The sequence below is a fragment of the Streptomyces sp. SCSIO ZS0520 genome (genome assembly GCF_025643355.1).
Lineage (GTDB): Bacteria > Actinomycetota > Actinomycetes > Streptomycetales > Streptomycetaceae > Streptomyces > Streptomyces physcomitrii.
Genome location: NZ_CP092644.1, coordinates 1,203,311 through 1,260,981, shown reverse-complemented (window position 1 = coordinate 1,260,981; position 57,671 = coordinate 1,203,311). Strand labels below are relative to the sequence as shown.

Sequence of the window (57,671 nt, the reverse complement as noted above, 5' to 3'; positions counted from 1 at the left end):
AAGCTGATCAACCGGCTCATCGAGCCCACCTCGGGGCGCATCCACCTAGACGGCCAGGACGTCACCCGGATCCCGGTGCACCAGCTGCGCCGCCGCATCGGCTACGCCATCCAGCAGGGCGGGCTCTTCCCGCACCGCACCGTCGCCGACAACATCGCGACCGTGCCGAAGATGCTCGGCTGGGACAAGGCCCGGATCACCGCCCGGGTGGACGAGCTCCTGGAGATGGTCGGGCTCGACCCCCAGACCTACCGCGGGCGCCGCCCCGGTCAGCTCTCCGGCGGCCAGCAGCAGCGGGTGGGCGTCGCCCGCGCGCTCGCGGGCGACCCGCAGGTGATGCTCATGGACGAACCCTTCGGCGCCATCGACCCGCTCAACCGCGAGGCCCTGCAGAACGAGTTCCTGCGCATCCAGGCCCGGCTGCACAAGACCATCGTCTTCGTCACCCACGACATCGACGAGGCGGTGAAGATGGGCGACCGCATCGCGCTCTTCGGCGACGGCGGCCGGGTGCTCCAGTACGACACCCCCGAGCGCCTCCTCGCCGACCCCGCGGACCGCGCGGTGGCCGAGTTCATCGGCGCGGGCGCCGCCGTCCGCAGGCTCTCGCTGGCCCGTATCGGCTCCCTCGCGGTCCCCGAACCGCCGGTGGTCGAACGCGCCGCGGACGCCCAGGCCCGGGCCGCCGCGCTCGCCAGGGCCGCGGAGTCGGGCGACGACTACGTCCTGGTGGTGGACGAGGACCGGCGCCCGGAGGCCTGGCTCGCCACCGCGGGCGCCCGGCGGCCCGGCGACCGGGGCGGCGAGGGCCCCGCGGCGGGCGAGGAGGTCCCGCTCCTGACGCCCATGGGCCCCGGGCACACCCTCTTCGACGCCCTCGACCACATGCTCTCCTCGAACGCCTCCGCGGTCGCCGTGGTCGACGGCGACGGGCGCTACCGGGGCGTCCTCGGCATGGACGCGGTGCGCACCCTCATCAACAGCCAGGCCCTGCACACCGCCGACGGCAGCAAGCTCCAGGAGGTGTGACGGCCGTGTCCACCTCCACCGTCACCGCGACCGCCACCGCCCCGGCCGCCCCGCCGCCGCGGGAGCGGAGCACCGCCCGCGCCGTGCTGCGCCGCCTGCCGACACCGCTCGGGGTGGGCCTGGTGCTCGCCGGGCTCGCCTGGCACGTCTCGCGCCAGGACCTCGACCTCATCGAGCAGCGCAGCCTCAACTCCGAGTACCTGGTGAGCCGTACGCTCCAGCACATCGAGCTGACCGCCGTGGCGACCGTGCTCATCCTCCTGATCGCCCTGCCCCTCGGGGTGCTGCTCACCCGCGGCTGGGCGCGCCCGCTGGCCGGGCCGATCCTGGCGCTGGCCAGCATCGGGCAGGCGATCCCCTCGCTCGGCCTGATCGTGCTGCTCGCGGTCGCCTTCGTCAGCCTCGGCGTCACCCAGATCGCGCTGATCGCCTTCGTCCTCTACGGGGTCCTTCCGGTGCTGCGCAACACCATCGCCGGACTCCAGCAGGTCGACGACTCCGTCATCGAGTCGGCCCGCGGGATGGGCATGACCCCGGGCGCCGTCCTGTGGCGCATCGAACTGCCGCTGGCCACCCCGGTGATGCTCGCCGGGATCCGCACCGCCCTGGTGATCACCGTCGGCACGGTCGCCCTTGCCACCTTCATCGGCGCGGGCGGACTCGGCGACGTCATCTCCAACGGCATCAACTCCAGCCGCACCCTCGTCCTGGTCACCGGCAGCCTCCTCGTCGCCGCCCTCGCCCTGCTCCTCGACTGGCTGGCCGGAATCGCCGAGGACCTGCTGCGCCCCCGCGGCGTGTGAACCGCCCCGACCGAAGCCCCGTCTTCCCGCACAGGAGGCACCCCTTGCCGCACCAGGCACGCCGGTCCGTCAGGCCGCCTGCTCCCCTCCGGCGGACCGGCGCCGCCCTCGCCGCCCTCGCCGCGCTGACCCTCAGCTCCTGCTCGGCCGGGACCGAGTCCGCCTCGGTCAGCGCCGCCGCACTGCGCGGCGGCTCGCTGAGCCGGGACGTCGACCTCTCGGGGGCCCGCTTCACGGTGGGCTCCAAGGAGTTCACCGAGCAGAAGATCCTCGGCAAGATCACCCTCTACGCGCTGCGCGCCGCGGGCGCCCGCACCGCCGACCAGACCGGCCTCAACGGCTCGGCCATCGTCCGCGCCGCCCTGGAGAGCGGCGATGTCGACCTCTACTGGGAGTACGCGGGCACCGGCTGGACCCAGTACCTCAAGCACGACAAACCGGTGGCGGGCGAGCGCGCCCAGTACCGGGCCACCTCCGAGGAGGACGCGCGGCGCAACGGCATCCGCTGGCTCGGCCCCGCCGCCTTCGGCGACCAGTACGCCATCGCCCGCGCCGCCGACGCCGAGGGCCCGGTGGGCGAGGTGGACAGGCTCAGCCAGCTCGGGGACCTCGCCGACGGCCACCGGGACAAGCTGACCCTGTGCGGCGCCTCGGAGTTCCTCGACCGCGAACTCGGGCCCTTCCAGAAGACGTACGGGATCACGATCCCCTCGGCGCAGGTGTACCAGAACGCCTTCGCGCTGAACTTCGTCAACGTCGCCAAGGGCAGCCCCTGCCAGTTCGCGGAGGTCTTCACCACCGACTCCCGCCTGGAGTCCCTCGACCTGAAGGTGATCGAGGACGACCGGCACCACTTCACCAGCGAACCCGCCGCCCTCACGGTGCGCGAGAAGACCCTGAAGGACCATCCCGAGCTGGAGAAACTGGCCCGCGCGCTCGGCGCGAAGCTCACCGAGAAGACGGTCATCAAGCTGCTCGGCATGGTCGACCAGGACGGGAAGACCCCGGACGAGGCCGCCCTGTACTTCCTGCGGGAGAACGGGTTCATCGGCCGGTGAACGGCAGGACACCACAGGCGGAGCGGGCACTACCGCACCAGCAGGAGAGGACGTGAGGACCTTGCGCGTGGCGCTCGCGCAGACCGACTGCGCACTGGGCGACGTGGACGCCAATACGGAGACCGCCCGCCGGACCGTCGAGGCGGCGGCCGCCCAGCGGGCCGATGTCGTCGTCTTCCCCGAACTGAGCCTGCACGGCTACTCCTTGGGCGCGGTGCCCCAGGACGAGTCGATCGGCGCGCACGATCCGCGGCTCACCGCGCTCTCCGAGGCCGGCCCCGACGTCCTGGCCGGCTTCCACGAGGACGGCGGCCTCAGGCGCTACAACTCGGCGGGCTACTACTCGCGGGGCGCCTGCCTGCACACCCACCGCAAGCTCTATCTGCCCAACTACCTGGAGTGGGAGGAGCGCAAGCACGCCAGCCCCGGCCACGCCCTGCGCGCCTTCGACACCCCCCACGGCCGGGCCGCCACCCTCATCTGCAACGACGCCTGGCAGCCGGTGCTGCCCTGGCTCGCCGCGCAGGACGGCGCCGAGGTGCTCTTCGTGCCCACCAACAGCGCCTCGGGGCTCGCGCCCGGCGCGGTGGACACCGCCGAGTACTGGCGCGACCTGCTGGTGAACATCGCCCGCATGCAGCAGTGCTGGGTGGTCTTCGTCAACCGGGTCGGCAACGAGGGCAAGGCCTCCTTCTGGGGCGGCTCCCGGGTCATCGACCCCTGGGGCGAGGTCGTCGCCCAGGCCCCGGAGGAGAGCGCCGCGCTGACCGTCGTCGACCTCGACATCGGCGCGGTACGGCGCCGCCGCCGCGAGATGCCGCTCCTGGAGGAGGCCCGCTTCGGGCTGGTCTCGCGCGAGGTGGCCCGGCTGATGAGCGAGGGCGTCGACTGACCGCCCGGGCACCGGCCCGCGTCGCCTCACCCTTCCGGCCGACCCCGCGGGGCGACCGGATCGCCGTGGGGTGCGCGGGCCCCCGGGCCGTGTTTGGCTGGGCCGGATGTCCCACCCGGCGGACGACCGTACCGGCGAAGGAGCCCGAGGTGCCCGAACCGCAAGCGCAGAACCGGCCCCCCGCCCGCTACGACGATCTGCGCGCCCTCTTCGTCAACTGCACCCTCAAGCGCTCCCCGGAGCAGAGCAACACCCAGGGCCTGGTGGACATCAGCGCCCGGATCATGGCGCGGCAGGGCGTCCAGGTCGGCCAGATCCGCGCCGTCGACCACGACATCGCCCCCGGGGTGCGCCCGGACATGACCGAGTACGGCGCCCCGCACGACGACTGGCCCGCCCTGTTCGAGCAGGTCGCCGCCGCCGACATCCTGGTCCTGGCCGGACCCATCTGGCTCGGCGACAACAGCTCGGTGACCAAGCGCGTCGTCGAGCGCCTCTACGGCGCCTCCGGGGTGCTCAACGACCGCGGCCAGTACGCCTATTACGGCAAGGTGGGCGGCTGCCTCCTCACCGGCAACGAGGACGGCGTCAAGCACTGCGCCATGAACCTCCTCTACAGCCTCCAGCACATCGGCTACACCATCCCGCCGCAGGCCGACTCGGGGTGGATCGGCGAGGCGGGCCCCGGGCCCAACTACCTCGACCCCGGTTCCGGCGGCCCCGAGAACGACTTCACCAACCGCAACACCACCTTCATGACCTGGAACCTCCTCCACCTGGCCCGGCTCCTGAAGGACAGCGGCGGCATCCCGGCCCACGGCAACCAGCGCTCGGAGTGGGACGCGGGCTGCCGCTTCGACTTCGACAACCCGGAACACCGCTGAGCCGCGGCTGCCCGCCGACTCCCGTACGCCATCGGGGACTTCGCCCCGTCCTCCCCGGACCCACCGGCTGAAACAGGTGGGTCTACCTACCGCTTCCCGGATTGTTCCGGCCCCGTGCCCGCCCGAGGGTGAGCCGGTACGCCGAGCAAGGAAGTGGAAGGGAGAGGACCAGATGTCCCATCGCAGAGGTGCCGTCGCCCGGATCGCGGCCATGTCCACCGGAGCCGCCCTGGTGCTGGCCGCGGCGGTCGCCGCCCCCGTCATGGCCGAGGAGTCCGGTACACAGGAGGGCCCGCGCGCCTACCCGCGCGCCGTGCACGCCCCGGCGCAGTTGCCGGGCGCACAGCAGGACGGGCCCGGCGCCGACCGGTACCGCGGACCGCAGCCCGTCGTCGGCGGCCACGAGGCCACCGGCGAGGTGCCGTTCATCACCGCCCTGTACACCGGCGGCCAGTTCAGCTGCACCGCCTCGCTCGTCTCCGCGCACTGGGTGCTGACCGCCGAGCACTGCGTCGGCAGCGGCCACACCGTTCGGGTGGGCTCCCTGGACCGGGAGAGCGGCGGCGAGACCGCCCAGGTCACCGAGGCGGTACGGGAGCCCTCCGGCTCCGATGTCGCCCTGCTGCGCATCGACAAGGACATCGACACCGAGTACGCCGTGCTCGGCGAACCCGGCGATGTCGCCACCGGCACCCGGGAGCGCGTCTACGGCTGGGGCTACACCCGCTCCGACTGGACCCAGCTCGCCGACCGGCTCAAGTACTCCGAGGGCTCGGTCTACGACGACAACTGCAACGTCCTCGGCGCCACCCTGTGCCTGGACAACGACGGCGACACCGCGGGCGGCGACTCCGGCGGCCCGATGCTGACCGACGACGGCAAGCTCGTCGGGACCTGCACCGCGGGCAACAAGCCCACCGACGGCTCCGGCTTCGGCGCGTACAGCGACATCACCCAGTACCGCGACTGGATCGACGAGACCATCGCGGGCTGAACCCGGCACGCCGCCCGGGTACCGGGACCGCCCCGCCGAGCCGGTCCCGGTACCCGGGCGCCACCTTGTCGGCCCCGTGGCGCGGTGATATATATGCCGCACCCTGGGCCGTACTTGACCTGACCTTGACCTCGCAGGGCCGGACGGAGCCGCGCTGACCACGCCCCGCCCCCTCCGGCCGGGCATGCCGCACACGGGGGGACGCATGGACGAGAACGTGTGGGGCGAGCGGCTGCGGCGCGTCCTGTCCGACGCCGAGGCCCGGCCCGTGCTCTTCCTCCTGGAAGGCGTGGCGGGCTCCGGCAAGAGCACCCTGGCCGGGCGCCTGCGCCAGCTCGCCCGCTCCCTCGGCAGCGCCCCGCTGTGCCTGTCCTTCTCCTCCTCCGGCGCCCCGCTGGCCCCCGAGAGCGCCCGCCGGGCCCCCGAGCCCGCGGCCCACCGGACCGGGGGAGTGGCCGCCCTCCTCGACCAGAGCGCCCCCGCCTTCCTCCTCGCCGAGGACGTGCAGCGGGCCGGACCCGAGGACCTCGCCGCGCTGCGCGCCCGCGTCGAACGCGCCCCCCGCGGCACCGCCACCCTCATCACCTACCGCCCCGAGGAACTCCCGCTGCCGGGGCTGCCGTTCGGGCTCCCCGCGGCCTACCCCGGCGAACTCGCCGTCCTGCGCGGGCGGACCCAGCCGCTGAGCGTGCAGCAGACCCGCCGGATGGCCTTCCGCACCCTCGGCAGCGAACGCAGCCCGCACCGGCTCGTCGCCCATGTGCACCGCAGGACCGGCGGCATCCCCCAGGTCGTGCACGACGTACTGCAGTCGCTGGTGGACGCGGGCAGCAAGGAGCCCTGCTTCTCGGTGCACGACGTGGACGCGGTGGGCGTACCGGTGCGGCTCGCCGAGCTGACCGCCGCCCGGCTGCACGCCCTCGGCGGCCCCGCCTGCCGCGTCGCCGAGGCCGCCGCCGTCCTCGACGAGCCGGTGGGCACCGCCGAACTGCTGCACGTCGCGCGGCTGCGCGGTCCCGAGGGGCGGCAGGCACTCGCCGAGGCGGTACGGGGCGCGCTGCTCCAGGAGTGCGCCGAGAACCGCTACGGCTTCGCGGTGCCGCTCGCCGGAACCGTGCTCTACGAGGCGCTGCCCGGCCCCGAGCGGGAGGAACTGCACCACCGGGCCGCCGAGGTGCTGACCCGCAGACGGCCCGTGCCGTGGGCGCATGTCGCCGACCACCGCCGCCGCAGCGGACGGCACCGCGGCTGGCTGCGCGCCGTCGAGCGGGCCGCCGGAGAACCCGCCGCCTTCGCCGACCACGACGCCGCGATGCGCATGATGAAGCCGGTCTTCGCCGCCGACGAGATCCCCCAGGACGTACGCGGCCGCCTCGCCCTGCGCCTCGCCCGCAACGCCGTCCTCACCCTGCCCTCGGGCCGCACCGCCGAGGTGCTGCGCCAGATCATCGCCTCCCAGGGCCTCGCGCACGGCTTCCGCGGCGAGATCCGCCTCGAACTCGGGCTGCTGCTCAACAGCCGCCTGGAGGACGTCCAGGGCCGCCGGGAACTCGAACGCGCCGTCAGCGAACTCAAGGACCGCCCCGAACTCGCCGTCCGCGCCATGGCCGCGCTCTCCAACCCCTTCTTCGTCGGCTCACCGCTGCGCGGGAACCTGCGCTGGCTGGAGCGCGCCGAGCAGACCGCCGCCGCCTCCGGGAACGCCGTCGCGCGCACCACCGTCGCCGCCGCCCGGGTGACCGTCGCCACCAACTGCGGGGACCCCGAGGCCTGGCACCACCTGGAGCAACTGCCCGCCCCGGGACAGGCCCTGACGGACCGTGAGCACGAGCACGTGGCCCGCAGCCTCGGCAACGCCGCCTGCGGCGCGGTCTTCCTCGGCCACTACCGCCGCGCCGCCGAACTCCTGGAACGCGCCGACAAGTTCACCGCCACCATGCGGGCGCCCTTCCTGGAGCAGTGCAACAAGGGCACCGCCCTGCTGCTCGACTTCGAGTCGGGCCGCTGGGAGGGCCTGGCCGAGCGGTGCCGGGAGCTGGTCTCCGAGGTCGGCATCAGATCCGACGCCCAACTGGTGCTCGGCCAGCTGGCCTTGGCCCGCGGCGAATGGGCCGAGGCCGAACGCTGGTGGCCCCAGGACCGGGGCACCCCGACCAGTTTCGCCCCCGGGGTGCCCTACGCCTCCGCGGTCGCCGGCTGCCTGCTGCGGCTCGCGCTCGCCCGCCGCCAGGACGAACTCGCCGTCCAGGCAGCGGAGAAGGCCTGGACGCGGCTGCGCCACAAGGGCGTCTGGGTCTGGGGCGCGGCCCTCGCCCCCTGGGCCGTGGAGGCCTGGACCCGCACCGGCCGCCTCGCCGAAGCCCGCCGCGCCCTCGCCGAGTTCGCCGGGGGACTCGACGGCAGCGACGCGCCCACCGCCGCCGCCACCCTGCACTGGTGCCGCGCCGTCCTCGCCGAGGCGAGCGGCGAACCGGCCGCCGCCCGGGCCCACTTCACCGAGGCGAGCACCCTCTTCGCCCGCCACCCGCGCCCCTACGCCGCCGCCCTGACCCTGGAGGGAGCGGGCCGCTGCGGGCTCGCCGTGCCGGGCGCCGCCCCCGAGGCGGTCCGCGAACTCGGCGCCGCCGTCGCCCAGTTGGAGGAGCTGGGCGCCCCCTGGGACTGCGCCCGGGTGCGGTCCACGCTGCGCGAGGCCGAGTCCGCGGCGCGCGGTGAGGACGAGGCCCCGGCCAGACCCCGCGGCCGCCCCGGCTACGGCGACAAGCTCTCCCCCCGGGAACGCGAGGTGGCCGACCTCGCCACGGCGGGCCTGACCAACCGCGAGATCGCCCATACGCTGCACCTCTCGCCGCGCACCGTGGAGCACCACATCGCCCGCGCCATGCAGAAGACCGGCACCCAGTCGAGGCTCGGCCTCGGGCGCGCGCCGCGACCCTGAGCGGAAGGGGAGGTGAGCCGGACGAGGAGCGGGGGCGAGGTCACACCCCGTCGCCCTGCTCGGCCTCGCCGCGCCGGTGGGCCCGGTCGATCTCCGGCATGTGCTCCTCGGCCCAGGTGCGGAGCAGGGCGAGCGGCACCTCCAGGGAGAGGCCGAGCGGGGTCAGCCGGTAGTGCACCCGGGGCGGCACCGTGGGCTCCACCCGGCGGCTGACCAGGCCGTCGCGGTGGAGCGCCTGGAGCGTGGCCGAGAGCATCTTCTGCGAGATACCCGGCATCCGGCGCTGGAGCTCCGCGAACCGCACCTCCTGAGGCTCCGCCTCGGCGAGCACCTTCACCGCCATCGAGGTCCACTTGGTGCCGATGCGGTCGAGCAGCCGCCGGGTCGGGCACGCGGGGTCGAAGAGGTCGCCGCGGGCCGCGCGCGAGGGGCCGGAGGCGGCCCGCGGGGCACCGTGCGGGGTACCGCTCGGGGAGGAGGTCACCTGGAGCTCACCACCTGTGGGGAAAGTGCCGTCTTGGCGCCAGGAGGGCGGTCACCTAGCGTTTTGTTGTCACCAAAGGTAACCGCCGTACGCGCGGCCGACCACCGGCGACGACTCCGACCAAGACGACGTCGACCAAGCCGACTCCGACCAAGGGGCCCGCATGTCCTCCGTACCGCCTCCCACCGCGCCCGCGCGGGTGCCCGCACCGCCCGTCGAGGAGCGCAGGATCCGGGCCAACGGCATCGAGATCAATGTCGCCCTCTGCGGCGAGGGCCCGGCCGTCCTGCTGCTGCACGGCTTCCCGCACACCTGGCGCCTGTGGACCGACCTCCTCGGCCCGCTCGCCGCGCACCACCGGGTGATCGCCCCCGACCTGCGCGGCCTCGGCGCGAGCAGCCGCGCCCCCGGGGGCTACGAGGCAGGCACCCTCGCCGCCGACGCCGAAGCCCTCCTGGACGCCCTCGGCGAGAGTTCCGCCGCGGTCGTGGGCATTGACGCGGGCGCCCCGCCCGCCTTCCTCCTCGCCCTGCGCCGCCCCGGCCGGGTACGGCGGCTGGTGCTGATGGAGTCGCTGCTCGGGAGGCTGCCGGGCGCCGAGGAGTTCCTCGCCCCGGGGCCGCCGTGGTGGTTCGGCTTCCACGCGGTACCGGGGCTCGCCGAGACCGTGCTCGAAGGCAACGAGGGGCCCTACCTCGACTTCTTCCTCGACGCGGGCACCCTCGGCGAGGGCGTCCGCCCCGAGATCCGGGACGCCTTCGTGTCCGCCTACACCGGCCGCGAGTCGCTGCGCTGCGCCTTCGCGTACTACCGGGCGCTGCCCGAGAGCGCCCGCCAGATCCAGCAGGCCGTCGGCGCCGGCCGCCTCACGGTGCCCGTCATGGCGATCGGCGCCGAACCCGTGGGCCCGGCGCTCGGGCGCCAACTGGAGCCGGTGGCCGACGACTTGACGGTCCACCGCATCGAGGACTGCGGCCATCTCGTCCCGCTGCACCGGCCCGAGGCGCTGCTCGCCCTGCTGCTGCCGTTCCTCGGCCGGTGACCGCGCGGGGCGCCCTCACAGCACCCGCTGCCGCCGCCCCAGCCAGGTCTGGGCGACGACCACGACCGCGAGGAAGGCCCCGCTGACCACCTGCTGATAGGCCGAGTCGAGGGAGCCGATCTGGTTGATGACGTTCTGGATCACCTTCAGGAGCAGCACCCCGACCAGCGAGCCGCTGATGAAGCCGAAGCCGCCGCTGAGCAGGGTGCCGCCGATGACCACCGCGGAGATCGCCTCCAGCTCCATGCCGGAGCCGAGGATGGTGACCCCGGAGACCAGCCAGGCGGCGTTGAGCGCGCCCGCGAGCCCGGCGCACAGCCCCGAGACCGTGTAGACGGCGATCTTCGTACGGGCCACGGGGGCGCCCATCAGGGCCGCCGCGTCCTCGTTGCCGCCGACCGCGTACACGTACTGCCCGAAGCGGGTGCGCCGAAGGACCAGGGCGCCGAGGCCGAAGAGGGCGAGGGTGATCCACACCGGGACGCCGAGGCCGAGCAGGGTCTCCTGGCCGAGGCTCGCGAAGACGGTGTCCTTGTCGACGAGATAGGTGGTGGAGCCCTCGTCGGTGACGGCGAGCAGGATGCCGCGGGCGCCGAGCATCGCGGCGAGCGTGACGATGAAGGGCGCGAGCCCGGAGCGGGCGATGAGCAGCCCGTTGACCACCCCGATCAGCCCGCAGACGGCGAGCGGGAGCAGCAGCGCGACCAGGGTGCCGTACTGCGAGCCCCAGGCCGCGAGCACCCCGCCGAGCGCGAAGAGCGAGCCGACCGAGAGGTCGATGCCGCCGGTGACGATCACGAAGGTCATGCCGAGCGCGACCACGGCGAGGAAGGCCGAGGAGAGCGCCATGTTCTGGAGGTTGTCGCCGGTCAGGAAGGTGTCGAAGCTCAGCGAGGCGGCGATCACCGCGATCACCAGGGTGACCAGGGCGCCGTGCTGCTGGGCCAGGGCGCTGAGGCGTTCGGCCCGGGTGGCGCCGAGCGGTTCGGCACCCGGCGGGGCCTCCTTGCGTACCGGACTGCCGATGTCTGCGGTGGTCATCGCTTCCCCCGTTCCCGGGCCGCGTACACGGCGAGGATGATCACCACGGCCTGGGCGATCTGTGTCCACGACGGCGGCAGGTCGTGCTTGATGAGCGTGGCGGTGAGCAACTGGATGAGCACGGCGCCCGCGACGGTGCCGCCGATGCGGACCCGGCCGCCGCTGAGCGGGGTGCCGCCCACCACGACCGCGGTGATCGCGGAGAGTTCCATCAGCGTCCCGAGCGAGGTGGGGTCGCTGGCGGTGAGCCGGGCCGTGGCGAGCACTCCTGCGAAGGCGGCGAGCGCGCCGCACAGGACGTAGACGAGGATGAGGACCCGGCGCACCGGCAGTCCCGCGAGCTGGGCGGCGGGCCGGCTGTCGCCGATGGCGAGGAGCTGGCGGCCGAAGGTGGTGCGCCGCACCACGAAGGCGACCAGCAGGGCGAGCCCGGCCGCGATCAGGACGAGGTAGGGGACGCCGAGCAGGTCGCCGGAGCCGAGGGCCGCCATGTCCGGGTCGTTGACCTGCTTGAGCTGCGGGAGCATCACCAGGGCGAGTCCGCGCCCGGCGACCATCAGGGCGAGGGTGGCGACGATGGGCTGGACGCCGACGAAGGCGATCAGGGAGCCGTTGGCGAGTCCGACAACGATGCCACCGAGCAGCGCGGCGAGCAGCGCGATCCACACCCCGTAGCCGAGGTAGAGCGAGATCAGCGAGGTGGACAGGGCCATCACCGAGCCCACCGACAGGTCCACGCCCTCGGTGCCGATGGCGAGCGCCATGCCGAGGGCGACCACCAGGACCGGCGCGACCTGCACGGCCTGGGTGCGGAAGTTCTCGCCGGAGAGGAAGTGCGGGGTGAAGGCGATGTTGACGAGCAGCAGGACCAGGACGCCGAGGTAGACGCCGTACTCCTGGAGGAGGCGCAGGAGCCGCGCCCGGTCGGCGCTCACCCGGCCCAGGGTCAGTTCAGTCACGGCTCTCTCCTGCGGGTGCGGCGATGGCGCGCATCAGCCGGTCCTCGGTCACCTGGTCGCCGGTCAGCTCCTCGACGACGGCGCCGTCCTTGAGGACCACGACCCGGTCGGAGCCCTCGATCAGCTCCTCCATGTCGGAGGAGATCAGCAGCACGCCGAGGCCGTCCGCGGCGAGTTCGTCGATGAGCTTCTGCACCTCCGCCTTGGCGCCGACGTCGATGCCGCGGGTGGGTTCGTCGAGCAGCAGCACCTTCGGGTTCATCGCGAGCCAGCGGGCGAGCAGCACCTTCTGCTGGTTGCCGCCGGAGAGTTCGCCGACCTTCTGGTGCGGGCCGGCGGCCTTGATGCGCAGCCGCTTGACGAAGGTGTCGACGATCCGGTCGATACGCGCCTCGTCGACCAGGCCGAAGCGGGAGAGTCCGGGCAGCGCGGCGAGGGCGATGTTCTCGCGCACCGAGAGGCCCGGCACGATGCCCTCCGCCTTGCGGTCCTCGGGCAGCAGGCTGATCCCGGCGCGGATCGCGGCCGGGGTGGAGCCGCCGCGCACCCGGGTCCCGGCGACGGTGACCCGGCCGGAGTCCACCGGCAGGGCGCCCGCGAGGGCCTTCGCGGTCTCGCTGCGGCCCGAGCCGAGCAGTCCGCCGAGGCCGAGGACCTCGCCGGGGCGGATGTCGAGGGAGACCTCGCTCAGTTTGTGACGTGCCGTCAACTTCTGGGCCCGCAGCACCGGTTCGCGTCCGGCGTCGTGCTCGCCGGTGAACTTGGTCAGGCCCTCGTCCTGGACCGTGTCCATGTCCCGGCCGAGCATCAGGGAGACCAGGCGCAGCCGGTCGAGCCCGGCCAGCGGTCCGGTGTGCACCACCTTGCCGTCGCGCAGCACGGTGACGGTGTCGCAGATCGCGTACAGCTCGTCCATGCGGTGGCTGACGTAGATGACGGCGATGCCGCGCTCGCGCAGCATCCGGATCACCCCGAAGAGGGTCGCCACCTCGCGGGGTTCGAGCGAGGAGGTCGGCTCGTCCATCAGGACGACCCGGGCGTCCACCGCGACCGCGCGGGCGAGGGCCACCATCTGCTGGGCGCCGACGCCGAGTTCGCGCAGCGGGCGGCGGACGTCGACCCGGACGCCGAGCTCGGCGAGCGCCCGCTCCGCCTCCCGGTGCATCCGGCGGAAGTCGATCAGCCCGAGGCGGCCCCGGGGTTCGCGGCCGAGGAAGAGATTGCGGGCCACGCTCATCAGGGGGACGAGGTTGACCTCCTGGTAGATCGTGGAGATGCCCGCCCGCTGGGCGTCGAGCGGGGTGGCGAAGGAGACCTCGCGCCCGTCGTACGTCAACGTGCCCCCGGGGTCCGGCCGGTGGACCCCGGTGAGCACCTTGATCAGGGTGGACTTGCCGGCGCCGTTCTCGCCGACGAGGGCGTGCACCTCCCCGGCGCGCGCGGTGAACTCGACGCCGTCGAGCGCGCGCACGCTGGGGAAGGTCTTGCTGAGTCCGGAGACCGACAGCATGTCAGTAGGCCTTGTCCACATCGGACTTGGCGTTGTCCTCGGTGTAGGCGCTGTCCTTGATGACAATCTCCTGGGAGACCTTCTCGCCCTGGGTGAAGGAGTCCAGGGTGGTGAAGGCGAGCGGCCCGAAGCGCGGGTTGGACTCGATGACCCCGGATATCCAGCCGTCCACGATGCCCTGGACCGCGTTGCGGGTGCCGTCCACGGTGACGATCTTGACGGCGCCCGCCTTCTTGCCCGCGCCCTTGAGGGCGTTGACCGCGCCGAGGCCCATCTCGTCGTTCTCGGCGTAGATCCCGTCGATGCCCGGCTTGGACTGGATCAGCTGCTCGGTGACCTGCTGGCCCTTCTCGCGGGCGAACTCGCCGGTCTGCTTGAAGACCACCTTCAGGCCGGGCGCCTTCTCCTCGAGCCGCTCCTCGAAGCCTTTGGTGCGCTCGGTGGTGACGTTGTTCCCGGCCGCGCCGAGCAGGATCGCCACCGTGCCCTTGCCGCCGGTCGCCTCGATCATCCGGTCGGCGGCGCGCCGGCCCTGCTCCACGAAGTCGGAGCCGATGAAGCTGATGTAGTCCTTGCAGGCCTCGGCGTTGATCTTGCGGTCCACGGTGACGATCGGGATGTGCCGGGCGGCGGCGGAGCGCAGCACCGGCTCCCAGCCGTCGGAGTTCAGCGGCGCGATGACGAGCAGGTCGGCGCCCTTGGCGATGAGGTCCTGCACATCGCTGATCTGCTTGGAGAACTGCGACTGGGCGTTGGCGGTGAGCAGCTTGACCCCGCGCTTCTTCGCCTCCGCCTTGATCGAGGCGGTCTCCGCGATCCGGAAGGGGTTGGCCTCCTTCTCCGACTGGGAGAAGCCGACGGTGGCCTTCTCCAGATCGAGCTTCTTGCCGCCGTAGGCGCCGATGGTGCAGGTCTCGCCGCCGGAGGTGTCCGAGGAGGCGGCCGCCTCCCCGCCCTCCCGGGCCGAGGACTTCTTGCCCCCGTCGCCCTCGTCCTCGGACTTGGCGCAGCCGGAGGCGAGGACCAGGCCGGTGAGCAGCCCGGTGGCGAGCAGCGCTCTGGCGGAGGTACGGCGGCGGAATGCGGTCGACTTCATGAGATCCCCAAGTGGCGCGGCCCCTGGCGCACACAGCGCTCGCGGGGGAGATTGGGTACGGGCGGGTCAACTGGCCGTTCAGGTGAGGGTTTTACATCGTTGGAAGACCGCTGTAAACCCTCTGCTCCGAAATCCACGGGACCGGGCGCGCGGCCCGCAGGTCAGCGCCGCCCCAGGGTGCTCTCCCGCTCGATCAGCTCGAACTCGGCGGTCAGTTCCCGCCCTTGGGGGCTGGCCTGCGGGTTCTTCAGGGTGCGGAGCAGCGATTCGACGGCGAGCCGGGCGATGGCCCGCTTGTCCGGCGAGACCGTGGTCAGGGTCACCGCGCCGAACCGCCCCTCGGCGATGTCGTCGAAGCCCACCACCGCCACGTCCCAGGGCACCCGCAGCCCGCGTTCGTGCAGCACCCGCATGGCGCCGATGGCCACCAGGTCGTTGTACGCGAACACCGCGTCCGGGCGCACCCCGGCGTCCAGCATCCGCGCCATCGCCTCCGCGCCGTCGCCCCGGTCCCAGCCCGCGGTCGGCCCGATCAGCTCCTCCGGGGCGGGCAGCCCGGCCGCCGCCAGCTCCTCGCGCCAGCCCGCGAGTCGCAGGTGGGCGGGCCGGTTGGCGGAGTCGGTGCGCGCGCCGAGGTAGGCGATACGGGTGCGGCCCCGGCCGAGGAGATGGCGTACCGCGAGGCGGGCGGCGGCGACGTTGTCGATGGCGATATGCGCGTAGGGCAGGTCGTACTCGCGCTCGCCGAGCAGGACGAGGGGGACGTCGTCCTCCCGGCTGCGCAGGTCCTCGACCTCCAGCTCCAGCGGGCTGAGGATGAGCCCGTCGATCACCCCGGCCCGGAAACCCTGGCTGACCAGGACCTCCCGCTCGCGTTCGCCGCCGGTGTGGTCCAGGAGCACGGTCAGGTCGTGGGCGGCGGCCTCGTCGATGACCGCGCCGGCGAGTTCGGCGAAGTACGGGTTCCCGAGCTCCGGCAGGGCGAGCGCGAGGATGCCGGTGCGGCCCTTGCGCAGATGACGGGCCGTCAGATTCGGCCGGTAGCCCAGCTCGTCGATGGCCGCCTGCACCCGGGCCCGCATACCCGGTGTGACGTGCTGATAGTTGTTCACGACGTTCGAGACCGTCTTGATCGAGACGCCGGCGCGTTCGGCGACGTCTTTCAGGCTGACCCGCAAGGAAGTCCTCCGCGTGGGTGGGTGGCCGCGGCCCCGGTCCGCCGCGGTGGGTTCCCGCGACGGTATGTCAGAGCCCTGGACAGAATTCCGAGAGCCGTGCTGTCATGCCAACTGCTCGTCCTTTCAACGTTGTACAGACTTCGGCAACGAGCCGCCACTCTTCCTCACACACCGGAGGATTCGTGCGCACCAAACGATTCAGAAGCAGCGCGGTCCTGCTCTTGGCCGCAGCGCTCTCGGTCACCGGACTGGCCGCGGCGCCACCGACCACCTCGGCGGCGGGACCGCCGGACAAGGCCCCCGAGGTCCACGGGCTCAAGGGGGACTACTACACCCAGTCCGCCCCGGGCGCCTTCGACTTCGACGAACTCAAGACCACCGGATTCGACCCGGATCTCGACTTCGGCGACCTCGAATCCCGTCTGGACTTCGCCACCGGGGCACCGGACGACGCCAGCGTGCGCTGGACCGGGAAGCTGGTCCCCGAGGCCTCCGGCGCGCACACCTTCGCCATGAGCGGCGACAACGGCTTCCGCCTGTGGATCGGCGGAGAGCAGGTCATCGACCACTGGGTCGACGACTGGGACAACGAACAGACCTCCCAGCCGGTCGAGTTGACGGCAGGTCAGGAGTACGACATCAAGGTCGAGTACTTCGACCACTTCGGCGGGTCCAACCTCCACCTGCGCTGGACCCCGCCCGGCGGCGAGAAGGAGCCCGTACCGCAGTCCGCCTTCCGGCTGCCCGAGGACTTCGACTACGACGGCGCGCTCAGCACCACCGTGCAGCAGGACGGCCGCACCCTGCGCCTCGACTTCGCCCAGGACCTCGCCGCCCCTCCGGCCGACCTGACCGACCATGTGGAGGCCGTCATCGGCGGCGCCACGTGGCCGCTGGACAAAGCCCAGTTGGACCCCGAGGACCCGAGCGCCCTGCTCGTCGGCCTCGGTGAACCGGTGGTCGGCAACAAGGACGGCACCGCCCGCGGCACCGTCGACCTGCGCTACGACGGCGAGGGCGGCCTCAGCGGTACCGGCCCCGGGACCGGGATCGGCGCCTTCTGGAGCAGCGGCCCGAACAAGTCCACCTACGAGCTGCGCACCGAGTGGGCCGACGACGTGACCCCGGAGAACGCGCACCGGGAGTACCCGCGCCCGCAGCTCACGCGGGACGACTGGCAGAACCTCAACGGCGAGTGGCAGTTCGCCGGTGCCGAGAAGGGCGAAGAGCCCCCGGTCGGCAAGGACCTGGACGAGAAGATCCTGGTGCCCTACCCGGTCGAGTCCCAGCTCTCCGGCGTCCAGCGCCACGAGGACCGGATGTGGTACAAGCGCACCTTCACCGTCCCGGAGGACTGGAAGATCGGTGACGCCCGGCGCCTGAACCTCAACTTCGGCGGCGTGGACTGGAAGTCCGAGGTCTGGGTCAACGGCACCCGGGTCGCTCAACACACCGGCGGCTACGACAAGTTCAGCGCCGACATCACCAAGGCGCTGAAGCCCGGCGGCAGTCAGGAGCTGATCGTCGGCGTCTACGACCCGACCGACGCCGAGGACGGCGAGAACCCGCCCCTCGGCAAGCAGCGACTGGACCCGAGCGGCATCTGGTACACCCCGTCCTCCGGCATCTGGCAGACGGTGTGGATGGAGCCGGTGGCAGCCGACCACGCCGACTCGCTCCAGCTGAGCCCCGACGCGAAGACCGGCACGGTGGGCGTCCAGCCGCGCGGCGTACGCGCCGGAGTCCCGGTCACCGCCACCGCCTCCGCCAACGGCAAGGAGGTCGCCACCGCGAGCGGCCGCACCGGCACCCCGCTGGAGCTGAAGATCAGCGACCCGCACCTGTGGTCCCCCGACGACCCCTTCCTCTACGACCTGGAGGTCACCGTCGGCGAGGACCGCGTCGGCAGCTACTTCGGCATGCGCTCCATCGCCGTGGAGAAGGTGAACGGCACCCCGCGCACCGTGCTCAACGGCAAGCCCGTCTTCATGATGGCCACCCTCGACCAGGGCTTCTGGCCGGACGGACTGCACACCGCGCCGAGTGACGAGGCCCTCGCCTACGACCTCAAGATGCACAAGGAGATGGGCTTCAACTCGGTCCGCAAGCACATCAAGGTGGAACCGGACCGCTGGTTCTACTGGGCCGACAAGCTCGGGCTCCTGGTCTGGCAGGACATGCCCTCGATGACCGCCGGGGTCGACCCGGACACCGAGTCCCGCGCCGAGTACGAGCGCGAGATGAAGACGATGATCGAGCAGCACGGCAACAGCCCCTCGATCGTCATGTGGGTCACCTTCAACGAGGGCTGGGGCCAGTACGACCAGGCCCGCATCGCCGACCAGGCCAAGGCCTGGGACCCGAGCCGCTTGGTCAACAACATGAGCGGTCTCAACTGCTGCGGTGCCGTCGACGGCAAGAACGGCGACATCGCCGACGCGCACGGCTATCCGAGTCCCCAACTGCCCGCCCCGGACGGCAGACGGGCCCTGGTCAGCGGCGAGTACGGCGGCCTCGGACTCGCGGTGCCCGGGCACGCCTGGTCGGTCCAGATGTCGTATGTGAACGTCGACCCGGAGACGTACACCGACGACTACGTGACCAAGCTGGACGAGGTCCGCGCGCTCGCCTGCAAGGGCGGCAACGGCGCCGTCTACACGCAGATCTCCGATGTCGAGGGCGAGTTGAACGGTCTGCTCACCTACGACCGCAAGGTGGTCAAGCCGGATGTGCAGCGGATCAGGGCGGCCCACGAGTCCCTGATCCGGGACGCCTCGCAGCCCACCGTGCCGGGCTGCGCCTGACCGGTACCCCGCGCCGGGCCCTGACCCCCGGCGCGGGGTGCCCCGCACCTGCGAGCCGTGCACCTGCGGGTCCCGCACCTCCGGGCCCCGCACCGTAGGCCGGTGCCTCGCCCGGTCCCGCACGCCGTCCGGCGCCCCGCAGCAACCGGCGCCCCGCAGCGGCCCGGGCTCCACGGCGGCCCGGGGTCACCCGGCCGCCCCGCCCGGCCCGCTCCCGCGCGCGCCGGTCGGGGCCCGCGCCCGCGCGCCCCGGCGCGCCCCCGCGCGACAGAGCCTCCGCGCGCCCCTGGCCGCACCACCCCTCCCGAGGAGCACCCCCATGCCCCTGAACAGACGACGCCTCCTCCAGTCCGGATCCCTCGCCCTCGGCGCCCTCGCCGTGCAGCCGTCGCTCGCCGCCGCCGCGTCCGCCGACCGCCCGGCCCCGCGCGGCCCCGCCCCCGAGGCCTTCGGCCGCCTGCCCACCGGCAGCGTCACCGCCCGCGGCTGGCTCGCCGGCCAGCTGCGCCTCCAGCTCGACGGACTCTGCGGCCGCTACGCCGAGCGCTCCCACTTCCTCGACTTCGACCGCACCGGCTGGGTGCACCCCGAGGAGAACGGCTGGGAGGAGGTGCCGTACTGGCTGCGCGGCTACATCCCGCTGGCGATCGCCACCAGGGACGAGCGGGCCCTCGCCGCGTCCCGCCGCTGGGTCGACGCGATCCTCGCCACCCAGGAGCCGGACGGCTTCTTCGGCCCCCGCGCCCTGCGCACCGCGCTCAACGACGGCCCCGACTTCTGGCCCTTCCTGCCGCTGCTCATGGCCCTGCGCAGCCACCAGGAGCACACCGGCGACGAACGGATCGTGCCCTTCCTCAGCCGCTTCCTGCGCTACATGAACGCCCAGGGCAAGAGCGCCTTCGACTCCAGCTGGGTCTCGGTGCGCTGGGGCGACGGCATCGACACCGCGCTCTGGCTGCACCGCCGCACCGGCGAGGACTTCCTGCTCGACCTGGTCGGCAAGATGCACACCTACGGCGCCGACTGGACCGCCGAGCAACTGCCCACCCCGCACAACGTCAACATCGCCCAGGGCTTCCGCGAGCCCGCCCAGTACGCCCAGTTCGCCGCCTCGGGCGCCGCTGAACTGACCCGCGCCACCTACCGCGTCTACGAGCAAGTCCTCGGCGCCGGCGGCCAGTTCCCCGGCGGCGGCATCGCCGGGGACGAGAACATCCGCCCCGGCTTCGGCGACCCCCGCCAGGGCTTCGAGACCTGCGGCATCGTCGAGTTCATGACCAGCCACGAACTCCTCACCCGGCTCACCGGCGACCCGGTCTGGGCGGACCGCTGCGAGGACCTGGCCTTCAACATGCTGCCCGCCTCCCTCGACCCCGAGGGCAAGGCGATCCACTACGTCACCGCCGCCAACAGCATCGACCTCGGCAAGGACCGCAAGACCGAGGGCCAGTTCCAGAACGGCTTCGCCATGCAGGCCTACCATCCGGGCGTCGACGACTACCGCTGCTGCCCGCACAACTACGGCATGGGCTGGCCCTACTTCACCGAGGAGCTGTGGCTCAGCGCCCCGGACGGGGGACTGGCCGCCGCGATGTACGCGCCCTCGCAGGTCCGCGCCCGGGTCGGCGACGCCACCGGCGGCACCACGGTCACCGTCACCGAGGAGACCGGCTACCCCTTCGAGGAGACCGTCACCCTGACCGTCCGCACCCCCCAACCTGTCGCCTTCCCCCTCCACCTGCGCATCCCCGGCTGGTGCGGCGAGCCTCAACTCACCGTCGCCGGAAGCCCGTCGGAGGCGGCACCCGGCCCGGCCTTCACCCGGGTCGAGCGCACCTGGCAGGACGGCGACCGCGTGGTCCTGCGCCTGCCGCAGCGCACCACCACCCGCACCTGGAGCGGCAACCAGGACGCCGTCAGCATCGACCACGGGCCGCTGACGTACTCCCTGAAGATCGGCGAGAAGTACGAGCGCTACGCGGGCACCGACGCCTTCCCGGAGTACGAGGTCCGCGCCACCGGGCCCTGGAACTACGGTCTGCTCGCGGACGGCGAGACGACCCTGCGCCGCAGAAAGGGCCCGGTCCCCGACAACCCCTTCACCCAGGAGGCGGTGCCCGTCTCGCTCACCGCCCGGGCCCGCCGTATCGAGGCCTGGCGGGCGGATCAGGAGAACGTCGTCACCCCGCTCCAGCAGAGCCCCGCCCACAGCGAGGCCCCCGCGGAAGAGGTCACCCTGATCCCGATGGGCGCCGCCCGGCTGCGTATCACCGCCTTCCCCACCGTCCGCCGCGACGGCCGGCCGTGGACCCCCGAACCGCCCTACCACCGCCTGCTGAACAAGCACAGCGGCAAGGTGCTCGCCGTCGACGGCATGTCCACCGAGGACGGCGCGCGGGTGGTGCAGTTCGACAACTCCGGTACGGGCGACCACGCTTGGCAGGTCGTCGAGCGCGGCAGCGGTCAACTCCTGCTGCGCAACGGCCAGAGCGGCAAGGTCCTCGCCGTCGAGGGCGCCTCGACCGCCGACAGCGCGCCGATCGTGCAGTTCACCGACAACGGCCGGGACGACGAACTCTGGTCCTTCACCGACAAGGGCGACGGCTGGTTCCTGATCCGCAACCGCCACAGCGGCAAGGTCCTCGGCGTGGACCGGATGTCCACCGAGAACAGCGCGCAGGTGGTCCAGTTCGCGGACAACGGCACCGACGACCATCTGTGGCGGTTCGCCTGAGGGGCAAGTACCCCGGTCGGTAGGGGAGTTGGGCGGGTCTCGCGCCCGCGGGGAGGAGGGTGGGCGGCGGGCGGATCCGCCCGGGGGCTTTCGTCCTCCTCGCCGTGGCCGCGATCCGTCCCGCCCCGTGTCTTGACGAGCACATGCCCGCCGCGAAGAATGCGGGCATCGGTGGCTGACAACGTTGTCCGGCCGGGGTCCGCCGCCGCCCTTTCCCCTGCGCAAGGAGGCGCCCTCCGCCATGACTTGGATCCCACGGATACGCGGCGCGGTGACCGCCGCCGCGGTGGCCGCGCTGCTCGGCGGCGCCCTCGCCGTTCCCGCGGCGCAGGCCACCGGGCAGCACGGCGGCGGCCGGCTCACCGACCTGGTCAACCCGTTCATCGGCACCGAGAACGAGGGCAACACCTACCCCGGCGCCGCGGTGCCCTTCGGGATGGTGCAGCTCTCGCCGGACACCGGGCACAACACCGGCTACGACCACTCGGACACGCACATCCGGGGCTTCTCCAGCATCCACCTCTCCGGGGTCGGCTGCGGGCTCGGCGGCGATCTGCCGGTGCTGCCCACCACGGGCGAGGTCACCGAGACGGACTACGCCGAGTACGCGGCGGAGTTCAGCCACGACGAGGAGCAGGCCGCGCCCGGCTCGTACCAGGTGGGCCTGAAGACGGGGATCCACGCGGCGCTGACCGCGACCGAGCGGACCGGGGTGCAGCGCTACACCTTCCCGGCGACCGACAAGGCCAACGTCCTGCTGAACGCGGGCCAGTCGCTGCACCGCACGCTCTCCACCGAGGTGGAGATCCTGGACAGCCGTACGGTGCGCACCGCGATCACCGGCAGCGGCTTCTGCCAGGACACCGAGCCGTACACCCTCTACACGGTCACCCGCTTCGACCGGCCCTTCGAGAAGGCCTCCGGCACCTGGAAGGGCGCCACCGTCACCGAGGGCTCGCGGAGCTCCACGGCGGGGGAGGAGCGCAACGGCGCCTTCCTCCGCTTCGACACCCGGCGGGACCGCACCGTCGAGGCGACCACCGCGCTCTCCTACGTGGACGCCAAGGGCGCGGCGCTCAACCTCCGTGCGGAGGGCGGGCGTTCGTACCGTTCGGTGGAGCGGGCCGCGCGGGCGGCCTGGGAGGAGCGGCTCGGCCAGGTGCGCGCCCAGGGCGGCAGCGAGACCCTGCGCCGCACCTTCTACTCCTCGCTCTACCGGTCCTTCCTGGCGCCGAACATCGGCAGCGACGTGGACGGCCGCTACACCGGCTGGGACCAGCACAAGCACCGCGCCAAGGGGTTCACGTACTACCAGAACTGGTCGCTGTGGGACACCTACCGCACCCAGGCGCAGCTGCTCGCGCTGCTCGCCCCGCGGGAGTCCCGGGACATGGCGCTCTCGGTGCTCGCCGTCGACGAGGACAGCGGCTGGCTGCCCAAGTGGGGCTACGGCACGGTCGAGACGAACATCATGACCGGCGACCCGGTCACCCCCTTCCTCACCAACGCCTACCAGCAGGGGCTGCTCAAGGGGCATGAGGAGCGGGCCTACCGCGCGCTGAAGAAGAACGCGGACGGGGTGCCGCCCGCCGATTCCCCGCCGGTCGGCCGGGAGGCCAACAAGGAGTACCTGAAGGACGGTTTCGCCCCCTACCTCAAGGGCCGCCCGCACGCCAAGCCCGGCGACTCGGACTACGACCACGGGGCCTCGGCCACCCTGGAGTACGCCCTCTCGGACGCGATGCTCGCGCAGATGGCCGGGGACCTCGGCCACCGCGCGGACGCGGAGCGCTATGCCGAGCGCGCCCAGAACTACCGCCGGATCTTCGACAGTTCGACCGGGTTCTTCCGCGCGCGGGACGGCGAGGGCGCCTTCACCGGGCCCGCCGACCCGGCCAAGAGCGAGGGCTTCCACGAGGGCACCTCCTGGCAGTACCAGTGGCTCGTCCCGCAGGACCTGCCCGGCATGGTGGACCTGATCGGCGGCACGGACGCCACCAACGCGCGCCTCGACTCCTTCTTCGCCTACGAGGAGTTGCTCAAGGATCCGGAGAAGACCGCCCGCGAGGTGTGGGTCAACGGCCCGTACGACTACTACAACGCGGACAAGTACAACCCGCAGAACGAGCCGGACCTGATCGCCCCGTACACCTATCTGTCGACCGGGCAGCCGTGGAAGACCACGGATGTGGTGCACGCGGCGCTGACCCTGTTCACCGACGCCCCGACCGGGATGACCGGCAACGACGACCTGGGCACCATGTCCGCCTGGAACGTCCTCTCCTCGATCGGCGTCTTCCCGGTCCAGCCGGGCACCGACACCTGGGGCCTGTCCACCCCGGTCTTCGAGCGCGTCGACATCCGCCTCGACCGGCGCTACTACCCGCACGGCCGCCTCACGGTGAAGGCGCCGGGCACCTCGGGGACCGCGCGCTACATCCAGTCGGCGCGGGTGGACGGCGAGGAGTACGGCAAGACGTATCTCACCACCGGCGATCTGCGCGGGATGCGCCAACTCTCCTTCACCGTGGGGGAGAAGCCCTCGAAGTGGGGGACCTCCGGCGAGGCGGCGCCGCCGGCGCTGGACTAGCGGCCCTCGGCTCATGAGGGGAGGCGGCGGGACCGAGCACACCCCGCCGCCTCCCCTTACTGCTGCCTCAGCGCACGGTCACCAGCCGGGACCAGATGCGGCGGTGGCTGTCCGCGCCCGGTGTCCAGTCCGCGCCCCGGTCGCCGATCAGGAGCAGCCGGTCGGGGCCGATCGCTACCGAGGTGCCGTTGCCCGAGTTGCGGTAGTCCACGGCCTGCGGCGCGGACCAGGACGTGCCGGAACCGTCCTCGGAGAGCAGCATCGACATTCCGGGGCGCCCGATGAGCAGCACCAGGCGGCCGTCGCCCATCAGCGTCAGCTCGGGCCGGATGCCGGTGACCGGCTGCCCGCCGTCCGGGCCCGCGCGCAGCACCTGCGGCGCGGACCAGGTGCGGCCGTCGTCGGTGGAGCGCGCCTGGTAGAGCGGGCGGTAGTTGCCGGTGCGCATCAGGGTGAGCAGCGAGCCGTCGGCAAGGCGCACCACCGAGCCCTCGTCGAAGCCCTCGTAGGAGGCCTCCCCGGAGAGGCCGGGGTCCACCGCCACCGTGGAGCGGACGCTCCAGTCGACGCCGCCGTCGGTGGAGACGAGCAGCACCTGCCGGTACTTGGCGTCGCCCGCGTAGTAGCCGTAGGCGCTCTGGTAGAGGCTGCCGTCCGGGTTCTCCAGGACCCGGTTGATGAGGACGAAGCCGCCGAGGCCCTTGCCGGAGGGGATCGGCTTCATCGGTCCCGGGGCCGTCATGGTGCCGTTGCCGCGCCGCCAGGTGGCGCCGCCGTCCGAGGAGCGGGCGGTGCGCACGGTGGCCCGGGTGTTGTTGCTCCCCGGCACCATGAAGGTCAGGTAGTTCACGGCGAGCAGATCGCCCCCGGCGAGCTGGGTCACGTACGAGGACTGCTCGTCCGGGAAGGGGTTGCGGGCGGGCTGCTTGCGCCAGGAGCGGCCGTCGTCGGGGGTGGCGACCAGCTCGGTGCCGACCGCGTCGACCGCGTCGCCGTGGCGGGGGTAGACCGCGAGGGTCTCGCCGCCGGGGAGCCGGGCGGCGGAGTTGGGCATCTGGAGGTTTCCCTGCTCCACCTGGTCGACGGTGACGGTCGGGCCCACCGCGAACGGCCCGGCGGGGGCGGGCACTTGGGCGCTCGGCGGCCCGAAGCGGATGCCGTCCAGGAAGACGTCGTCGCCCGTGGGCGCGGTGCCCGAGCCGCCGAAGCGGTAGCCGGTGAGGTCGTCGGCCTCGCGCATGCCCCAGCTGCCGGCCTCGCCCACCACCCGTCCACCGACGAGGAGTTGGGCACGCGCGGTGTCCTCGGGGACTCGGACGGCCAGTTCCGACCACTGACCGGTGGGTACGGTGCCGGGCGCGGCCAGCTGCGTCCAGCCGAGGCCATCGTACCAGCGCAGCGCGCCCTGCGGGGTGACCGAGAGATGGAAGACCGGTGCCGGGGCGCCGGAGACGCCCGCCGTGTGCCCGAGCAGGCTGAAGGTGAAGCCGTTGGGCAGCGACTCGGGGTACGCCCAGAAGGCCAACTCCGTTGCACGGCGCGGGGCGTGGAGGCAGTCCAGTTCGGTGCGCCCGGTCGCGGAGGCGTCCCGTACCCGCAGCGAGCGGGCGCTGTCCTTGCCGCGGGCGTCGCTCACGGTGGCGGCGGTGGCCCCGGCGGGGGCGGCGCAGCCCGGCGGGACGGAGCCGACCGGGTCGCTCTCGTGGCCGCGGGCGGCCGTCGCCGGGCCGAAGGCGACCCGGTCCACGCTCACCTCGTCGCCGGTGGGCGCGGAGCCCGCCGAGCCGAAGCGGTAGCCGCTGAGGTCCTGGAGCGCGGCCCCGGCGACCGGGCCCGCCCGGCCGACCGAGGTGCCGCCGACCCGGACCTCCGCGCCGCTCCGGTCCGCGGCCACCGCCACCTCGACGCCGGTCCAGCGCCCGGTGGGCAGGGTGCCCGCGGGCGCCAACTGCCGCCAGGCGGAGCCGTCGTACCAGCTGAGCGTGCCGCCCGGACCGGCGAGGAAGTGGAAGCCGGGCGAGGGGGCGCCGCCGCCCGCGCGGTGGCCGAGGAGCCCGAAGGTGAAGCCGTTCGGCAGTGCCTCGGGGCGCACCGAGAAGGCGAGGGTGCCGGAGGGCGCGGCCGGGGCGGGGCAGGTGGTCTCCACGCCCTGGGCGGCGGAGGTGTCGAGGATCCGCAGGGCGCGCGGGCTCGCCTCGCCCCGGACGTCGCTGACCACGGCCGGTGCCGCGTTCGCGGGGGCGGTGCAGCCGGACGGCGGCTGGCCCGGCATCTCGGCGTCGAAGTCCCGGGTGGCGGTGGTGTCCTGGGAGGCGGGCCCGAAGGAGACATCGTCCACGAAGACATCGTCGCCGGTGGGGGCGGTGCCCGCGCCGGAGAACTGGTGGCCGGTCAGCGCCGCGACCTTCCCGCCCGCCGGAGCGGCCCGGCCCGCGTAGGCGTCCCCCACGTACAGGTAGGCGGCGCCCCGGTCGCGCGGCACCTCGACGGTGATCCGGTCCCAGCGGCCCGGGGCGACGCTCCCGGCCGGGGCGAGCGCCTGCCAGCCGGTGCCGTCCTGCCAGCGCAGCGAGCCGTCCGGGGCCGCCTGGAAGTGGAAGACGGGACGGGCCGCGCCGCCGCTCTCGAAGCGGCCGAGCACGCTGAAGAGGAAGCCGTTCGGCAGCGCCTCCGGCCGCATCGCGAAGCCGAGGCGGGCGCCGAGCCGGGTCGGTCCCGGGCAGGCCAGGTCGGTGCGCCCGGTGGCGGAGGTGTCCCGTACCCGCAGCGAGCGGGCGCTGTCCTGCCCGCGGACATCGCTGACCACGGCCGCCGAGGCGCCCTCGGTGGGCGCGCAGCCCGGCGGGGCGGCGCCGACCGGAGCCTCCTCGAAGGTGTGCACCACCGGGTCGCCCGGACCGGAGGGCCCCTCGGCGGCACCGGCCGGAGGCGCCCCGGCGAGCGAGCCCGCGAGCAGTGCGGCGAGGACGAGCAGGACGGTTCCCGGGCGGGCGCGGGCGGGCAGCAGGGGTCTCATCGTGTCTCCACGGGGCGGGCGGACGGGGGAGTTGGGGCGGGGGGGGGGCCGGTACGGGCGGGGCCGGGGTCCCGGCGCGGTGGCCGGGCGGTGGGCGGGGCCCGGGCCGGTAGCCCGACCGCCCGGCGGACCGGTGGCCCGGCGGACTGGTAGCCCGGCCGCTCGGCGGACCGGCGGACCGGCGGACCGGGGGCTCGGTGGCCCGGCAGCCCCGGGCCGGACGGGTGTCGGCGGGTGCCGGACCGGGTGCGGCCTATGCGGGTACGGGGATGCTGCCGCCCCAGTCCTCGGCGGTGACCCGGCCCGCCGAGTGGTCGTAGAAGCGGTGGGCCAGCGAGCCGGAGGCGCCCCGGAACCAGACGTGGTGCTGGTCGCCTACGGCGAGGCCCGCGGGGTCGTCGGTCACCGCACCGGCGGTGTCCCAGTCCTCGCGGCGGAGGCCGGTGCCGGGTTCGTACGACCAGTGGCGCAGCGTTCCGTCGGCGGCGCGGGCGAAGACGTGCACCTCCTGGCCGTGGACGAACGCCACCGGGGCACCGGCGAGTTCACCGCCCCAGCTCTCGGCGACCACGGCGCCGCTGCCGCCCCGGAAGCGGTGGGCGAGGGTGCCGTCGGCCGCGCGGTGGAAGACATGCTGCTGGCCGCCGAGGGCGAGTGCGGCCACCTCCGAGGTCACGCTCCCCGGGGCCGCGCCCCAGTCGTCCCGTCCGACCGCCCCGCCGGGGCCCGGGTACCACCAGTGCCCGAGGCCGTCCGCCGCGGTGCGGGCGAACACATGCTGCTCCGTGCCGTGCACGAACGCGGCCGGGGCGCCGTCGAGTTGTCCGCCCCAGTTCTCCGCGACCACCTCGCCGCCGCGGACCCGGAAGCGGTGCGCGAGGCTGCCGTCGGCGGCCCGGTGGTAGACGTGCTGCTGCCCGCCCACCGCGTAGGCGGCCGGGGCCGAGGTGACGGTTCCCGGCCCGGCGCCCCAGTCGTCCTCGGCGGGCAGCGCCCCGGGCAGCCTCGACCAGTGGCGCAGCGAGTCGTCGGTGCCGCGCGCGAAGGCGACCGTCTCCGTGCCGTGGGCGAATCCGGCGGGCGCGCCCGCGACGTGGCCGCCCGGCCAGTGCTCCGCGGTCATCCGGCCCGCGCGCTCGCTCCAATACCAGTGCAGCAGACCGCCGTTGGCCCCGGCCGCGGTGAGGACGTGTTGCTCGCCCCCGTCGGCGCTGCGGAAGGCGCGTCCGCCGAGCGCGGTCTCCTCGGTGAGCCAGAGCGAGGTGCCGGGGGCGTGCCCCACCGCGTCGACCAGCGGCGCGAAGCCCGGGTAGGCGGCGGCCGGCTTCGGCGAGCCCCAGGTGATCTGGGCCAGCGAGCGCAGCGGCGCGTGCAGCCGCTCGTAGATCTGCACCTCGGTCTCCACGTCCGGCACGGTCCAGACGTGCAGCTTCGCGCCCAGCAGACCCGGGGTGTCGTCGGGGACGCTGGAACCGCTGAACAGCCCGACCCGGAAGCCCTCGTAGATCTTCGCGGGGTCGGGGCGGCGGCCACCGAGGTCGTAGTAGAGGAAGTCCAGATTGCTGTTCTGCACCCGGTAGCCGTCGCGGAGCAGTTCGGCGGCGGGCCTGCCGTGGCTGATCCAGTGCTCGACCAGGACCTCGCGGTCGATCTGCACATGCGGATCGGGCAGCATGCCGTCGTTCCAGATGCGCATCGTCCGCCCGGCGGCGCGGACTTGGGCATGGCAGAGGTTGACGAAGCCGTAGGCGGCATCCACGCCCTTCGCCTCGGGACCGTAGTGCGCCCGCGCGTAGGCGGCCAGTTGGGGGAAGGAGTCGTAGTCGCTGCCGATCAGGTACTCGTCGGCGCCCAGGTGCCAGTGCGGGCCCTCGAACTCCGGCAGGAGCGCGGCCAGTTGCTCGCGTGCGTAGGTGTAGCCGGACTCCCGGGACAGGTCGAGGGAGGCCGGGCGGCCCGGCAGGTGCAGCTCCGGGCGGCCGGTCAGCTCGGTCTCCAGGTGGCCCGGCATGTTGAACTGCGGGACCACGGTGACGTGGTAGCGGGCGGCGAACCGCGCGACGGCCTTCATCTGCGCGAGGTCCACCCGCTTGTAGCCCACGTACAGCGAGAGCATGTTCATCTTGAGATAGGCGAGTTCGCGGATCTGCTCCTGCCACCAGCGCGTCGAGAAGGACTTGGGCTCATTGGCGACGAGCAGTCCGCGCTCGGGATAACGCGGCCAGTCGCGCAGCGTGCCGCCCTCGATCGTCCGTGCGGCGCGCAGGAGTTGGAGCACCGTGCGGCTGCCGCGGAAGACGCCGGTGGCGGTACGGGCCCTCAGGCGCAGCGTCGGGGCGATCGTCAACGCATAGCCCTCCTCGCCGAGTTGGGCGTCGGTGGACCCGAGGGTGAGCAGCAGGTCCCCGGCCCGCGCACCGCTCGCGGCACCGACCACCACCTGTGGTGCGGTGCCGGTGAGCGCGGCCAGATCGGCGGCGAACGTCCGGGCGTCGGCCTCCAGTTGACCGGCGTACGCGGAGTCGACGACCAGGCGGCTGCCCGCCCCGTAGCCGAAGCCGGTCCCCCCGGCCGTCCACTCCTGGGGCGCGGGGATCACGGCTCCCGGCCCGGCGGCCGCGGCGCGGGCGGGAGAGAGGGCGGGGCCGAACGGACCACCGGCGAGGGCGGCACCGGCACCGAGGGAGAGCGCGGAGCGCAGCACCGTACGGCGGGAGGGAGGCGGGGGCATCGACGGACCCTTCGGTGGGGAGAGGACTGGCCTGTGCGGTCGGGCCGTACGGGCTGCGCGGGGCGTGCCAGGGGTACGGGTGCGTGCGGGCGGCGGGCGTCCCGCACGGGGCGGGCAGACGCGCTGCACCCCGCGCGCGGCAGGGCTGCTCCGGCGCAGGGGGTCCGGTCCTGCGTCCGTGTCCGTCGGCGCCGGGCGGGGCCCGGCCGGGGACGGCGGCGTCACCGTAGCAGGACCGGCCGCGCTTCAGTAGAGGTGAAGGAGTCATGACTTTCCGGTGACCGGCCACGAGTCCGCAGGGAGTCGGTGAAGTGCGCGCCCCCGCGCGGGAGTTCGGCTCTTTCCGCATTCTTGACGTGTTCATGAGCGGCCTTCTAGAGTTCACGAGCAGAGAGCGTGAAATCGATTTCATGAATGTTTCCGTCACCTCGCCTTCACATCCCCTGCGGAGGCGGGCCCCAGATGAGAGTCCGCGCCCGGCAGCTCCCGCTTTCCCCGGCTCCCACTCCGGATCCTCTCGGACCTTCTCGGAGGCACCCCATGCGAAGACGGCTCCAAGGACTCGCCGCCCTGCTGGCGACCTTCGTCGTGGCACTGCTCCTCAGTCCGGCGCCCCCGGCCGCCGCCGCGGGGCCGCGGCCCGACTTCCGCGCGCCGTGGCCCTGCGGGGAGGGACGGGACTACTACCACCACTCCACCGAGGTCGTGAACGCCATCGACTTCAACATCGCCGGCAGCGCCGACCTCGGCACTCCCGCCCTCGCCACCGCCTCCGGCACCGCACAGGTGATCCTCGACCACCCCGGCTACGGCAACCACGTACGCATCGACCACGGCGGCGGCTGGACCACCCTGGTCGGCCACCTCAGCAGCGTGTCGGTGACGAACGGCCAGTACGTGACCGCCGGTCAGGAGGTCGGCAAGGTCGGCAGCACCGGGCAGTCCACCGGCCCGCACCTTCACTACGAACAGGAGGCGGACGGCGTCAACCAGCCCATCGTCATCGACGGCGTCGCCCTGCGCTACAGCAGCACCCCCGCCCGCCACACCAGCGGCAACTGCGGTGGCGGTGGGCTGAAGCTGGGTGGTTCGCCGACGGACTTCAATGGTGACGGCAAGGCGGATGTGGTGACGTTCACGCATGGTGCGGCGGCGGATGTGTATGCGGCGACGTCGACGGGTTCGGGTTTTTCGGGGACGACGGTGAAGTGGAACGACTACTTCGCGTTGAGTGGTGAGGTGCCGTCGAGTGGTGACTTCGACGGTGACGGCAAGGACGACATCGTGACGTTCACGCGGGGGTCGTTGGCGGATGTGTATGTGGGTTTGTCGAGTGGGTCTGCTTTCTCCGGTGGGGTGAAGTGGAACGATTTCTTCGCGGTGGGGGGTGAGGTTCCGGCGACGGGTGATTTCAACGGTGATGGTAAGGACGACATCGTGACGTTCACCAATGATGCGAATGGTGATGCGTTCGTGGCGTTGTCGGACGGTGCGAAGTTCGGTGCCGGTGTGAAGTGGCACGACTTCCTCGCCCCGAACGGTGAGTTCCCGGCGATCGGTGACGTGAACGGTGACGGCAAGGATGATGTCGTGGTGTTCACGCAGGGCACCCGCGGTGATGTGTTCGTGGCGCTGTCGACGGGTTCGGGGTTCGCTCCGGCGCAGTTGGCGCACGAGTTCTTCGCCCCGGGTGCGGAGCAGCCGCGGGTCGGTGACGTGAACGGTGATGGCAAGGACGACATCGTGACCTTCACCTCGAACGCCGACCGCGATGTGTATGTGGCCTTGTCGGATGGTGCGAAGTTCGGCCCTGGTGTGAAGTGGAACGATTCCTTCACTCCGGCCGGTGAGTTCCCGTACGTAGGCGATTTCGACGGTGACGGCAAGGACGACATCGTGACCTTCACCAAGAACGCCTCCGCCGATGTCTATGTCGGTCTGTCGACCGGGAGTTCCTTCGGTGCCGGGGCGAAATGGCACGACCTCTTCGGGCTCCCCGGCGAAACCGCCTTCTGACGGCTGAGGATCGGCCGCACACCCCAGTTGTTCTTCCGGCCCCCTCGACTCCCGTACGGGGGCCGGTCATTGCCCCGCGGAATCCGCGGGTTCTGGTGAACCGAGAGAGAGGAACTCCTCGTGCGCACAGCCGGACCGGCGGCCCTCCGCCGGCACAGACGGGTGCTCGGTCTGCTGACCGGTGCCCTGCTCGCCCTCACCGCGGGTCTCGCCCCCGCCCAGGCGTCGACACCCTCCCCGGACGGGTCGGGCGGGCGCCACAAGTCCAACGCGGAACTCCTCGCCGAGGAGGCGTGCAGCGTCCCCGCCGACCACGATCCCGCGATCATCGTGGTCGTGCAGCGGGTCGCCCGCAGCTACGACGCCAACGCCAAGGTCACCCTCGCCGCCTTCGAGGCGGGCTGGGTGGAGTCGCACATGCACAATCTGCCCTGCGGCGACAAGGACTCCCTCGGCGTCTACCAGCAGCGCCCGAGCTACGGCTGGGGAACGCCCGAGCAGATCCTCGACCCGGTCTACGCGGCCACCCAGTTCATCACCCGCGCCATCGACAGCGACCGCCGCAACCCGGGCTTCACCGCGGGGCAGTTGGCGCAGAGCGTGCAGCGCTCCGCCTTCCCGGACCGCTACGACCAGTCCGAGGGCAAGGCCCGCGCGATGATGGCCGAGGCCTCCCGCCTCGCGGGCATGTGGGGCGGCTCGCCCACCGACTTCGACGGCGACGGCAAGGACGATGTCGTCACCTTCACCCAGAACGCCGCCGCCGACGTCTACGCGGCCCGCTCCACCGGCACCGCCTTCTCCGGCACCACGGTCAAGTGGAACGACTTCTTCGGCCTGGGCGGCGAGACCCCGACCACGGGCGACTTCAACGGTGACGGCAAGGACGACGTCGTGACCTTCACCCACGGCTCGCTCGCGGATGTGTACGTGGGCCTGTCCAACGGCTCCTCCTTCGGCGGCGGGGCCAAGTGGCACGACTTCTTCGCCCCGCGCCACGAGGTCACCGCCGCGGGCGACTTCAACGGTGACGGCAAGGACGACATCGTCGCCTTCACCCACGATGCCGCCGGTGATGCCTTCGTGGCGCTGTCCAACGGCTCGTCCTTCGGGGCGGGCGTGAAGTGGCACGACTTCCTGGCGCCGAACGGCGAGTTCCCCGCGGTGGCCGATGTGAACGGCGACGGCAAGGACGACATCGTGGTGTTCACGCAGGGCACCCGCGGCGATGTGTTCGTCTCGCTGTCGACCGGTTCGGGATTCGGCCCGGCGCAGCTGGCGCACGAGTTCTTCGCCCCGGGGGCGGAGCAGCCGCGGGTGGGCGATGTGAACGGCGACGGCAAGGACGACCTGGTCACCTTCACCTCGAACGCGGACCGCGATGTGTATGTGGCCCTCTCGAACGGTTCGACCTTCGGTCCCGGCGTGAAGTGGAACGACTCCTTCGCTCCGGCCGGTGAGTTCCCGTACGTAGGGGACTTCGACGGCGACGGAAAGGCCGACATCGTCACCTTCACCAAGAACGCCTCGGCCGATGTCTACGTCGGCCTGTCCACCGGCAGTTCCTTCGGCGCCGGAGCGAAATGGCACGACCTGTTCGGCCTGCCCGGCGAGACCGCACTCTGAGGAGACACCCGGCGATGAACCGTGACCGACGCACCACCAGAAGCGCCCTCGGCACCACCCGAAGATCCGCCACCCGGCTGCGCCGCACCCTGCTCGGCGGCCTGCTCGGCGCCTGCCTCGCGCTGCCCGCCCTGCCTGCCACCGCCACGGGCGCCCCGGCCCCCGAGCCCACCGGCGAGGGGCGGACGGCCGCCGCCTTCCGCGAGGCCGCCCGCGCCTCGCAGGTCCCCCGCGACCTGCTCGTGGCCCTCGGCTACAGCGAGACCCACCTCGACGGCCACGACGGCAAGCCCAGCCAGGCCCGCGGCTACGGGGTCATGCACCTCACGGACAACCCCGACCAGCACACCCTGCGGACCGCGGCCGAACTCACCGGCCTCGACCCCGCCGCGCTGCGCCGGGACACCCGCGCCAACATCCGCGGCGCGGCGGCCGTCCTGCGCGAGTACGCCGACGACCTCGGGCTCGACGCCGCCGAGCGCCGCGACCCGGCCGCCTGGTACCCCGCGATCGCCCGCTACTCGGGCGCCGGGAACGACAGCACGGCGCGGCTCTACGCCGACGCCGTCTACACCTTCCTCGCCCAGGGCGTGCGGGCCCGCACCCCCGAGGGCGAGCAACTCGGCGTCCCCCGGCAGCGGATCACCCCGGACCGCGGCCGCTACGAGGACGTCACCTCGCTGGACGCCCGGCCCGCCACCGGCGGCAAGCAGACCGCCGATGCCTCCGTGCTCAGCGAGGACTACCCGCCGGCGCGCTGGATCCCGGCCGCCGCGGGCAACTACGCCCGCGGGCGCTCCGCGGCGATCCGGACCATCGTCATCCATGTGACGCAGGGCTCGTACGCGGGCTCCATCAGCTGGTTCCAGAATCCGGCGTCCGGCGTGAGCGCGCACTACATCCTGCGCTCCTCGGACGGCGAGGTGACGCAGATGGTGCGGGACGGCGACACCGCCTACCACGCCCGCTCCGCCAACCCCTCCGCCCTCGGCATCGAGCACGAGGGCTACGTCAGCGACCCGTCCTGGTTCACGGACGCCATGTACCGCTCCTCGGCCGCGCTCACCAGGCACCTCGCGGACCGGCACGGCATCCCTAAGGACCGGGCGCACATCGTCGGCCACAACGAGGTGCCCGGCAACGACCACACCGACCCGGGCCCGCACTGGAACTGGAACTACTACATGAGCCTGGTCCAGTCCGGCGGTGGGCTGAAGCTGGGTGGTTCGCCGACGGATTTCAGTGGTGACGGCAAGGCGGATGTGGTGACGTTCACGCATGGTGCGGCGGCGGATGTGTATGCGGCGACGTCGACGGGTTCGGGTTTTTCGGGGACGACGGTGAAGTGGAACGACTACTTCGCGTTGAGTGGTGAGGTGCCGTCGAGTGGTGACTTCGACGGTGACGGCAAGGACGACATCGTGACGTTCACGCGGGGGTCGTTGGCGGATGTGTATGTGGGTTTGTCGAGTGGGTCTGCTTTCTCCGGTGGGGTGAAGTGGAACGATTTCTTCGCGGTGGGGGGTGAGGTTCCGGCGACGGGTGATTTCAACGGTGATGGTAAGGACGACATCGTGACGTTCACCAATGATGCGAATGGTGATGCGTTCGTGGCGTTGTCGGACGGTGCGAAGTTCGGTGCCGGTGTGAAGTGGCACGACTTCCTCGCCCCGAACGGTGAGTTCCCGGCGATCGGTGACGTGAACGGTGACGGCAAGGATGATGTCGTGGTGTTCACGCAGGGCACCCGCGGTGATGTGTTCGTGGCGCTGTCGACGGGTTCGGGGTTCGCTCCGGCGCAGTTGGCGCACGAGTTCTTCGCCCCGGGTGCGGAGCAGCCGCGGGTCGGTGACGTGAACGGTGATGGCAAGGACGACATCGTGACCTTCACCTCGAACGCCGACCGCGATGTGTATGTGGCCTTGTCGGATGGTGCGAAGTTCGGCCCTGGTGTGAAGTGGAACGATTCCTTCACTCCGGCCGGTGAGTTCCCGTACGTAGGCGATTTCGACGGTGACGGCAAGGACGACATTGTCACCTTCACCAAGAATGCCTCGGCCGATGTGTACGTCGGTCTGTCGACCGGGAGTTCCTTCGGTGCCGGGGCGAAATGGCACGACCTCTTCGGGCTCCCCGGCGAAACCGCCTTCTGACGTCTCGCCGTACTCGGCCCCCGCGGGCTCTCCCGCGGGGGCCTTCGGCTGCCGTACGCGGCCGGGTGCGCCCCGGGTCTCAGTTCCCGGTGGGAGCGTCCGGGTCCGGCGGGCTCGCGGTCGCTTCGGGGGTGGGCTGCGGGGCGCTGAGGGCGAGGGAGTCGTCGCCCTTTCCGTTCAGGGAGAGGGACTTGCCGTCGGGGGTGAGCACGATGTCGAGTTCTCCTGTGAAGACCGCGAGGAACTGCTCCTCGAAGGGGTGGTCGCCCTTTCCGTCCTCGGCCCGGCAGCCGCGCTTGGTGGCCACCGTCTTGCCGACGGTCAGCTTGGTGCCGTCGATGGTGATGTCGCTGCTGAAGTCGTTGCAGAGGGAGCCCTCCGCCCGGTCCTCGCGGAAGGTGAGGCGGGAGCCCGGCAGGGCCGAGTAGGTCCTGCCGTCGTGGGTGACCCGCTCGGGGGTCCACCGGACGCCGGTGAGGGCGGCGGCGCCCCGCCGTGAACTCTCGCTCTTCTCGGTGCCGCAGCCCGTCAGGATCGAGGATCCGAGCAGGGTCAGCGCGGCGAGGGCGGCGGCGGTACCGGCAGTCCGTCTCATGCTTGTGTGACGCGGCAGGGCCCGGGCTGGTTGCCTCTCGGGCCACGGGAGCGGTGGCTCTCTGCGGGCGAGCGCCCGGGGGAGGGCTTTTCTTGACTTGCAGGTCAAGAAATGGTGGGGTGAGGTCATGGGACGCAGCAAGGAATTCGATCCCGAGCTGGCCGTGGACCGCGCGATGGAGGTCTTCTGGAGCCGTGGCTACTCCGGCACGTCTCCGCAGCATCTCGTGGAGGCGCTCGGCATCGGCCGCGGCAGCCTGTACAACGCCTTCGGGAGCAAACGGCAGCTCTTCGAGCTGGCGCTGCGCCGCTACTACGAGCGCGAGACCGTACGCCTCATCGAGGTGCTCGACGGCGGCGGTTCACCCAGGGCGCGCATCCGTGCCGCGCTGGAACTCGTGGTGCGCGCCGCCCTGGAGGACGCGCGGCGCCGGGGGTGTCTCGCGACCAACACCGCAGTGGAGTTCGGGGTGGTGGAGGAGACCGTGAACTATCTGGTGCGGCGTACCTTCGAGCGTCAGGAGGCCGCTTTCAAGGGGGCGGTCCTGGAGGCGCAGGCGGCGGGGGAGGTCGACCGCGCGGCGGACGCGGGGGCGCTGGCCCGCCTGCTGCTCGCCGCCATCAACGGCATCCGGGTCCTGGCCAAGGCCGACCCCGCCCCTGAACGCCTCGACGGACTGGTGGAGGCGGCGATGCGGGCGCTCTGACCGGTACGCGCCGGGCGCCCCGACCGCCACCCGTCCCGCTCGCTCCCGCCGCGACGCCTCTCCGCGCGCTTCCCTGCCGCTCGCCCCCTTCCCTCTGCTTCCCTCTCCCTCCGCCACCCCTCCCCATATTCTGTAACCTGAGTTCAAGAAAGAGGTACCGTCATGGATCTGCGCCTGAAGGGTCGGACCGCCCTGGTCACCGGAGCCAGCAAGGGCATCGGGCTGGCCGTCGTCCAGACGCTGGCGGCCGAGGGGGTACGGGTCGCCGGAGTCGCCCGCAGCGCCGTGCCCGGGGCCGCCCTGTCGATCACCGCCGACCTCTCCGGGCCCGAGGGTCCCGCGGCGGCGGTCGCGCAAGCCCGCGAGGAACTCGGCGGCATCGACTTCCTGGTGAACAACGTCGGCGGTGTCCGCTCCGGGATCGCCCACGGGGAGAGCTTCGCCGACCTCACCGACGAGCACTGGCAGCAGGCGCTCGACCTCAACCTCTTCAGCGCCGTACGCACCACCCGGGCGGCGCTCCCCGCGCTCCTCGAAGCCCGCGGAGTCATCATCAACGTCTCCTCCATCGGCGCCCGCTTCGCTCACCCCCCGGTCGAATACGGCGCCGCCAAGGCCGCGTTGACCAACCTCAGCAAGGCGCTGTCGGAGGAGCTCGGCCCGCAAGGGGTGCGGGTGGTGACGGTGAGCCCCGGGCCCACCCTCACCGAGAACTGGAAGGGAGCCGACAGCATGGCCGCGGACCTCGCGCGGGAGGCGGGCGTCAGCCACGCCGAGTTCCTCGCGGAGCTGCCGCGCCAGATGGGCATCGCCACCCGGCGGCTCGCCGAACCGGCCGAGACAGCGGCCCTGATCGCCTTCCTGGCCTCCCCGCACGCCGCCAACATCACGGGCGCCGACTATTTCGTGGACGGCGGAGTCATCAAGACCGTGTAGCGGATGGCCGGTTGACGCTGTGTGCCTGGAAGAACCCGGACCCGGACCCGGACCCGAGCGTGGCGCGGTCAGCTCAGCTGCGACCAGAGTGCGCGCTCCACCTCGCTCAGCGGCAGGGTGGGGACCGCACGCTCCGGGTGGCCCGCGGGCGGCCCGGTGAGCGGCGCTCCGGTGTCGTCGGCCGTCCGAGTGCCGGGATCCTCCTCACCCTGCGGGGGCGGGAGGAGCGTCACGGCGCCGACGGCCACCGCTCCCCAGCAGATGCCGAGCGTTTCCCAGTCCGGTACGGCTCTGCGCAGTGCCCGGCGGACGCGGGACCAGAAGTACGCGCTGATCGTCTGCCTCCTCGTCCGCCCCGGTGCCTGTCGCGGCTGAGAGTAGGAGGCGTGCCTTAAGCGCCTATTAGGTGGCTCTTCCGGTGGGCGGATCCACCAGCGCCGCCGCCCGTTCCAGCGTCCCCGCGATCCGCTCCAGGGTCTCGGTGTCCCTCGGCAGCGGGGCGTGCAGGGGGCCCTCGGCGGTGCGCCAGCGGCGGGCCACCTCGTCCGGCTGTTCGCCGGTGAGCAGGGCGGCGGCCTGGGCGGCGGCGCCGAGGGCCACGAGTTCCTGGGCCTCGGGGATCCGTACCGCACGGCCGGAGAGCCGCCGTACGGTGTGCTGCCAGGCGGTGCCCCTGGCTCCGCCGCCGATCAGGAGCAGCGGCAGCTCGGCGCCCTCCTCGCCGCTGCCCGCGAGGACGTCGTCCAGGGCGGCGAGCAGGGAGTACGCGGCGCCGTCGTAGGCGGCCTGGAGGAGCTGGCCCGCGGTGGTGTCGTGCCGCAGTCCGGTGAACAGGCCCGCGGAGTAGGGGAGATCGGGGGTGCGCTCGCCGTCGAGGTAGGGCAGGACGACGGCGCCGCCGCCCGGCTCCACCTCCTCCCGGTCGCGGCCGAGCAGGGCCGCGATCCGGTCCACCGCGAGCGTGCAGTTGAGGGTGCAGGCGAGCGGGAGCCAGTTGCCGAGCGCGTCGGCGAAGCCGGAGACGGTGCCGCTCGGGTCCTGCGGGCGCCCGCGGGTCACCGCGTAGACGGTGCCGGAGGTGCCGAGGCTGAGCGCGGGCTGTCCGGGGCGCAGGCCGAGGCCGAGGGCGGCGGCCATGTTGTCGCCGGTGCCCGCGGCCACCAACGCGCCCTCGCGCAGGGGGAGTCCGGACCGTACGGTGCCCGCGGCCTGCCCGGGGCCGAGTACCGTCGGCAGCATCGTCTCGTCCAGGCCGACCAGGTCGAGGATCTCCCGGTCGTAGCCCTCGGGGGTCCACCAGCCGGTGCCGGAGACATCGCCCCGGTCGGTGGCGGCGGTGCCGGTGAGCCGCTCGGTGAGGTAGTCGTGCGGCAGCCGTACGCCCGTGGTGGCCTCGGCCCGGTGCGGCTCGTTCTCGCGCAGCCAGGCCCACTTGGCGACGGTGAGCGCGGCGCCGGGGACGCTGCCCACCCGGCGTACCCACTCGGCGGCGCCCCACCGCTCCCGGAGCGCCGCGGCCTGCGGGGCGGAGCGGACGTCGTTCCACAGCAGGGCGGGGCGCACCGGCGCGCCTTGGGCGTCGAGGGTGACGAGGCCGTGCTGCTGCCCGCCGACCGCGACGGCCTCGGCGCGCTCGGCGTGGCCGGTCGCCGCCACCGCCTCGGTCAGCGCCCGCCACCACTGCGCCGGATCGCTCTCCCGGCCCTCGCCGCTGGTGACCTCGTGGGCCGCCCGGCCGGTGCCGAGGACGGCGCCGCTCTCGGCGTCGACCGCCAGCGCCTTGGTGGACTGGGTCGAGCTGTCGATACCGATGACGATGCGCTGAGCGGCCATCACGCCTCCGTGTGCTGAGCGGGCTTGCGGTCACTGCGGGCCCCGGCGCGTCCACGCCGCGGGCGGACGGGGGCCGGTGCCCGTCCGCCCGTACCGTACGAAGGCCGTGCCCCGGTCCTCAACCGCCCGGGGTGACCACGATCTTGCGGCCCTTGCCGGAGGCGAAGCGCTCCAGGGCCGCCGGGTACTGCTCCAGGGGGAGCCGGTCGCTGATGAACACCTCCGGATCGAGCACCCCGGCGGCGAAGAGCTCCGCGGCGCGTTCGTAGCTGTGCAGCACCGCCATCGAGCCGGTGATGGTGATCTCCTGGTTGTAGATCTTGTACGGCTCGATGGTGGCGGTGGTGGCGTAGTCGGCCACTCCGAACTGGAGGAAGGTCCCGGCCCGCGCCACCCGGCCGAGGCCGTCCTGGATGGCGTTGGCGTTGCCGGTGGCGTCGACGACCAGGTCCCAGCCGCCGGGCCGGTCGAACTCGTCGGCGCCCGCGGCGGCGGCCGAGCAGCCGAGGGTACGGGCGGTGGCGAGCCGCTCCGGGTTGAGGTCGACCATGTCCACGGCGGCGGCGCCGGTGCGCTTGGCCAGCTCCAGCATCATCAGGCCCATGGTGCCCGAGCCGTAGATGAGGACATGCGAGCCGAGCTGGGACTTCAGCACGTCGTAGCCGCGTACCGCGCAGGACAGCGGCTCGATGAGGGCGGCGTCCTCGGTGCGGATGTGGTCGGGCAGGCGGACGCAGTTGGCGGCGGGGGCCACCGCGTACTGGGCGGCGCCGCCCGCGGTGGTGACGCCGATGGCGGCCCAGCGCTCGCAGAGGTTGTTGTGGCCGGTACGGCAGTAGCGGCACTCGTAGCAGTACAGGGAGGGGTCGACGGCGACCCGGTCGCCCACGGTCAGGGTGCTGACCCCGGAGCCGAGCCCCACCACCCGCCCGGCGAACTCGTGACCGGGCACCACCGGCAGGGTCGGCGCGAACTCGCCCTGCAGGATGTGCAGATCGGTGCCGCACAGCCCGCAGGCGGCGACCTCCACCACGACCTCGCGCGGCCCGGGAGTGGGGTCGGGGACCTCCGCGACGGTGACCTTCCCGACGGACTCGATGACTGCGGCCTTCACTTGACAGCTCCAAGGGACAGGCCCTGGACCAGTTTGTCCTGGGCGGCGAACCCCGCGGCGAGCACCGGCAGGGAGATCATGAGGGAGGCGGCGCACACCTTCGCCAGGAACAGGCCCTGGCTGGTGATGAAGGTGGTCAGCATGACCGGGGCGGTCTGGGCGGTGACGCCGGTCAGGACCCGGGCGAAGAGCATCTCGTTCCAGGAGAAGATGAAGCAGATCAGCGAGGTGGCGGCGATGCCGGGCGCGGCGATGGGCGCCACCACCCTGCTGAGCACGGTCGGCAGCCGGGCGCCGTCGATCTGCGCGGCCTCGATGACGGCGACCGGCACCTCGGCGAGGAAGGACTGCATCATCCACACCGCGATCGGCAGGTTCATCGAGGTGTACAGCAGGACGAGCACCCAGATGTTGTCGAGCAGCCCCGCGTCCCGGGCGAAGAGGTAGACCGGCAGCAGTCCGGCGACCACCGGCAGCATCTTGGTGGACAGGAAGAAGAAGAGCACGTCGGTCCACTTCTCCACCCGGCGGATGGAGAGCGCGTACGCGGCGGGCAGCGCGAGCACGAGGACCAGCAGGGTCGAACCGCCCGAGGCGACAAGGGAGTTGATCAGCGAGGGCCAGGGGCTCGCGCCGCCGTCCGCGCCGAAGAAGTCCCGGTAGCCGTCCAGGGTGAGGGAGGCCGCGAGCGAGGGCGGGTTGGTGGCCGCGTCGCTCTCGGAGTGGAAGGAGGTCAGCACCATCCAGGCGATCGGCAGGAAGAAGGCCAGCGAGACGGCCCAGGTGACCAGGGAGAGCAGGCTCTGCCGGGTGCGGGCGGAGCGGGCGCGGGCGGCGCCGTCGGGGGCGGTTGCCGTGGCGCTCATCAGCGCGCCACCTCCTCACGGAAGAGGGACGAGACCACGCGCAGGGCGAAGGTCGCGAGGATCAGGGAACCGATGACCACGAGCACACCGGCCGCGGAGGCGAGGCCGTTCTCATGGGCCTGGTAGAAGGTCTGGTAGACGGTGTAGGGCAGGTTGGCGGTGTCCAGGCCGCCGGAGGTGATGGTGAACACCGCGTCGAAGTTCTGCACGATGTACACCGAGCCGAGCAGGGTGCCCAGTTCGAGGTAGCGGCGCAGATGCGGCAGCGTCAGATGGCGGAAGATCTGCCAGTTGCCCGCGCCGTCGATCCGGGCGGCCTCGATCTGCTCGGCGGACATGCTCTGCAGACCGGCGAGCAGGATCAGCATCATGAACGGCGTCCACTGCCAGATCAGCGCCGCCTCCACAGCGGGCAGCGGATGGTCGGTCACCCACTGGGGCTGCGCGGCCCCGTCCCCGAAGACCCAGGTCAGCAGGCCGTTGAGCAGTCCGTACTCCGGGTTGAAGAGCACGTGCTTCCACAGCAGGGCGGCGGCCACCGGCACCAGGAGGAAGGGCGCGATGAGCAGGGTGCGGGCGAGGCCCCGGCCGGGGAAGCGCCGGTTGAGCAGCAGGGCGAGCACGAGGCCGAGGACCAGGCTCACCAGGACCACGGTCACCGTGAGCAGCACGGTGGTCAGCACCGAGCGGCGCAGCGCCTCGTCGCTGAGCACCTCGCGGTAGTTCTCGAGTCCGGCGAAGTGCCGGGCGTCCGGATAGAGCGCGTTCCAGTCCATGAAGGAGATGAACACCGTGGCCACGAAGGGCAGTTGGGTGATCACGATCATGAAGATCAGGGCCGGGAGCAGCGGCGCCCTGGTGGCCCAGGCGCGCAGCCGCCGCTGACGGGCCGAGGCGCCGGGTGCCGGGGGCTCGGCGACGGCGGCCGGGGCGGGGCCGGGGGCGGGGGTGTTGGTCAGCGCGCTCATCGTCCCTCGTACTCCTCGGAGATCTTCTCGGCGAGTCCCTGTGAGGTCTTCAGCGCCGAGTCCACCGACTGGCGTCCGGCGATGGCCTCGCTGATCTCCTGGGAGACCTTCAGACCGAGGTCGGTGAACTCGGGGATCCCGACGAACTGGATGCCGGGCGCCGGGCGGGGCTGCACCCCGGGGTCGGTGGGCCGGGCGCCCTGGATGGCCTCGCGGGTCACCGACTGGAAGGCGGCCGCCTCCTTGCGGTACTCGGGGATCTCGTACGTCGAACTGCGCTTGCCCGCGGGCACGTTGGCCCAGCCGAAGCGTTCGCCGACCAGGCGCTCGTATTTCTTGCCGGAGGCCCAGGAGAGGAACTTCCAGGCCTTGTCCGCCTTGGGCGAGGCCTTCTGGACGCCCCAGGCCCAGGAGTAGAGCCAGCCGGAGCCCTTGGTGCGCTCCACCGGCGCGGGGACGTAGCCGATCTTGCCCTTCACCGGGGAGCCCTTGGCCTCCAGGGAGCCGGCGCCCGCGGTGGCGTCGTACCACATGGCGCTCTTGCCCTGGGTCATGTTGTTGAGGCACTCGGCGTAGCCGGACTGGGCGGCGCCCGCCTCGCCGTGCTCGCGCACCAGGTCCACGTAGAACTTGGTCGCCTTGGCGAACTCGGGGGAGTCGAGGCGGGCCTTCCAGCCCTTGTCGAACCAGGTGCCGCCGAAGGTGTTCACCACGGTGGTCAGCGGGGCGGTCAGCTCGCCCCAGCCGGGCAGTCCGCGCAGGCAGATGCCCTTCATGCCGGGCTGGGAGCCGTCCGCCTTCGCGGCGAGGGCGGCCACCTGCTTCCAGGTGGGGTGCGCGGGCATCTTCAGGTTCTGCTTCTCGAAGACGTCCTTGCGGTACATCAGGAAGGAGGACTCGCCGTAGAAGGGCTCGCCGTAGACCTTGCCGTCCTCGCCGCGCAGCGACTGCCGGATGGGCGCGAGGATGTCCTCGCGGTCGAAGGCGGTGTCCTTGGCCTCGTACGTGTCCAGCGGGCGCAGCCAGCCGTTGCGGGCGTAGATGGGTATCTCGTAGTTGCTGAGGGTGGCGACGTCGTACTGCCCGGCCTGGTTGGCGAAGTCCTGGCTGATCTTGTCGCGGACATCGTTTTCCGGCAGCACGGTGAAGCTCACCTTGATGCCGGTCTCCTTGGTGAAGTGGGCGGCGGTGAGTTTGCGCAGCTCCTGCATCTGCGGGTTGTTGACCATGAGGACGTTGAGGGAGTCGCCGCCCGAACCGGCGGCTCCCTTCCAGCACCCGGTCAGCGAGAGCGGGAGCAGTGCCCCCGCGGCGAGGGCGGCCACCGTACGCGGCCTTCGTCGGCTCGGTGTTCGCATGAAGGCTCCAGGGGAAACGCGTGCACAACAAGGGCACATGGGGACAGTTCGATGGTGCGGGGCGGGTGGGGCGCGGGGGCCGCGGGCGGCTCAGGCGCGGACGACCTGCGGGCCGAGCAGCGCGTAGCGGTGCGCCTCGGCGGCGGGCAGGGCGGTGCTGGTGACGATGGCCTCCAGGTCGCCCACCGAGGCGAAGCGGCAGAAGCTCACCGCCCCGAATTTGGTGTGGCTCCCGGCGAAGACCAGGCGGCGCGCGACCCGTACCGCCTCCGCCTTCACCCCGCCGACGGCCGGATCGGGAGTGGTGAGCCCGTGCTCCCGGGAGATGCCGTTGGCGCCGATGAAGGCCAGGTCGATGACGAAGCCGGAGAGCATCTGCGTGGTCCAGTGGTCCACGGTGGCCAGCGTGCCCGGGCGGACCCGGCCGCCGAGCAGCAGCACCACCGTCTTCTCGTGCCGGGCCAGCGCCGAGGCGGTGGCGAGGGAGGCGGTCACCACCGTCAGCGGCCGGTCGGTGGGCAGCGCCTCCGCGATGAGCTGCGGGGTGAAGCCCTCGTCCACGAAGACCGTCTCCGCGTCACCGAGCAGCTCCACGGCCGCCGCCGCGATCCGCCGCTTCTCCGGTACGTGCATGGTGGTGCGGTGCGCGAGCGTCGTCTCGTAGCCCGCGCTCTCCACCGGATAGGCCCCGCCGTGGGTCCGCCGGACAAGGCCGTGGTCCTCCAGTACGCGCAGATCGCGCCGGACGGTTTCCTTCGCCACGTTCAGCTGGGCCGCCAGCTCGGTGACATCCACCGAGCCGGCCTCCCGCGCCGTCTGCACGATGCGCCGCCTGCGCTCGTCCGTGCCCAGTGCCGCCATGCCGGTCCTCACCTCGCCTTCGCCGCCGCCGGGGAGCCCGGCCGTGGCCAGGGGTGCCCGTTCGGACTCGTGAGGGAAGTTCTACTGTGCCCCGGCCTGCCCGAACAGACACCGCGCAGCGCGGACGGTGCCCGGTTCTGCCCGTTTGCCGGGCCCCCGGCGCCGCGATGAGCAGTGCCTCGGGCCGAACGGGCAGCGGGCGGGCGCCCTTTTGGGGCCTCCGCGCTGCCCGTTCGCTGCCCGTTCTCCGGATACGGTTCCGGGCGGGGTGCCCTCGGGGCCGGTACGGGCCGCCGGCCGGAACCGGTGCCCGGACCCCTCAGCCCCGCACCTGGTCGTAGCGGCCGAGGAAGCGGAAGGCGCCCTCGCGGACCTGGTAGAGGAAGCCGGTGTTCTTCCAGGTGAGGGTGCGGGTGTTGTCGGCGGCGAAGCTGAGGGTCTTGGCGACGCCCCGGTGGCTCAGGCCGAAGAGGGTGTCCGCGAGCGCCCGCGGTGCGACGCGGGAGCCGTCGAGGCGGCCGAGGCCCTGGGCGAGCAGGCCCACCGCGTCGTAGGCCTCGGCGGACCACCGGGGCGGCGGCCCGCCGTAGCGCTTGCGGTGGGCCGCGCCGAACTCCCGGGCCGCCGCGGTCAGCCCGGCGGCGGCATCGGTGTACGGGGCCGCGATCACCCAGTCCCGCGCGGCCTCGCCCGCCGCGTCCAGGAAGGCGGGCCGCAGCACCGGCTCGGTGGCGGCCCGCACCCCGCTCCAGCCCGCGGCGGCCAGCTCCCGGGCGAGGGCGGCCGCGCGCTCGGGGGACACCCCGGCGTAGACCACCGCACCGGGCCGGTCGGCCAGGGCCGCGGCGGTGACCGCGCCGAAGTCCCGCTGGTCCGCGCGGATTTGGTGGACGTGGGTGGTGCCCTCGGAGGGCGGGGACTCGCGCAGGTCCCGGGCCAGCTGCTCGGCCGCGGCCCCGCCGGAGAGGTCCTGGACGACCGCGGTCCGGCTCACCTCCCGTACCCGGGTCAGATAGGAGAGCAGCGGGATGGCCGCCATCGCCCCGGTCGCCCGGGTCACGCAGAGGGTGCGCTGCTCGGTGGGGGAGACGGCGCCGCCGTCGTAGGACACCAGGACCATCGCGGTCCCGGCCCGGTCGTACAGCGGGGCCGCCGCCTTCAGTGCCTCGGCGGTGGCGAGGCCGAGGACCGCGGCCACCGGCGGATCCCCGGCGAGCAGCGCCTCGGCGCCCGCGCGGGCCCGCGCCGCGCTGCCGTCGCCGACCCGCTTCAGGGCGAGCCGGAAGGGGGAGTCCGCGCGGGCGTTGTGGGCCTCCACGGCGAGCCGTGCCCCGTGCTCCAGGGCCCGCCCGGTGGCGCCCAGTCCGCCGGTCGACTCGGCGTGCAGGCCGAGCAGATGGACCGGGCGGCCGTCCGCCGCCGAGGAGGAGCCGCGGGCCGCGAGCACGGCGGCACAGGCCCCGCCCGCGGCGAGCACCGCGGCCGCCGCGCCGCCCACCACCAGGAACCGGCGCCGGGCGGGCCCGGCCGGGGCGACCTCGGCGGTCGTGGGCTCCGGGTCCGCCGGGGCGCCCTCCGGTGCCGCGAGCCGGGGCGGCGGGTCGAGGGCGCGGGCCGCACGCTCGGCGACCAGGCGCAGCAGGGCCGGGGGCAGCCAGTCGTCGCCGGGCCCCGGGGCCACCGCGCCCCAGCCGCCTTGGCCGCGCGGGTCGGCCGTGCCGCCGAGCGCGGCCAGTGCGGCGCACAGCCGCTCGGCGGTGGGCCGGGCGCCGGGCTCCCGGGACAGGCAGCCCTCGATCAGCGCACGGGCCGCGGGTGGCAGCCGCCCGAGTCCGTCGAGGTCGGGGGCCTCGTGCAGGGTGCGGTAGAGCACCGCCACCGCGTCGCCGCCGCCGAACGGCGCCCGCCCGGTGGCCGCGTGGGCGAGCACGCAGCCGAGCGAGAAGAGATCGCTCGCCGGGCCGACCTCGCCGCCGTGCATCCGGGTCTGCTCGGGGGAGAGGTAGCCGGGCGTGCCGATCACGGCGTCCGCCGCGGTCAGCGCGGTGGTGCCGCCGCCGCGGGCGATACCGAAGTCGATCAGGCGCGGCCCGTCCCGGGTGAGCAGCACATTGCCCGGCTTCACGTCCCGGTGCACCAGGCCCGCCGCGTGCACCTCGGCCAGTGCCTCGGCGAGCCGGGCGCCGAGGCCGAGCACCGCGGGCGCGGGCAGCGGTCCGTACCCGGCCACCGCCTCCGCGAGCGAGGGCCCGGGGACGAAGTCGGTGGCCAGCCACGGCTCGGCGGCCTCGGCGTCGGCCGCCCGCACCGGCACCGTCCAGCGGCCCGAGAGCCGCCCGGCGAGGCCCGCCTCGCGCCGGAACCGGGCGCGGAAGTCCGGGTCGGCGGCGTACTCGGCGCGGATCACCTTCAGCGCCACCAGGGCGCCGCCGCCCGCGCGGGCCAGATAGACCACGCCCATGCCGCCCGCCCCGAGCCGCGCGAGCAGCCGGTGGCCGCCCACCTCCTCGGGGTCCTGGTGCCGCAGTGCCCGCATCCCCGCGCTCCCCTCAGACCCCGCCGACGGTCAGCGGACCGGTGTAGCGGAAGCGGCCGCCGCGCACCTCGTAGCGGTACACCCGCTGGGCGTCGAGCGCGAGGCTCTCGTCGAAGGTGTACGTGCCGTTGATCGCCGTGAACTCGGCCTTGCGCAGCGCCTCGGCGAGCCGTTCGCCGCCGGGGCGGCGCGCCTCGGTGCCCGCGAGCGCGGCGAGCCGGTCGATGACCAGGCGGGCGCTGTCGTAGGCCTCCACTCCCCAGACGCCCGGTGCCTTGCCGTAGCGCTCGCGGTAGGCGGCGGCGAAGGCGCGCGCCGCCTTGGCGCCGGGATCCGAGTAGGAGACCACCGTCTGCCAGCCCTCGGCGGCCTCGCCCGCGGCCTCGGTGAAGGCGGCCGTCGCCGAGAAGGGATCGAGGAAGCGGGGTCCGGTGAAGCCCTCCCGGTGCAGCAACCGGGCGACGGCGGCGGCGCGTTCGGCGGTGCCGGAGTAGTAGAAGCTGTCGGCGCCGCGGCCCAGGATGTCCCGCGCCACCGGGTCGAGTGCGGTGACCACCGCGGGCACCACCCGGTCCAGGATCTCCAACTGCGCGATGCGCCCCGCCCCGTGGAGCAGCTGCGCGGGCTCCCAGCCGAGCAGCCGCCCGGCCCGGTCCACGAGCATGCCCAGCTTCGAGGCCCGCTGCATCACCAGCGCGAGCGCGGCACCGAAGGGCGTGTACGAGGTCATCGGCGCGGCCCGGAAGTAGTACCGCGCCTGACCGAGCAGCGCCGAGGTCGACCCCGAGACGGACAGCTCGGAGACCGAGACCAGCGGGAGCCGGGCACCCTCGTAGGCCTCCACCGCCGGGGCGGAGACCGCGGAGGTCGGCCCGAGGACCGCCAGCACGTCCCGGTCCCCGGCCAGCTTCTTCGCCACCTGCCGGGCCCGCGCCGCCTCGCCGCGGTCGTCGGCCACCCGCAGGCTGAGCGTGAAGGCCTTGTCCGTACGGGAGTTGAACTGCTCCACGGCGAGCCGGGCCGCCTGCTCCTGGGTGCGCCCCCAGGCCTTGTCGGGGCCGGAGAGATCGGCCTGCACCCCGAGCACCCAGCGCCGCCCGGCCGGTGCTCCGCCGCCGTCGCCGTCCCGCAGCAGTGCCCAGGCCCCGGCGCCGCCCCCGGCGGCGAGCAGGGCCCCGCCCGCGCCGAGGGCGAGGAAGCGGCGGCGGCCGGGCGGGGCGGGCGCGGCCGGTACCTCGGTGGCCTCGACGCCCGGCAGCGCGAGGAGTTCGGCGGCCCGGTCGGAGACCATCCGCACCACGCTGTCCGGCAGCCAGTCGATACCGGGCCGCACCGAGTCCTGGATCAGAGCCGCGTCCAACTCGGCCGCGGTGGGCCGCAGTTCGGGGTCCTTGGCCAGGCAGCGGCGCAGCAGTGCGCGCAGCGCGCCATCCTCGACGGCCGCGAGGTCCGGCTCGTCGTGGACCGTGCGGTAGAGCAGCGCGCCGCTCTCGCCGGTGCCGAAGGGCGGCTGCCCGGTGGCCGCGTAGGCGAGGACGCAGCCGAGGGAGAACACATCGCTCGCCGGACCGGCCCGACCGGCCCTGGCCTGCTCGGGGGAGAGGTAGCCGGGGGTGCCCACCACCACGCTCGCCGCGGTCAGCGCGGTCTCCTCGCCGGTGGTGCGGCGGGCGATGCCGAAGTCGATCAGCCGGGGGCCGTCCAGCGCGAGCAGGACGTTGCCGGGTTTCACATCGCGGTGCGCGAGCCCCGCCGCGTGCACCGCGCCGAGCGCCTGCGCCAGCACCTTGCCGAGCAACTGCACGGCCCGGGAAGGGAGTCGGCCGTACGCGGTGACCGCCTCGGCCAGCGAGGGGCCGGGCACATAGGCCGTCGCCAGCCAGGGCGCCGCCGCCTCGGTGTCGGCGCCGAGCACTCGCACCACCCAGGGGCTGTCCACCTGCCGGGCGGCGGCCACCTCGCGGGCGAACCGGGCCCGGAACTCCGGCTCCTCGGCGTACTCGGGCTGGATCACCTTGACCGCGGCCAGCTCGCCCGAGGGGGTGCGGGCCAGATAGACCACGCCCATGCCACCGGAGCCGAGCCGCCCGAGCAGCCGGTGCCCGCCCCAGTGCGAGGGATCCGGGGGAAGCAGCCGCTCCATCACGAACTCCCCTTCGACGAGCCGGACTTGGACTCGACCGGCCGACCGATCGCCTTCTCCGCGCGCAACAGCATCCGGGGCACCGGCTGTTGGGCCGCCGCCATCGTCTCCCGCTTGTCCCAGCCCTCGCCCGCGCAGGCGGAGACGCTCACCACCACCGGACCGAAGGTGGCCTGCTGCCACTGGTACGGATAGGGGCCGCCCTGCGTCGCGGTGGTGCACTCGCCCAGCTCGATCAGGGAGTCCTCGGCGTAGGCGTTGCCGCCCTCGCCCCAGGCGTAGGCGGTGGACACCAGCTTGGAGAGCTTCTCGCCCTGGCGCAGGGTCTGTTCGGAGCAGCCGATCGCCTCCTCCAGCATCCCCGCCTGCTCCCAGGCGGCGTCCAGCACGGTCGGGTGCACGGTGACCGTCGCGCTCAGCCGCAGCGGTCCCTTGCCCTTCGCGGCGGGCAGTACGAAGTGCCGGGTGAGAGTGGCCAGTACGTCCTTCGGCAGCGGCTCGCGGGCCCAGACGCAGTCGCCGCCGAGCACCGACCAGGTGGCCGGATCGCTCTCGTAGGGCCGCGCCCGCTCCACCGAGCCGCCGAAGAGCGCCGGGTCCGCGATCACCTCGCGCACCAACTCCCGTGCCTCGGCGGGGGACGTGGGCTGCTTCCCGGGGTCCGCCTCGATCGTCGGCGCGGGGGCGGGAGCGGGGGCCGCCGGAGCCGCGCTCGCGGTGCCGCCCTTGCCCCGCGCCTTCGCCGGTCCGCGCCCCTCCTCGCCGTCCCCGCTCCCGCCGCCGTCGCTGCATCCCGCGGCGAGCAGCGCCCCCGCCGCCAGCACCCCCACCACGCGCCCGGGTCTCTCCCGCAACCGCCTCATCCGCCCCGCCCCCCTGTTCGTCTGTCCGGCGCCCGGGCCCCCGGCCCGGGCACCGCCCGGCCCCCGCCGGACACTCTCTGTTACCCACGGATGCCGCAACCGCCCCGTTCGGTTCCCGCCCGGGAGCACCTTCCGCCCCGCGCCCTCCGGCCCCGGTCCGGAGCAGGAGCGTACGGGTCCGTGCCGCGCGCGGGGAGAGGCCGAATGCGCCTGTGCGGAGGGCAGTTGGGACGGTCGCGGGCTTCGGGCGGGGTGAAGGGCCCGAGGCGCGGTCCAGGGCGGTCGCGGGGCACTCTAGCGCCAGGGGCGGCGGCCCTCCTGTCGAGAGCGGCGGGATTGGTCCCGCGGAGTGGTTCGGCCCCGCCCGCCTTGCAGCGACCGGTGGATGGCGTTTGCCTGAAGTGGCACAGCACACAGGGATTCGTGAACTCCCGGTGTTCACCGCCGAAGGACGCGCCGCCCCGCCCCCGCGGAGCGCGCGGGTTCGGCATGCGCGCACCGGCCGGACACGGCGTCCAGGGCCGCGGGATCCGAACGGCGTTTCCGCGGCGGTTCGCCCCTGCCCCCGTACGCCCCCGACAAGGGGCGCAACCCGGGTGGCGGGGCGGCCCGTTGGACCGCCGAGGCGCGGAAACGGCCGCGCCGCACGGTCCGGTCTGAGGCCCACGGACCCAGCTCTGACAAGGAGTTGATGACATGCTTCCCCTCGACACCTCGGCCCCGGTCCGCGCGGAAGAGCTGACCGAGGACGTGGAGGCCCTGCTGAACCCGGCGGAGGCCGACGGCGAATTCCACGACTCGGCCGAGTGCGCGGCGCTCCTCCTGGTCGCCGGAGCCCTTCTGCTCTCGCCGCCCACCCCGCGCCCGAAGAAGAGCTGACGGCGTGAAGGAAGAGCTCGACGCCTCCGCCTCGCTGGCGGGGACGGTCCAGGAGCTCGCGCGTGCGGTCGTCTCCGCCCTCGGCGGCGGGGACGACCGCACGCGGGTCCTGGACTCCGTGACCACCGCTCCCGACGACCCCGTCCTGCTCGCCGCTGCCCGGGTGCTCGGCGCCGATGTGCTCGCCCCGCGGCTGCTCCTCGGGCAGGACCGCCCGCCGGAGGAGACCGCACTGGTGGCCGCCGCCGCGCGGGCCTTCCCGCCCGCCGCCGCCTCCTTCTCCAGCCTGTGGAACCACTGGGGCATGCGGGCCGCCGTGGCGCGCGCGAGCGGCACCGAGGCGCCCGCCCCGCCGGTGGACGGCGCCGCAGCCCTCTCCTGGGCCGCCACCGAACCCTGGCAGGAGCTGACCCGGCGCCTGGCACCCGCCGCCGCCCTCGCCGGTCCGGAGCCCTCCCCGCTCGCCGCCGCCGTCGCGGGCCGCACCGAGGACCTGGCGCGCGGCTTCGTCCGCGCGGTCCGCCGCCGCGACTGGCTCCAGGCCGCCGGTGCCGGACGCTGGCTCGCCCTCGCCCCCGAGGTGCCCGCCTCGCTCGGCCTGGACGCGGGCCTGGAGTTCACCGCCCACCTGGGCGGCGCCGACGCCCGGGTGCTCCTGCACTGCCGGGCCGCGGCCCTGCTGCGCGCGGGGGCGGTCCGGTGAGCGGCCCCGGCCCCGGCCTGCTCCCCGACCTCGACCAGCTCGCCCTGCGCGCCCTGAGCTGGGCCCGCGACCGGGAGTCCGACTTCCGGCTCCCCGAGGACCCCACCGACCCGGCGCACCCCCGCGACCGCACCCTGCGCCCCCTCGCCGAACTCGCCCAGCTCAGCCACACCATCGCCCGCGTCAGCGAACCGGGCAGCAGGCGGGAGGTACGGGCCCGCGCCCTGTTCGCCTTCGCCTGGCGGGAGACCGCCGAGGGCGAGGTCCTCGCCGCCCTCGCCCGGCGGGAGCCCTTCGCCACCTACCCGCTGGAGATGTACGCGGCCTTCGCCGAGGCGGGCCTGCGCCACCCGGGCTTCGAGCACCAGGTGCGGCGGCTCACCGGCACCCGGCAGTGGCGCCTGGCCGAACGCGACGCCACCCGGACGCTCGCCGTCCTGCACGCCGAGCGCACCCTCGGCCTGAGCCCGCACCGGGACCAGGCCGCCGCCCAGTCGGCGACCTGGCTCGGCGGCCTCGCGGAACCCTGGTCCTTCACCACCCAGTCCGGGTACGCCGCCACCCACCACGTCTTCCACCTCACCGACTGGGGCACCCGGCCCGCGGGCCTGCCGCCCGAGGTGCGCGAGCATCTGCGGCTGTGGCTGCCCGCCTGGCTCGCCTGCACCGCGGAGGCCGGGGACTGGGACCTGACCGGCGAACTCCTCGCGGTGGCGGCCGTCCTCGACGAGGAGCCGCCCGGCCTCGCGGCGGCCTGGCACACCCTGGCGCGGGCCCAGCGCCCCGACGGCGCCCTGCCGCACAGCAGGGAACTGGCCGAGCGGGCACCCGGCGACTTCGTGCACAGCTACCACGCCACCCTGGTGCTGGCGCTCGCCGCCTCGCTCACCCTCCACCACCGCCGCCGTACGCGGGAGCCCGCCGCGACGCTGCCCGCATCGCTCCTGGAGGCGACGTGACGACCACGGTCGATCTGGCACCCCTGCTGCACCGGGTCGGGGCCGGCGCCCTGGACTGGCTCGACGCCCACCGGGAGCAGTTCCGGGCGGGCGACCCCGCGGTCACCCCGCCCGACCTGGTCAAGTCGCGGTTCAAGCAGATCGGCGAACTCGGCCTGGTCGGACGCATCCTGATCCGCGAGGGCGTGGCCGGATCCCAGCAGGCCGTACAGATCGAGAACCTGCTCGACTTCGTCTGGCGCGAGGGGCTGCGCGGCGGCACCCTGCTCGACTGGCTCCAGCGGGACGAGCCCTTCTCCCCGATCCCGATGGAGCTGTACGTGCCCTTCAGGGAACTGGGCTACCGCGATCCCGCCCTGGAGGAGCACATCCGCCTGGTCAGCCGCACCACCAGCTGGCAGGTGCTCGAAGGGCCGCCCAACCGCCGGCTGGGCCTCAGCCGCTTCGAGGCGCGCGCGGGGCTGACCCCGGGCACCTCCGCCGAGGAGGCCGCCGCGCACACCTGGCTCGGGCACACCCCGGAGCCCTGGAGCGCCGACTCGCACATGGCCTACGCCGTCACCCACACCGTCTTCCACCTCACCGACTGGGGCCGCCACCCCGAGCGGCTGCCCGCCGCGCTCGGGGACTATCTGCGCCTGTGGCTGCCCGCCTGGACCGACGAGTGGGCCGCCGCCCGGCACTGGGACCTGCTCGGCGAACTCCTCGTCGTGGACGCCTGCCTGCCGGTCCCCGCCCTGGACCCCGGCGTCTGGCAGCGCTACGCCGCCGCCCAGCAGCCCGAGGGCGCCATGCCGGCCCGGGGCGCGATGCCCGAGGGGGACACCGAGGAGGTCTTCGAGGCGGTCCACCACCCCACGATCGTCGCCCTCTTCGCCTCCACCATGGCCGTCTCCCGCGCGATGAGCGCCCTCAGCCCGCCCGGCCCGTGACCGCCCCGCGCCTCACCGCGGAGCGCCTGCTCGCCACGGCCCGGGCCGTCAGCGCACCGGACGTCGTCTTCGCCTGCTCCCAGGACGGCGAGCGCCGGTCCGCCGCCGCGGGCACCGGTCGCACCGCGGATCAGGAACGGCGCCCCGAGCTGCGCCACGAGATCGGCTCCGCCACCAAGACCTTCACCGGGCTGCTCCTCGCCCACCTCGCCCACCGCGGCGTCCTCGGCCTGGACACCCCGCTCACCGCCCTCCTCCCGCAGCCCCCGCCGCCGCACGGCCACCGGGACGCCATCACCCCGTACACCCTGCTCACCCACACCTCCGGCCTGCCCCGGCTGCCCCGCGAGCTGTACCGGCGGGCCCTCACCCGGCGCCGGAACCCGTACGAGGGCTATACGTACGCGCAGTTGACGGCGGCCTTCGGGCGCAGCCGCCCCCGCCGTGCGCCCGGCAGCCGCTGGCACTACTCGAACTTCGGGGTGGCGCTGCTCGCCCCCGCCCTGGAACACCTCACCGGGCGGCCCTTCCCGGAGCTGATGGCGGAGCAGGTCCTCGCGCCCCTCGGGCTGCCCGGCACCGTCCTCGGCGCGGGGTCGCCGGGGGCCGCCGCGGGGGCGCCGGGGGACGCCACCGGGCACGGCGGGGACGGGCGCACCGTCTTTCCGCCCTTCGACCCCGGGGCCTTCCTCGCGGCCGGCGGGGTCCGCGCCACCCCCGGGGAACTGCTCACCTATCTGGAGGCGCTGCTGGAGCCCGGCCGCTGCCCGGAGCTGGGGGAGGCGCTGTGCGCGGTCCGCGAGCCGGTGCTGCGCCGCGGCCGGGGGCACCGGCAGGGCCACACCCTCACCTGGTTCAGCCACCCGACGCCGCGCGGCCCGCTCCTCTTCCACAGCGGCGCCACTCCGGGGCAGGAGGCCTTCCTCGCCCTGCGCCCCGCGACCGGCACCGCCCTGGTCGCCCTCGCCAACCGGCGCTACACCCGCGGCAGCACCCTCCAGCAGCAGGCGTACGACCTCTTCGGATAGCGGCGGCGGACCGGGCCGGGGCGGCGCCGACCGGGCCCGGCGGTGAGCGGCGATGGCGGAGCGTAGCCGCTGCTGATGCGAGGGAGGGCGAGTGCTGTTTCCCTGACAAGGCCGGCACCACGGTGCACGGACCTCATCAGGCGATACGCCGACGGCATCTCACCACAGGAGTGATCATGAGCGTTGCGGACGAACCGGGCGCACGCGCCGCGCAGATGCGGCAGAAGGCCCAGGAGTTGCGGGAGGCCGCCGAGCGCAGCAGCGACCCCGAGGCGCGCGAGCGCCTGGAGAACAAGGCGCGCCACCTCCAGGAGCAGAGCGAGAAGACGGACCGCCCGGGCCCGGGCGAGGCCCGGCCGATGGGCTGAGTCCCGACCGGAGCCCGCACCCGGCCGCGGACCCCGCCGGCCGGGGCGGGCTCTCCGGACGGGAGCGGCCTCGGCCGAGACCGTCAACACCCCCTCGCCGCAGTGGAGTTGGCGGCGACACGAAGAAAACCGTCCTTCTTTGACTGAATCCGACATTACGTGACTTAATGTCCCGGCCGGTCGGCGCACGGTGAGGGCGCGGCCGGGCAGCCCCGCGCAGCGTGCGCGGGGAACGGTGGTCCGCGAACCGCCCGCGGGCGGGAGCGCGGCCTGGGCGCCCGGGGGCGTGAGCAGTGAAGATCGTGTTCTTGATCCACAACGCCTTCGGGATCGGCGGCACCATCCGCTCGACGGCGAACCTCTCCGGGGCGCTGGCCGCCCGCCACCAGGTCGAGGTCGTCAGCGTGCACCGGGTCGCCGACGCCCCGCGGCTGCCGCTCGACCCGCGGGTGCGGCTCACCTCGCTGCTCGACGTGCGCGAGGGCGCACCGGACGCGGACGCACCGCCCGAGCCGGGCAACACCATGTTCCCCGACGCGGGCGTGGACTTCGGCACCCTGCGCTACACCGCCCGGCACGACCGGCGGATCGCGGCCTTCCTCCAGCGCACCGACGCCGACGTGGTGATCGCGACCCGCCCGATCCTCAACGGCTACCTCGCCCGCCACGGCCGCCGCCGCGCCCTGCGCATCGGCCAGGAGCACCTCTCCCTCGACGCGCACGGCGACCGGCTCCAGCGCGACCAGAACGCCGCGATCCGCGCACTCGACGCCTTCGTCACGGTCTCCGAGGCCGACGCCGCCCAGTACCGCGCGGCCCTTCCCGGCGCGGCCACCGAGATCCGCTGCGTGCCCAACGGCGTACCCGCCCCCGGCACCGAGCCCGCGAGCCTCGACTCCAAGGTGGTCGTCGCGGCCGGGCGCCTGGTCCACGTCAAGCGCTACGACCGGCTGATCAGGGCCTTCGGGATGCTGGCCGAGGACCACCCGGAGTGGACCCTCAGGCTGTACGGCCGGGGCCCCGAACGCGCCCGGCTGCGCGAGCAGATCGACCGCTCGGGCCTGTACGACCGGGTGTTCCTGCGCGGCGCCGTCGCCCCGATCGAGACCGAGTGGGCCAAGGGCTCGGTCGCCGCGGTCTGCTCGGACATGGAGTCCTTCGGGATGACCATCGTGGAGGCGATGCACTGCGGGGTGCCGGTGGTCGCCACCGACTGCCCGCACGGGCCCAGCGAGATCATCGGCCACGGCAGGGACGGGCTCCTGGTCCCCCTCGACGGCACGGAGGAGGAGATCACCGCCGCCTACGCCCGCGCCCTCGGCTCCCTGATGTCCGACGAACCCCGGCGCCGCCGCCTCGGCGACGCCGCCCGCGCCAGGGCCGCCGCCTACGCCCCCGAGGCCTGCGCCCGCGCCTACGAGGACCTCTTCGCCGCGCTGCGCACCGCCCGCGGCGGCGCCGGGGGCCCGGGGCTGCTCGGCCGGGTGCGCGCGGCGCTGCGTCCCCCGGCGGCGCGGAGCGGACCGCGCCGGGCCGCCGCGGCGCCCGAGGACCACCCCGCGCCCCTGCCCCCGCTCGCCTTCGCCCGCGCGACCTCCGAGGGCGGGGTCCAGGTGCGGTTCGAGGCGCCGGACCTGGACCCCGGGGAGTTCGACTTTGTCGCCAGGCTGCGCCGGGATCCCGAACACCGGGAGATCCGCACCCCGTTGCGCCCGCCGGGCGCCTTCGAGCCGCGCCAGCTCGGGGTCACCCTGAAGCAGGGCGAGCACCTGCTCGCCGAGGGCCGCTGGGACTGCTACCTCGCGGAGCACGGCACGGGCCGGCGGGTCCGGCTCGTCTCCGGGCTCACCGAGCAGGCCCGGCTCCTCGGACGGCCGCCGGTCCTGGACGCGCAGGGCGTCTCCGCCTGGATCCCGTACACCACCCAGGACGGCTATCTGGCGCTGCGCACCTGGCGCCGCCCGGCGCACGCGGAGGTCGGGCAGCTGCGGGTCGGCGAGGACGCCGCGCGCCTGACCGCGCATCTGCTCACCCTCGCCGAGGTCCCGCTCGACGGGGCCCGGGTGCGGGCGGCCTCCCGCGCCGGGGCGGAGCACGACTTCACGGTGCCGGTCGAGGCGCTCGGCGAGGACGTCTTCCGGTGCGTGCTCCCGTACCGCACCGCGCTCGCGCACCGGGCGGTCGCGCACGACGTCTGGGACCTCGCCCTGGAGACGGCCGCGGACGCCGGGCCCGTCCCGCTCGGGCGCATCACCGGCGACGGCGTCGACCGCAAGAGGACCGATGTCTTCCCGGTCCGGCTGCACCCGCACCCCGTCCGGGGCACCACCCGCGTCAAGCCCTTCTTCACCGTCCGCAACAACCTCGCGCTGAGCGCCCGGGACCTCGACCCGGAATAGCGAGTGGATCCCCGTCCGGCCTCACCCGGACGGGGACGTGCGGCCC

Annotated in this window: 42 protein-coding genes (1 of these 42 cut by a window edge); 23 read left to right on the top strand and 19 right to left on the bottom strand. The window is 73.5% G+C overall.

Features of this window, described 5'->3' with window-relative positions:
- From MID12_RS04275 to MID12_RS04245, 7 genes are all read left to right on the top strand, one after another.
- On the top strand, positions 1-1,029 hold the 3' portion of the coding sequence (locus MID12_RS04275; RefSeq protein WP_263164992.1) for an ABC transporter ATP-binding protein. 183 nt of this gene lie to the left of the window's left edge; the window shows 1,029 of its 1,212 coding nt (coding positions 184-1,212); its start codon lies beyond the left edge, outside the window; it ends in the stop codon at positions 1,027-1,029.
- A 5-nt stretch (positions 1,030-1,034) separates the two neighbouring features.
- On the top strand, positions 1,035-1,832 hold the full coding sequence (locus MID12_RS04270) for an ABC transporter permease (protein WP_263164990.1): 798 nt from the start codon (positions 1,035-1,037) through the stop codon (positions 1,830-1,832).
- Positions 1,833-1,876: 44 nt separating this feature from the next.
- On the top strand, positions 1,877-2,890 hold the full coding sequence (locus MID12_RS04265; protein WP_063778609.1) for a glycine betaine ABC transporter substrate-binding protein: 1,014 nt from the start codon (positions 1,877-1,879) through the stop codon (positions 2,888-2,890).
- Between the two features lie 52 nt (positions 2,891-2,942).
- Positions 2,943-3,782 carry a nitrilase-related carbon-nitrogen hydrolase gene (locus tag MID12_RS04260; protein ID WP_312885847.1) on the top strand — a complete coding sequence of 280 codons (840 nt, stop codon included), beginning with the start codon at positions 2,943-2,945 and terminating at the stop codon, positions 3,780-3,782.
- A 149-nt stretch (positions 3,783-3,931) separates the two neighbouring features.
- The gene (locus MID12_RS04255; protein ID WP_040246798.1) at positions 3,932-4,666 is read left to right on the top strand and encodes a flavodoxin family protein; all 735 of its coding nucleotides are present in this window, start codon (positions 3,932-3,934) and stop codon (positions 4,664-4,666) included.
- A gap of 172 nt (positions 4,667-4,838) precedes the next feature.
- A complete protein-coding gene (locus MID12_RS04250; protein ID WP_263164988.1) occupies positions 4,839-5,660 on the top strand; it encodes a S1 family peptidase in 822 nt (273 codons plus the stop codon).
- A 205-nt stretch (positions 5,661-5,865) separates the two neighbouring features.
- Positions 5,866-8,598 carry a LuxR C-terminal-related transcriptional regulator gene (locus tag MID12_RS04245; protein ID WP_263164986.1) on the top strand — a complete coding sequence of 911 codons (2,733 nt, stop codon included), beginning with the start codon at positions 5,866-5,868 and terminating at the stop codon, positions 8,596-8,598.
- Between the two features lie 40 nt (positions 8,599-8,638).
- Here MID12_RS04245 and MID12_RS04240 read toward each other — a convergent pair whose 3' ends face one another.
- Entirely contained in the window at positions 8,639-9,082 is a 444-nt protein-coding gene (locus MID12_RS04240; protein WP_040246795.1) for a winged helix-turn-helix transcriptional regulator, read from the bottom strand.
- Positions 9,083-9,245: 163 nt separating this feature from the next.
- Here MID12_RS04240 and MID12_RS04235 point away from each other — a divergent pair, with 163 nt between their 5' ends.
- A complete protein-coding gene (locus MID12_RS04235; protein ID WP_263164984.1) occupies positions 9,246-10,124 on the top strand; it encodes an alpha/beta fold hydrolase in 879 nt (292 codons plus the stop codon).
- Positions 10,125-10,139: 15 nt separating this feature from the next.
- On the opposite strand, the gene MID12_RS04230 is transcribed toward MID12_RS04235, so the two are convergent.
- The 5 genes from MID12_RS04230 to MID12_RS04210 form a co-directional block, all read right to left on the bottom strand.
- The gene (locus MID12_RS04230; protein ID WP_040246794.1) at positions 10,140-11,165 is read right to left on the bottom strand and encodes an ABC transporter permease; all 1,026 of its coding nucleotides are present in this window, start codon (positions 11,163-11,165) and stop codon (positions 10,140-10,142) included.
- Positions 11,162-12,124 (bottom strand): ABC transporter permease, encoded by a 963-nt coding sequence (locus MID12_RS04225; RefSeq protein WP_040246792.1) that lies wholly within the window; start codon positions 12,122-12,124, stop codon positions 11,162-11,164. The genes MID12_RS04230 and MID12_RS04225 overlap by 4 nt, the downstream gene beginning before the upstream one ends.
- A complete protein-coding gene (locus MID12_RS04220) occupies positions 12,117-13,634 on the bottom strand; it encodes a sugar ABC transporter ATP-binding protein (protein WP_263164982.1) in 1,518 nt (505 codons plus the stop codon). The genes MID12_RS04225 and MID12_RS04220 overlap by 8 nt, the downstream gene beginning before the upstream one ends.
- A gap of 1 nt (position 13,635) precedes the next feature.
- Positions 13,636-14,730 carry an ABC transporter substrate-binding protein gene (locus MID12_RS04215; RefSeq protein ID WP_263164979.1) on the bottom strand — a complete coding sequence of 365 codons (1,095 nt, stop codon included), beginning with the start codon at positions 14,728-14,730 and terminating at the stop codon, positions 13,636-13,638.
- A gap of 161 nt (positions 14,731-14,891) precedes the next feature.
- A complete protein-coding gene (locus MID12_RS04210) occupies positions 14,892-15,908 on the bottom strand; it encodes a LacI family DNA-binding transcriptional regulator (protein ID WP_040246787.1) in 1,017 nt (338 codons plus the stop codon).
- 182 nt (positions 15,909-16,090) lie between these two features.
- On the opposite strand from MID12_RS04210, the gene MID12_RS04205 reads away from it, so the two are divergent.
- From MID12_RS04205 to MID12_RS04195, 3 genes are all read left to right on the top strand, one after another.
- On the top strand, positions 16,091-18,712 hold the full coding sequence (locus MID12_RS04205; protein ID WP_263164976.1) for a PA14 domain-containing protein: 2,622 nt from the start codon (positions 16,091-16,093) through the stop codon (positions 18,710-18,712).
- Positions 18,713-19,031: 319 nt separating this feature from the next.
- Positions 19,032-21,446, top strand: coding sequence for an RICIN domain-containing protein (locus MID12_RS04200; RefSeq protein ID WP_263164974.1), 2,415 nt, complete (start codon positions 19,032-19,034; stop codon positions 21,444-21,446).
- A gap of 241 nt (positions 21,447-21,687) precedes the next feature.
- Positions 21,688-24,036: a GH92 family glycosyl hydrolase gene (locus tag MID12_RS04195; RefSeq protein ID WP_263164972.1), complete on the top strand. Its 2,349-nt coding sequence runs from the start codon at positions 21,688-21,690 to the stop codon at positions 24,034-24,036.
- 67 nt (positions 24,037-24,103) lie between these two features.
- Here MID12_RS04195 and MID12_RS04190 read toward each other — a convergent pair whose 3' ends face one another.
- Positions 24,104-27,052 (bottom strand): sialidase family protein, encoded by a 2,949-nt coding sequence (locus MID12_RS04190; protein WP_263164970.1) that lies wholly within the window; start codon positions 27,050-27,052, stop codon positions 24,104-24,106.
- A gap of 253 nt (positions 27,053-27,305) precedes the next feature.
- On the bottom strand, positions 27,306-29,783 hold the full coding sequence (locus MID12_RS04185) for a glycoside hydrolase family 20 zincin-like fold domain-containing protein (RefSeq protein WP_263164968.1): 2,478 nt from the start codon (positions 29,781-29,783) through the stop codon (positions 27,306-27,308).
- A gap of 540 nt (positions 29,784-30,323) precedes the next feature.
- Here MID12_RS04185 and MID12_RS04180 point away from each other — a divergent pair.
- The 3 genes from MID12_RS04180 to MID12_RS32370 all read left to right on the top strand — a co-directional run bounded on the left by MID12_RS04180 (position 30,324) and on the right by MID12_RS32370 (position 35,578).
- A complete protein-coding gene (locus tag MID12_RS04180) occupies positions 30,324-31,799 on the top strand; it encodes a VCBS repeat domain-containing M23 family metallopeptidase (RefSeq protein WP_263164967.1) in 1,476 nt (491 codons plus the stop codon).
- Between the two features lie 120 nt (positions 31,800-31,919).
- On the top strand, positions 31,920-33,425 hold the full coding sequence (locus MID12_RS04175; protein WP_237282654.1) for an FG-GAP repeat domain-containing protein: 1,506 nt from the start codon (positions 31,920-31,922) through the stop codon (positions 33,423-33,425).
- A 14-nt stretch (positions 33,426-33,439) separates the two neighbouring features.
- Positions 33,440-35,578, top strand: coding sequence for an N-acetylmuramoyl-L-alanine amidase (locus MID12_RS32370; RefSeq protein ID WP_411576902.1), 2,139 nt, complete (start codon positions 33,440-33,442; stop codon positions 35,576-35,578).
- 79 nt (positions 35,579-35,657) lie between these two features.
- Here MID12_RS32370 and MID12_RS04160 read toward each other — a convergent pair whose 3' ends face one another.
- Positions 35,658-36,173: an META domain-containing protein gene (locus MID12_RS04160; protein ID WP_040246782.1), complete on the bottom strand. Its 516-nt coding sequence runs from the start codon at positions 36,171-36,173 to the stop codon at positions 35,658-35,660.
- Positions 36,174-36,300: 127 nt separating this feature from the next.
- On the opposite strand from MID12_RS04160, the gene MID12_RS04155 reads away from it, so the two are divergent.
- A complete protein-coding gene (locus tag MID12_RS04155; RefSeq protein ID WP_263164964.1) occupies positions 36,301-36,879 on the top strand; it encodes a TetR/AcrR family transcriptional regulator in 579 nt (192 codons plus the stop codon).
- Between the two features lie 162 nt (positions 36,880-37,041).
- Positions 37,042-37,815, top strand: coding sequence for an oxidoreductase (locus MID12_RS04150; RefSeq protein ID WP_263164962.1), 774 nt, complete (start codon positions 37,042-37,044; stop codon positions 37,813-37,815).
- A gap of 68 nt (positions 37,816-37,883) precedes the next feature.
- Here the strand turns inward: MID12_RS04150 and MID12_RS04145 are convergent, their stop codons facing one another.
- The 10 genes from MID12_RS04145 to MID12_RS04100 all read right to left on the bottom strand — a co-directional run bounded on the left by MID12_RS04145 (position 37,884) and on the right by MID12_RS04100 (position 50,327).
- The gene (locus tag MID12_RS04145) at positions 37,884-38,063 is read right to left on the bottom strand and encodes a DUF6059 family protein (protein WP_263164961.1); all 180 of its coding nucleotides are present in this window, start codon (positions 38,061-38,063) and stop codon (positions 37,884-37,886) included.
- Positions 38,064-38,217: 154 nt separating this feature from the next.
- The gene (gene xylB / locus MID12_RS04140; protein WP_040246777.1) at positions 38,218-39,648 is read right to left on the bottom strand and encodes a xylulokinase; all 1,431 of its coding nucleotides are present in this window, start codon (positions 39,646-39,648) and stop codon (positions 38,218-38,220) included.
- Positions 39,649-39,766: 118 nt separating this feature from the next.
- Positions 39,767-40,762, bottom strand: coding sequence for a zinc-dependent alcohol dehydrogenase family protein (locus MID12_RS04135; RefSeq protein ID WP_263164958.1), 996 nt, complete (start codon positions 40,760-40,762; stop codon positions 39,767-39,769).
- Entirely contained in the window at positions 40,759-41,628 is an 870-nt protein-coding gene (locus tag MID12_RS04130) for a carbohydrate ABC transporter permease (protein WP_040246774.1), read from the bottom strand. The genes MID12_RS04135 and MID12_RS04130 overlap by 4 nt, the downstream gene beginning before the upstream one ends.
- Positions 41,628-42,596, bottom strand: coding sequence for a carbohydrate ABC transporter permease (locus MID12_RS04125; RefSeq protein WP_040246773.1), 969 nt, complete (start codon positions 42,594-42,596; stop codon positions 41,628-41,630). The genes MID12_RS04130 and MID12_RS04125 overlap by 1 nt, the downstream gene beginning before the upstream one ends.
- Complete coding sequence (locus MID12_RS04120) at positions 42,593-43,954, bottom strand: ABC transporter substrate-binding protein (RefSeq protein ID WP_263164957.1); 1,362 nt, start codon at positions 43,952-43,954, stop codon at positions 42,593-42,595. Before MID12_RS04120 ends, MID12_RS04125 begins: the two co-directional genes overlap by 4 nt.
- A gap of 90 nt (positions 43,955-44,044) precedes the next feature.
- The gene (locus tag MID12_RS04115) at positions 44,045-44,815 is read right to left on the bottom strand and encodes a DeoR/GlpR family DNA-binding transcription regulator (RefSeq protein ID WP_040246770.1); all 771 of its coding nucleotides are present in this window, start codon (positions 44,813-44,815) and stop codon (positions 44,045-44,047) included.
- A gap of 319 nt (positions 44,816-45,134) precedes the next feature.
- On the bottom strand, positions 45,135-47,351 hold the full coding sequence (locus tag MID12_RS04110; protein WP_263164955.1) for a bifunctional serine/threonine-protein kinase/ABC transporter substrate-binding protein: 2,217 nt from the start codon (positions 47,349-47,351) through the stop codon (positions 45,135-45,137).
- A 13-nt stretch (positions 47,352-47,364) separates the two neighbouring features.
- A complete protein-coding gene (locus MID12_RS04105) occupies positions 47,365-49,494 on the bottom strand; it encodes a bifunctional serine/threonine-protein kinase/ABC transporter substrate-binding protein (protein ID WP_263164953.1) in 2,130 nt (709 codons plus the stop codon).
- Positions 49,494-50,327, bottom strand: coding sequence for a hypothetical protein (locus MID12_RS04100; RefSeq protein WP_263164951.1), 834 nt, complete (start codon positions 50,325-50,327; stop codon positions 49,494-49,496). Before MID12_RS04100 ends, MID12_RS04105 begins: the two co-directional genes overlap by 1 nt.
- A 726-nt stretch (positions 50,328-51,053) precedes the next feature.
- On the opposite strand from MID12_RS04100, the gene MID12_RS04095 reads away from it, so the two are divergent.
- The 7 genes from MID12_RS04095 (at position 51,054) to MID12_RS04065 (ending at position 57,625) form a co-directional block, all read left to right on the top strand.
- A complete protein-coding gene (locus tag MID12_RS04095) occupies positions 51,054-51,236 on the top strand; it encodes a hypothetical protein (RefSeq protein WP_040246767.1) in 183 nt (60 codons plus the stop codon).
- A 4-nt stretch (positions 51,237-51,240) separates the two neighbouring features.
- Positions 51,241-51,939 (top strand): hypothetical protein, encoded by a 699-nt coding sequence (locus tag MID12_RS04090; protein WP_263164949.1) that lies wholly within the window; start codon positions 51,241-51,243, stop codon positions 51,937-51,939.
- Entirely contained in the window at positions 51,936-52,898 is a 963-nt protein-coding gene (locus MID12_RS04085; protein ID WP_263164947.1) for a DUF6895 family protein, read from the top strand. Before MID12_RS04090 ends, MID12_RS04085 begins: the two co-directional genes overlap by 4 nt.
- On the top strand, positions 52,895-53,830 hold the full coding sequence (locus MID12_RS04080) for a DUF6895 family protein (protein WP_263164945.1): 936 nt from the start codon (positions 52,895-52,897) through the stop codon (positions 53,828-53,830). The genes MID12_RS04085 and MID12_RS04080 overlap by 4 nt, the downstream gene beginning before the upstream one ends.
- On the top strand, positions 53,827-54,858 hold the full coding sequence (locus MID12_RS04075) for a serine hydrolase domain-containing protein (RefSeq protein WP_263164943.1): 1,032 nt from the start codon (positions 53,827-53,829) through the stop codon (positions 54,856-54,858). Before MID12_RS04080 ends, MID12_RS04075 begins: the two co-directional genes overlap by 4 nt.
- Positions 54,859-55,034: 176 nt before the next feature.
- Entirely contained in the window at positions 55,035-55,226 is a 192-nt protein-coding gene (locus MID12_RS04070) for a DUF6381 family protein (RefSeq protein WP_040246760.1), read from the top strand.
- A 293-nt stretch (positions 55,227-55,519) separates the two neighbouring features.
- Positions 55,520-57,625, top strand: coding sequence for a glycosyltransferase (locus MID12_RS04065; RefSeq protein ID WP_263164941.1), 2,106 nt, complete (start codon positions 55,520-55,522; stop codon positions 57,623-57,625).
- Positions 57,626-57,671 lie beyond the last annotated feature (46 nt).

Excerpts from the sequence above, each read along its gene's own strand:
- MID12_RS04130 (WP_040246774.1), bottom strand. The coding sequence starts at position 41,628 with ATGAGCGCCACGGCAACCGCCCCCGACGGCGCCGCCCGCGCCCGCTCC.
- MID12_RS04200 (WP_263164974.1), top strand. The coding sequence starts at position 19,032 with ATGCCCCTGAACAGACGACGCCTCCTCCAGTCCGGATCCCTCGCCCTC.
- MID12_RS04190 (WP_263164970.1), bottom strand. The coding sequence starts at position 27,052 with ATGAGACCCCTGCTGCCCGCCCGCGCCCGCCCGGGAACCGTCCTGCTC.
- MID12_RS04180 (WP_263164967.1), top strand. The coding sequence starts at position 30,324 with ATGCGAAGACGGCTCCAAGGACTCGCCGCCCTGCTGGCGACCTTCGTC.
- MID12_RS04070 (WP_040246760.1), top strand. The coding sequence starts at position 55,035 with ATGAGCGTTGCGGACGAACCGGGCGCACGCGCCGCGCAGATGCGGCAG.
- MID12_RS04155 (WP_263164964.1), top strand. The coding sequence starts at position 36,301 with ATGGGACGCAGCAAGGAATTCGATCCCGAGCTGGCCGTGGACCGCGCG.
- MID12_RS04185 (WP_263164968.1), bottom strand. The coding sequence starts at position 29,783 with ATGCCCCCGCCTCCCTCCCGCCGTACGGTGCTGCGCTCCGCGCTCTCC.
- MID12_RS04120 (WP_263164957.1), bottom strand. The coding sequence starts at position 43,954 with ATGCGAACACCGAGCCGACGAAGGCCGCGTACGGTGGCCGCCCTCGCC.
- MID12_RS04195 (WP_263164972.1), top strand. The coding sequence starts at position 21,688 with ATGACTTGGATCCCACGGATACGCGGCGCGGTGACCGCCGCCGCGGTG.
- MID12_RS32370 (WP_411576902.1), top strand. The coding sequence starts at position 33,440 with ATGAACCGTGACCGACGCACCACCAGAAGCGCCCTCGGCACCACCCGA.
- MID12_RS04235 (WP_263164984.1), top strand. The coding sequence starts at position 9,246 with ATGTCCTCCGTACCGCCTCCCACCGCGCCCGCGCGGGTGCCCGCACCG.
- MID12_RS04125 (WP_040246773.1), bottom strand. The coding sequence starts at position 42,596 with ATGAGCGCGCTGACCAACACCCCCGCCCCCGGCCCCGCCCCGGCCGCC.
- MID12_RS04095 (WP_040246767.1), top strand. The coding sequence starts at position 51,054 with ATGCTTCCCCTCGACACCTCGGCCCCGGTCCGCGCGGAAGAGCTGACC.
- MID12_RS04160 (WP_040246782.1), bottom strand. The coding sequence starts at position 36,173 with ATGAGACGGACTGCCGGTACCGCCGCCGCCCTCGCCGCGCTGACCCTG.
- xylB (WP_040246777.1), bottom strand. The coding sequence starts at position 39,648 with ATGGCCGCTCAGCGCATCGTCATCGGTATCGACAGCTCGACCCAGTCC.
- MID12_RS04115 (WP_040246770.1), bottom strand. The coding sequence starts at position 44,815 with ATGGCGGCACTGGGCACGGACGAGCGCAGGCGGCGCATCGTGCAGACG.
- MID12_RS04220 (WP_263164982.1), bottom strand. The coding sequence starts at position 13,634 with ATGCTGTCGGTCTCCGGACTCAGCAAGACCTTCCCCAGCGTGCGCGCG.
- MID12_RS04110 (WP_263164955.1), bottom strand. The coding sequence starts at position 47,351 with ATGCGGGCACTGCGGCACCAGGACCCCGAGGAGGTGGGCGGCCACCGG.
- MID12_RS04105 (WP_263164953.1), bottom strand. The coding sequence starts at position 49,494 with ATGGAGCGGCTGCTTCCCCCGGATCCCTCGCACTGGGGCGGGCACCGG.
- MID12_RS04230 (WP_040246794.1), bottom strand. The coding sequence starts at position 11,165 with ATGACCACCGCAGACATCGGCAGTCCGGTACGCAAGGAGGCCCCGCCG.
- MID12_RS04150 (WP_263164962.1), top strand. The coding sequence starts at position 37,042 with ATGGATCTGCGCCTGAAGGGTCGGACCGCCCTGGTCACCGGAGCCAGC.
- MID12_RS04250 (WP_263164988.1), top strand. The coding sequence starts at position 4,839 with ATGTCCCATCGCAGAGGTGCCGTCGCCCGGATCGCGGCCATGTCCACC.
- MID12_RS04245 (WP_263164986.1), top strand. The coding sequence starts at position 5,866 with ATGGACGAGAACGTGTGGGGCGAGCGGCTGCGGCGCGTCCTGTCCGAC.
- MID12_RS04215 (WP_263164979.1), bottom strand. The coding sequence starts at position 14,730 with ATGAAGTCGACCGCATTCCGCCGCCGTACCTCCGCCAGAGCGCTGCTC.